This window comes from Cysteiniphilum sp. JM-1 (genome assembly GCF_008711525.1).
Taxonomy (GTDB): Bacteria; Pseudomonadota; Gammaproteobacteria; order Francisellales; family Francisellaceae; genus Caedibacter.
Genome location: NZ_VXKS01000002.1, coordinates 57,672 through 115,342 on the forward strand (window position 1 = coordinate 57,672; position 57,671 = coordinate 115,342).

Annotated in this window: 61 protein-coding genes (2 of these 61 cut by a window edge); 20 read left to right on the forward strand and 41 right to left on the reverse strand. The window is 38.3% G+C overall.

Translation table 11 applies throughout. The features are described 5' to 3' along the window. The 4 genes from thrA to galE all read right to left on the reverse strand — a co-directional run. Window positions 1-1,145: the 5' end (the start) of a bifunctional aspartate kinase/homoserine dehydrogenase I gene (thrA, locus tag F3D68_RS00970; RefSeq protein WP_224728196.1), read on the reverse strand. The gene continues 1,321 nt to the left of window position 1, outside the view; only the first 1,145 of its 2,466 coding nucleotides appear in the window; the start codon lies at window positions 1,143-1,145; its stop codon lies off the left edge, out of view. Window positions 1,146-1,358: 213 nt separating this feature from the next. Further along, window positions 1,359-2,327 (reverse strand): porphobilinogen synthase, encoded by a 969-nt coding sequence (hemB, locus tag F3D68_RS00975; protein WP_151192671.1) that lies wholly within the window; start codon window positions 2,325-2,327, stop codon window positions 1,359-1,361. Between the two features lies 1 nt (window position 2,328). After that, on the reverse strand, window positions 2,329-2,613 hold the full coding sequence (gene yhbY / locus F3D68_RS00980; RefSeq protein ID WP_117001578.1) for a ribosome assembly RNA-binding protein YhbY: 285 nt from the start codon (window positions 2,611-2,613) through the stop codon (window positions 2,329-2,331). A gap of 123 nt (window positions 2,614-2,736) precedes the next feature. Next, window positions 2,737-3,732, reverse strand: a complete 996-nt coding sequence (galE, locus tag F3D68_RS00985; RefSeq protein WP_151192672.1) for a UDP-glucose 4-epimerase GalE — start codon at window positions 3,730-3,732, stop codon at window positions 2,737-2,739. Window positions 3,733-4,074: 342 nt separating this feature from the next. Here galE and lptF point away from each other — a divergent pair, with 342 nt between their 5' ends. Genes lptF through F3D68_RS01015 form a run of 6 tightly spaced genes read left to right on the forward strand, consistent with a single transcriptional unit; the run spans window position 4,075 to window position 8,574 of the window. After that, complete coding sequence (gene lptF, locus F3D68_RS00990) at window positions 4,075-5,163, forward strand: LPS export ABC transporter permease LptF (RefSeq protein ID WP_151192673.1); 1,089 nt, start codon at window positions 4,075-4,077, stop codon at window positions 5,161-5,163. Further along, window positions 5,160-6,230, forward strand: a complete 1,071-nt coding sequence (gene lptG, locus F3D68_RS00995) for an LPS export ABC transporter permease LptG (RefSeq protein ID WP_117001581.1) — start codon at window positions 5,160-5,162, stop codon at window positions 6,228-6,230. The genes lptF and lptG overlap by 4 nt, the downstream gene beginning before the upstream one ends. 4 nt (window positions 6,231-6,234) lie before the next feature. After that, the gene (gene rsmD / locus F3D68_RS01000) at window positions 6,235-6,822 is read left to right on the forward strand and encodes a 16S rRNA (guanine(966)-N(2))-methyltransferase RsmD (protein ID WP_151192674.1); all 588 of its coding nucleotides are present in this window, start codon (window positions 6,235-6,237) and stop codon (window positions 6,820-6,822) included. 52 nt (window positions 6,823-6,874) lie between these two features. Continuing rightward, complete coding sequence (locus F3D68_RS01005) at window positions 6,875-7,498, forward strand: RnfABCDGE type electron transport complex subunit B (RefSeq protein WP_151192675.1); 624 nt, start codon at window positions 6,875-6,877, stop codon at window positions 7,496-7,498. Window positions 7,499-7,507: 9 nt separating this feature from the next. After that, window positions 7,508-8,146, forward strand: a complete 639-nt coding sequence (gene nth / locus F3D68_RS01010; RefSeq protein WP_151192676.1) for an endonuclease III — start codon at window positions 7,508-7,510, stop codon at window positions 8,144-8,146. Next, window positions 8,143-8,574: a DUF1841 family protein gene (locus tag F3D68_RS01015; RefSeq protein WP_151192677.1), complete on the forward strand. Its 432-nt coding sequence runs from the start codon at window positions 8,143-8,145 to the stop codon at window positions 8,572-8,574. The genes nth and F3D68_RS01015 overlap by 4 nt, the downstream gene beginning before the upstream one ends. Window positions 8,575-8,587: 13 nt before the next feature. On the opposite strand, the gene F3D68_RS01020 is transcribed toward F3D68_RS01015, so the two are convergent. The 6 genes from F3D68_RS01020 to rpsB are packed head-to-tail and all read right to left on the reverse strand — an operon-like array spanning window position 8,588 to window position 13,069. Beyond that, window positions 8,588-9,388, reverse strand: a complete 801-nt coding sequence (locus F3D68_RS01020; RefSeq protein ID WP_151192678.1) for a phosphatidate cytidylyltransferase — start codon at window positions 9,386-9,388, stop codon at window positions 8,588-8,590. Next, complete coding sequence (uppS, locus tag F3D68_RS01025; RefSeq protein ID WP_151192679.1) at window positions 9,385-10,125, reverse strand: polyprenyl diphosphate synthase; 741 nt, start codon at window positions 10,123-10,125, stop codon at window positions 9,385-9,387. The genes F3D68_RS01020 and uppS overlap by 4 nt, the downstream gene beginning before the upstream one ends. 6 nt (window positions 10,126-10,131) lie before the next feature. Beyond that, on the reverse strand, window positions 10,132-10,689 hold the full coding sequence (gene frr / locus F3D68_RS01030; protein ID WP_151192680.1) for a ribosome recycling factor: 558 nt from the start codon (window positions 10,687-10,689) through the stop codon (window positions 10,132-10,134). Window positions 10,690-10,701: 12 nt separating this feature from the next. Further along, window positions 10,702-11,418 (reverse strand): UMP kinase, encoded by a 717-nt coding sequence (pyrH, locus tag F3D68_RS01035; protein ID WP_151192681.1) that lies wholly within the window; start codon window positions 11,416-11,418, stop codon window positions 10,702-10,704. Window positions 11,419-11,423: 5 nt separating this feature from the next. Then, window positions 11,424-12,296, reverse strand: a complete 873-nt coding sequence (tsf, locus tag F3D68_RS01040) for a translation elongation factor Ts (RefSeq protein ID WP_151192682.1) — start codon at window positions 12,294-12,296, stop codon at window positions 11,424-11,426. A 47-nt stretch (window positions 12,297-12,343) separates the two neighbouring features. Next, window positions 12,344-13,069 (reverse strand): 30S ribosomal protein S2, encoded by a 726-nt coding sequence (rpsB, locus tag F3D68_RS01045; RefSeq protein ID WP_151192683.1) that lies wholly within the window; start codon window positions 13,067-13,069, stop codon window positions 12,344-12,346. A gap of 307 nt (window positions 13,070-13,376) precedes the next feature. Here rpsB and F3D68_RS01050 point away from each other — a divergent pair, with 307 nt between their 5' ends. From F3D68_RS01050 to F3D68_RS01065, 4 genes are read left to right on the forward strand one after another with little or no spacing between them, the layout of a single operon-like run. Further along, window positions 13,377-14,396, forward strand: a complete 1,020-nt coding sequence (locus F3D68_RS01050; protein WP_191092646.1) for a metal ABC transporter solute-binding protein, Zn/Mn family — start codon at window positions 13,377-13,379, stop codon at window positions 14,394-14,396. A gap of 16 nt (window positions 14,397-14,412) precedes the next feature. After that, window positions 14,413-15,108, forward strand: a complete 696-nt coding sequence (locus F3D68_RS01055) for a metal ABC transporter ATP-binding protein (RefSeq protein ID WP_191092656.1) — start codon at window positions 14,413-14,415, stop codon at window positions 15,106-15,108. A gap of 4 nt (window positions 15,109-15,112) precedes the next feature. Then, window positions 15,113-15,889, forward strand: a complete 777-nt coding sequence (locus F3D68_RS01060) for a metal ABC transporter permease (protein ID WP_151192750.1) — start codon at window positions 15,113-15,115, stop codon at window positions 15,887-15,889. Window positions 15,890-15,891: 2 nt separating this feature from the next. Then, window positions 15,892-16,371, forward strand: a complete 480-nt coding sequence (locus tag F3D68_RS01065) for a Fur family transcriptional regulator (RefSeq protein ID WP_151192686.1) — start codon at window positions 15,892-15,894, stop codon at window positions 16,369-16,371. Here the strand turns inward: F3D68_RS01065 and ald are convergent. The 7 genes from ald to F3D68_RS01100 form a co-directional block, all read right to left on the reverse strand. Further along, window positions 16,339-17,478 (reverse strand): alanine dehydrogenase, encoded by a 1,140-nt coding sequence (gene ald, locus F3D68_RS01070; RefSeq protein WP_151192687.1) that lies wholly within the window; start codon window positions 17,476-17,478, stop codon window positions 16,339-16,341. The genes F3D68_RS01065 and ald overlap by 33 nt on opposite strands. 163 nt (window positions 17,479-17,641) lie before the next feature. Beyond that, window positions 17,642-19,330, reverse strand: coding sequence for a peptidoglycan D,D-transpeptidase FtsI family protein (locus tag F3D68_RS01075; protein WP_224728197.1), 1,689 nt, complete (start codon window positions 19,328-19,330; stop codon window positions 17,642-17,644). After that, a complete protein-coding gene (gene ftsL, locus F3D68_RS01080) occupies window positions 19,323-19,649 on the reverse strand; it encodes a cell division protein FtsL (protein ID WP_151192688.1) in 327 nt (108 codons plus the stop codon). The genes F3D68_RS01075 and ftsL overlap by 8 nt, the downstream gene beginning before the upstream one ends. Window position 19,650: 1 nt before the next feature. Continuing rightward, entirely contained in the window at window positions 19,651-20,577 is a 927-nt protein-coding gene (gene rsmH, locus F3D68_RS01085) for a 16S rRNA (cytosine(1402)-N(4))-methyltransferase RsmH (RefSeq protein ID WP_151192689.1), read from the reverse strand. Between the two features lie 14 nt (window positions 20,578-20,591). Next, the gene (gene lptB / locus F3D68_RS01090; protein WP_117001598.1) at window positions 20,592-21,329 is read right to left on the reverse strand and encodes an LPS export ABC transporter ATP-binding protein; all 738 of its coding nucleotides are present in this window, start codon (window positions 21,327-21,329) and stop codon (window positions 20,592-20,594) included. Window positions 21,330-21,563: 234 nt separating this feature from the next. After that, window positions 21,564-21,968, reverse strand: a complete 405-nt coding sequence (locus tag F3D68_RS01095; protein WP_151192690.1) for a hypothetical protein — start codon at window positions 21,966-21,968, stop codon at window positions 21,564-21,566. A gap of 80 nt (window positions 21,969-22,048) precedes the next feature. Then, window positions 22,049-22,375, reverse strand: coding sequence for a hypothetical protein (locus tag F3D68_RS01100; RefSeq protein ID WP_224728198.1), 327 nt, complete (start codon window positions 22,373-22,375; stop codon window positions 22,049-22,051). A 359-nt stretch (window positions 22,376-22,734) separates the two neighbouring features. Between F3D68_RS01100 and mnmG the strand changes: the two genes are divergently transcribed. From mnmG to F3D68_RS01115, 3 genes are all read left to right on the forward strand, one after another. After that, entirely contained in the window at window positions 22,735-24,636 is a 1,902-nt protein-coding gene (gene mnmG / locus F3D68_RS01105; RefSeq protein ID WP_151192753.1) for a tRNA uridine-5-carboxymethylaminomethyl(34) synthesis enzyme MnmG, read from the forward strand. Window positions 24,637-24,648: 12 nt separating this feature from the next. Beyond that, window positions 24,649-25,068 carry a hypothetical protein gene (locus F3D68_RS01110; protein ID WP_151192691.1) on the forward strand — a complete coding sequence of 140 codons (420 nt, stop codon included), beginning with the start codon at window positions 24,649-24,651 and terminating at the stop codon, window positions 25,066-25,068. A 237-nt stretch (window positions 25,069-25,305) separates the two neighbouring features. Then, complete coding sequence (locus F3D68_RS01115) at window positions 25,306-25,572, forward strand: oxidative damage protection protein (RefSeq protein ID WP_117001601.1); 267 nt, start codon at window positions 25,306-25,308, stop codon at window positions 25,570-25,572. A gap of 12 nt (window positions 25,573-25,584) precedes the next feature. On the opposite strand, the gene F3D68_RS11440 is transcribed toward F3D68_RS01115, so the two are convergent. Beyond that, entirely contained in the window at window positions 25,585-25,719 is a 135-nt protein-coding gene (locus tag F3D68_RS11440; RefSeq protein WP_263478723.1) for a hypothetical protein, read from the reverse strand. 233 nt (window positions 25,720-25,952) lie between these two features. Here F3D68_RS11440 and F3D68_RS01120 point away from each other — a divergent pair, with 233 nt between their 5' ends. The 3 genes from F3D68_RS01120 to fabG all read left to right on the forward strand — a co-directional run bounded on the left by F3D68_RS01120 (window position 25,953) and on the right by fabG (window position 29,132). Continuing rightward, entirely contained in the window at window positions 25,953-26,810 is an 858-nt protein-coding gene (locus tag F3D68_RS01120; protein WP_170137170.1) for a universal stress protein, read from the forward strand. 320 nt (window positions 26,811-27,130) lie between these two features. Continuing rightward, entirely contained in the window at window positions 27,131-28,066 is a 936-nt protein-coding gene (gene fabD, locus F3D68_RS01125; protein WP_151192693.1) for an ACP S-malonyltransferase, read from the forward strand. Window positions 28,067-28,382: 316 nt separating this feature from the next. Next, complete coding sequence (fabG, locus tag F3D68_RS01130) at window positions 28,383-29,132, forward strand: 3-oxoacyl-ACP reductase FabG (RefSeq protein WP_151192694.1); 750 nt, start codon at window positions 28,383-28,385, stop codon at window positions 29,130-29,132. Here the strand turns inward: fabG and F3D68_RS01135 are convergent, their stop codons facing one another. The 17 genes from F3D68_RS01135 to F3D68_RS01215 all read right to left on the reverse strand — a co-directional run bounded on the left by F3D68_RS01135 (window position 29,133) and on the right by F3D68_RS01215 (window position 48,301). Continuing rightward, window positions 29,133-30,305, reverse strand: a complete 1,173-nt coding sequence (locus F3D68_RS01135; protein WP_151192695.1) for a UbiH/UbiF/VisC/COQ6 family ubiquinone biosynthesis hydroxylase — start codon at window positions 30,303-30,305, stop codon at window positions 29,133-29,135. Beyond that, window positions 30,302-31,567 (reverse strand): FAD-dependent monooxygenase, encoded by a 1,266-nt coding sequence (locus F3D68_RS01140; protein ID WP_151192696.1) that lies wholly within the window; start codon window positions 31,565-31,567, stop codon window positions 30,302-30,304. Before F3D68_RS01140 ends, F3D68_RS01135 begins: the two co-directional genes overlap by 4 nt. Window positions 31,568-31,860: 293 nt before the next feature. Then, window positions 31,861-33,261, reverse strand: a complete 1,401-nt coding sequence (locus F3D68_RS01145) for a S41 family peptidase (RefSeq protein WP_151192697.1) — start codon at window positions 33,259-33,261, stop codon at window positions 31,861-31,863. A 114-nt stretch (window positions 33,262-33,375) separates the two neighbouring features. Continuing rightward, entirely contained in the window at window positions 33,376-34,962 is a 1,587-nt protein-coding gene (locus tag F3D68_RS01150; RefSeq protein ID WP_191092647.1) for a sensor histidine kinase, read from the reverse strand. Window positions 34,963-34,969: 7 nt separating this feature from the next. Then, window positions 34,970-35,665 carry a response regulator transcription factor gene (locus F3D68_RS01155; RefSeq protein ID WP_191092648.1) on the reverse strand — a complete coding sequence of 232 codons (696 nt, stop codon included), beginning with the start codon at window positions 35,663-35,665 and terminating at the stop codon, window positions 34,970-34,972. A gap of 83 nt (window positions 35,666-35,748) precedes the next feature. Continuing rightward, window positions 35,749-36,093: a hypothetical protein gene (locus tag F3D68_RS01160; RefSeq protein WP_151192700.1), complete on the reverse strand. Its 345-nt coding sequence runs from the start codon at window positions 36,091-36,093 to the stop codon at window positions 35,749-35,751. Continuing rightward, a complete protein-coding gene (locus tag F3D68_RS01165) occupies window positions 36,090-38,456 on the reverse strand; it encodes a type IV secretory system conjugative DNA transfer family protein (RefSeq protein WP_151192701.1) in 2,367 nt (788 codons plus the stop codon). Before F3D68_RS01165 ends, F3D68_RS01160 begins: the two co-directional genes overlap by 4 nt. Beyond that, window positions 38,449-38,694 carry an IcmT/TraK family protein gene (gene icmT / locus F3D68_RS01170; RefSeq protein WP_151192702.1) on the reverse strand — a complete coding sequence of 82 codons (246 nt, stop codon included), beginning with the start codon at window positions 38,692-38,694 and terminating at the stop codon, window positions 38,449-38,451. The genes F3D68_RS01165 and icmT overlap by 8 nt, the downstream gene beginning before the upstream one ends. A 28-nt stretch (window positions 38,695-38,722) precedes the next feature. Continuing rightward, window positions 38,723-39,898: an ATPase, T2SS/T4P/T4SS family gene (locus tag F3D68_RS01175; RefSeq protein WP_151192703.1), complete on the reverse strand. Its 1,176-nt coding sequence runs from the start codon at window positions 39,896-39,898 to the stop codon at window positions 38,723-38,725. 136 nt (window positions 39,899-40,034) lie between these two features. Then, complete coding sequence (locus tag F3D68_RS01180) at window positions 40,035-40,784, reverse strand: type IV secretory system conjugative DNA transfer family protein (RefSeq protein WP_151192704.1); 750 nt, start codon at window positions 40,782-40,784, stop codon at window positions 40,035-40,037. After that, window positions 40,784-41,251 (reverse strand): DotD/TraH family lipoprotein, encoded by a 468-nt coding sequence (locus F3D68_RS01185; protein ID WP_191092649.1) that lies wholly within the window; start codon window positions 41,249-41,251, stop codon window positions 40,784-40,786. The genes F3D68_RS01180 and F3D68_RS01185 overlap by 1 nt, the downstream gene beginning before the upstream one ends. Before the next feature lie 58 nt (window positions 41,252-41,309). Further along, on the reverse strand, window positions 41,310-41,759 hold the full coding sequence (locus tag F3D68_RS01190) for a hypothetical protein (RefSeq protein WP_151192706.1): 450 nt from the start codon (window positions 41,757-41,759) through the stop codon (window positions 41,310-41,312). A gap of 17 nt (window positions 41,760-41,776) precedes the next feature. After that, window positions 41,777-42,328, reverse strand: coding sequence for a hypothetical protein (locus F3D68_RS01195; RefSeq protein ID WP_151192707.1), 552 nt, complete (start codon window positions 42,326-42,328; stop codon window positions 41,777-41,779). Window positions 42,329-42,490: 162 nt separating this feature from the next. Next, a complete protein-coding gene (locus tag F3D68_RS01200) occupies window positions 42,491-43,549 on the reverse strand; it encodes a hypothetical protein (protein WP_151192708.1) in 1,059 nt (352 codons plus the stop codon). A gap of 91 nt (window positions 43,550-43,640) precedes the next feature. Continuing rightward, the gene (locus F3D68_RS01205; RefSeq protein WP_151192709.1) at window positions 43,641-44,708 is read right to left on the reverse strand and encodes a hypothetical protein; all 1,068 of its coding nucleotides are present in this window, start codon (window positions 44,706-44,708) and stop codon (window positions 43,641-43,643) included. Window positions 44,709-44,728: 20 nt separating this feature from the next. Continuing rightward, window positions 44,729-47,761 (reverse strand): DotA/TraY family protein, encoded by a 3,033-nt coding sequence (locus F3D68_RS01210; RefSeq protein ID WP_151192710.1) that lies wholly within the window; start codon window positions 47,759-47,761, stop codon window positions 44,729-44,731. A 3-nt stretch (window positions 47,762-47,764) separates the two neighbouring features. After that, a complete protein-coding gene (locus tag F3D68_RS01215) occupies window positions 47,765-48,301 on the reverse strand; it encodes a hypothetical protein (RefSeq protein WP_151192711.1) in 537 nt (178 codons plus the stop codon). A gap of 248 nt (window positions 48,302-48,549) precedes the next feature. Here F3D68_RS01215 and F3D68_RS01220 point away from each other — a divergent pair, with 248 nt between their 5' ends. The 4 genes from F3D68_RS01220 to F3D68_RS01235 all read left to right on the forward strand — a co-directional run bounded on the left by F3D68_RS01220 (window position 48,550) and on the right by F3D68_RS01235 (window position 50,939). After that, a complete protein-coding gene (locus F3D68_RS01220; protein ID WP_151192712.1) occupies window positions 48,550-48,843 on the forward strand; it encodes a type II toxin-antitoxin system RelB/DinJ family antitoxin in 294 nt (97 codons plus the stop codon). Further along, the gene (locus tag F3D68_RS01225; RefSeq protein ID WP_151192713.1) at window positions 48,836-49,117 is read left to right on the forward strand and encodes a type II toxin-antitoxin system RelE/ParE family toxin; all 282 of its coding nucleotides are present in this window, start codon (window positions 48,836-48,838) and stop codon (window positions 49,115-49,117) included. The genes F3D68_RS01220 and F3D68_RS01225 overlap by 8 nt, the downstream gene beginning before the upstream one ends. Window positions 49,118-49,289: 172 nt before the next feature. Then, the gene (locus F3D68_RS01230; RefSeq protein WP_151192714.1) at window positions 49,290-49,994 is read left to right on the forward strand and encodes a winged helix-turn-helix domain-containing protein; all 705 of its coding nucleotides are present in this window, start codon (window positions 49,290-49,292) and stop codon (window positions 49,992-49,994) included. 102 nt (window positions 49,995-50,096) lie between these two features. Next, window positions 50,097-50,939: a helix-turn-helix transcriptional regulator gene (locus F3D68_RS01235; protein WP_151192715.1), complete on the forward strand. Its 843-nt coding sequence runs from the start codon at window positions 50,097-50,099 to the stop codon at window positions 50,937-50,939. A gap of 32 nt (window positions 50,940-50,971) precedes the next feature. On the opposite strand, the gene F3D68_RS01240 is transcribed toward F3D68_RS01235, so the two are convergent. From F3D68_RS01240 to F3D68_RS01265, 6 genes are all read right to left on the reverse strand, one after another. Then, window positions 50,972-51,187 (reverse strand): hypothetical protein, encoded by a 216-nt coding sequence (locus F3D68_RS01240; RefSeq protein ID WP_151192716.1) that lies wholly within the window; start codon window positions 51,185-51,187, stop codon window positions 50,972-50,974. A 221-nt stretch (window positions 51,188-51,408) separates the two neighbouring features. Further along, the gene (locus F3D68_RS01245) at window positions 51,409-53,505 is read right to left on the reverse strand and encodes a hypothetical protein (RefSeq protein WP_151192717.1); all 2,097 of its coding nucleotides are present in this window, start codon (window positions 53,503-53,505) and stop codon (window positions 51,409-51,411) included. A gap of 857 nt (window positions 53,506-54,362) precedes the next feature. Continuing rightward, window positions 54,363-54,602, reverse strand: a complete 240-nt coding sequence (locus F3D68_RS01250; RefSeq protein ID WP_151192718.1) for an Arc family DNA-binding protein — start codon at window positions 54,600-54,602, stop codon at window positions 54,363-54,365. Continuing rightward, window positions 54,595-55,008, reverse strand: a complete 414-nt coding sequence (locus F3D68_RS01255; RefSeq protein WP_191092650.1) for a putative toxin-antitoxin system toxin component, PIN family — start codon at window positions 55,006-55,008, stop codon at window positions 54,595-54,597. The genes F3D68_RS01250 and F3D68_RS01255 overlap by 8 nt, the downstream gene beginning before the upstream one ends. A 189-nt stretch (window positions 55,009-55,197) precedes the next feature. Beyond that, a complete protein-coding gene (locus F3D68_RS01260; RefSeq protein WP_151192720.1) occupies window positions 55,198-57,252 on the reverse strand; it encodes a hypothetical protein in 2,055 nt (684 codons plus the stop codon). Between the two features lie 30 nt (window positions 57,253-57,282). Continuing rightward, window positions 57,283-57,671: the 3' end of a hypothetical protein gene (locus tag F3D68_RS01265; protein WP_151192721.1), read on the reverse strand. 2,239 nt of this gene lie beyond the right edge of the window; the window shows 389 of its 2,628 coding nt (coding positions 2,240-2,628); its start codon lies beyond the right edge, outside the window; its stop codon occupies window positions 57,283-57,285.

A 57,671-nucleotide genomic window follows, 5' to 3' on the forward strand; every position in this document is an offset into this window, starting at 1 on the left:
CGCTCTAGTGCTTTAGTAGCGCGCTTGGCAAGTTTTGCTTCAATCGCAAAACAAATCGAATACTCCGAGCTTGATTGCGAGATCATCATCACTGATACTTGCGATTGCTCAAGCACACTAAAAACTTTGGCTGCCATTCCCGAGACGCCAATAATGCCCGCACCCTGTACACGCATCAAGGCAACATTGGAAATACTCGTTAAGCCTTTGATAAGGTATTGCTCAAGGTTGGTCTTATCCAATGCGCGAATAATTTCTGTTCCTTCTTTTTGCGGCTCATAACTACTTTTTATCTCAATCGGAATCCCCATTTCCATCATCGGATTAATTGTTAATGGATGAACCACTGAAGCGCCAAAATAGGCAAGCTCTAACGCTTCTTTATAGGATAGCTGTTTCAATTGACGCGCAGTTTTAACTACTTGTGGGTTCGCACTATAAACACCAGCAACATCCGTCCAGATCACTAATTTACTGGCTTGCAAAAGCTTAGCAAAAATAGCTGAGGAGTAATCGCTACAATTCATGCCTAAAATACTACGCACACCTTCTTGGTTTTGGGCAATAAACCCCGTAATGATATAAGTTTTATGTTTGCGATCATTAAATTTCTGATCAACCGCTTGCTGACTTCTTTGCCAATCAACACTGACAGGCTTATGATTATCATCGATAAATAACACTTCCGATGCATCAATAAACTCAGTATTCATTCCTTTATATTGCAAAGCGCCTGTTAAAATTTGTGCCGACCATAGCTCACCAAACCCTAAGATAAAATACTCCAAAGCATCACCACAAATACCACTTAAGGCAATGGTCGTAAGCATTTGCTTTAAATGTTTAACATCACTCTCAAAGGCACTCTTAAGCGCTTTATCTTCAGGGCATAATGTGCTAATCAAAGATAGATGATGTTCAGTAAGTTGTGCAATAATTTTACTGCTGTCTTTATTCTCTAAGGCAAGTTCAATGGATTTTTTTAGTAAACTCGTGGTTTTACCACTTGCAGAAACAACCACTGATTGCGGTGTCGTGCCAATAATATTAACTACACGCTCAATTTTCACCACGTCTGCAAGACTACTACCACCAAATTTATGTACGATATATTCCATCAATAACTCACCTTCAAAAATTAGCATGAGGTTTCATTATATAGAGATTATTCGGCAGAATTCATTATAAAAAATCAACTATTTGGTGATGGTGCTACCTGCGCTTAAGTTTACAGAAATACGCACCTATTTAAGCTTTTGTTAATATGTGATTTTAGAGATACCCACTTCGACTGATGCTTAGTGCAGCGCTTCGACTTTGCTCAGGGTACGGTAGGTGCTTTTAGATTCTGCGACTACTTATAACCACATAGCAACATCGAGTGCACTATAAGTAAGAATGATTTTGGCACCAGCGCGCTTTATCGCTGTTAAGGATTCAAGGGTAACGCCTTTTTCATCAATCCAGCCTTTCTCAGCTGCAGCTTTAATCATCGCATACTCACCACTGACATGATATGCCGCAATCGGTAACGTGCTATTAGCTTTAACATCTTGAATAATATCCAAGTAGCTTAAAGCCGGTTTTATCATTAAAAAATCAGCACCCTCATCTTCATCCATTTGCGCTTCTTTAAGTGCTTCTTTTTTATTGCGATAATCCATTTGATAAGACTTTCTGTCACCCTTTGGCGTTGAGTCACACGCACTTCTAAAGGGTCCATAAAAGCTTGAAGCATATTTCACCGCATAAGACATAATCGCAACTTCAGCATAATCTTCTTGATCCAAGGCATAACGCATCGCTTGAATCATACCATCCATCATGCCACTGGGTGCCACGATATCAGCCCCGGCTTTAGCATGTGAAACCGCTGTTTTTTGCAATATCTCTAAGGTCTGATCATTATTAATCTCATCATTATGCACGATACCGCAATGCCCATCTTCAGTGTATGCGCACAAACAAACATCTGTGGCAATGATCAATTGTGGATGAAGCGCTTTGATCTTAGCAATCGCTTGCTGCACGATGCCATCATCGGCATAATTTTCTGAGGCATATTTATCTTTACTCGCCGGAATACCAAACAGCATAATCGATAAAACACCGGCTTTTTTTATCTCATCAATCAACTCAGGCAGCAGATCAAGTGACCAGTGATACTGATTTGGCATTGCCGTAATTTCGCGCTTGATGTTCTCACCATGGACGACAAATACCGGATACATCAAATCACTCATATGCAGACGCGTCTCAGCAATATGCTCTCGCAATACTTCAGTTCGGCGCAATCTTCTTGGACGTGTCACCGGGAAAACCCCCATGTTATGCCCCTTTTTTCTTTGGCTTCTTGCGATATAATATCGAGATATTGCCAATTAATTGCACCAACTCACATTTGGTCTTCTGACAAATTTCCTCAGTCGTTGCTTGACGCACTTCTTTTTCAGCACCTGCAATTTTAACTTTAATAAGCTCATGTGCCGTTAATGCTAAATCAATTTCAGTTAACACATTCTCCGTTAATCCTTTATCTCCAAGCATAACCACTGGATTTAAACTATGTGCTTGCGCCTTTAGCTGTTGACGCTGCTGTGATGTTAATGCCATATTTTCCTCTGTATTTTAAATAACATATATAAACCGAAGCAATTCTACACTTATTTGCCTAGGCTTAACTAGCTTTACTTTTTATTTATCTTAATATCTTAATTTGATTTCCCAGACTTAGATCTATTGACTACTCTGCCAGCGCCAGCTATCGATCATCATTTCCTTAATATCGCGTGTCGCGTGCCAATTAAGCTCATTTTTTGCTTTTGAGCAATCAGCCCAACACTCATCAATATCTCCGGCGCGTCGTGGCTTTATCTCAAAGGGCACTTTCTCTCCTGTAGCTTTTTCAAAGGCATCAATGACTTCAAGTACCGAATAACCATTACCCGTACCTAAGTTCCAAATATGACAACCTTTTTGATTCTTAATATATTCATATGCTTTTAGATGTCCTAACGCCAAATCCACCACATGGATATAATCACGAACCCCTGTGCCATCGGGCGTATTATAATCATTACCAAAAACAGATAACTTTGCCAACTTGCCACTAACCACCTGTGTGAGATAAGGTAATAAATTATTTGGCACACCATTTGGTAATTCACCAATTAAACCACTTTTATGCGCACCGACTGGATTGAAGTATCTTAGCAACGCAATCGACCACTCATTATCAGCGAATGCCAAATCCTGCAGTATTTTCTCAACCATCACTTTAGAGACACCATAAGGATTGGTTGGTGTGCCAATCGGACATTTTTCAGTAATCGGGATTTCTTGTGGATTACCATAAACCGTAGCTGATGAGCTAAACACAAAGCTTTTGACATGATGTTGCTGCATGACTTTTAATAAATTTAGCGTACCTGCAACATTATTATCATAATACTCCAGTGGTTTAAAAACACTCTCTCCCACGGCCTTTAATGCTGCAAAATGGATCACCATTTTGATATCATATTGACTGAAAACCTGCTGCAATACGGCTTCATCACGTATGTCACCTTTAACAAAGGTAGGATTTTTAGCGGTGATTTTTGCAATGCGTTTAATAATATCATCACTACTGTTATAAAGATTATCCAAAATAACCACATCTAAGCCTGCTGTTAAAAACTCAACCACCGTATGCGAGCCGATAAATCCAGTGCCGCCAGTTATTAAAATCATTTTTGCCTTATTGATATCACTTTAATCTTTTAATACCGCTAATCTAACAAATTAACAAAATAACGCCAATCAGAAGTTAATATAAAAACGACAAAGTTGGAATCAACTCTAGGTTTTTAACAAAAAACTTGGAACAGACTCCAGACTTTTTAGATAAAAACTGGAATCAACTCCAACATTTTTCATTCAAACTAAGCTTTAGCGCGATATATGTAACTTCAAAATAGCTGACAAAAACACTGATTTTCTGACACATTCGTGTAAAATACACTAAGTTTTTAGTATCGAGTTAATTAACTTATATTTTTATTTGGTTACATAATGGTTTGTAGAGGATAAATTTTGATTTTATTACGTTATCTTAATCGCGAGCTTGTGAATATGACGATGGCGATTATTCTTATCCTACTGTTGATTGTCATCAGCAACATGTTTGTGCGTTACTTATCGATCGTTTCTGGCGGCAATATCGAGGCTGATGCTGTTTTTAAAATGATCTCAGTCATGCTACCAAAATATATCGCCTATTTACTACCAATCGCCTTTTTCTTTGCCATTTTGATTGTTTACGGCAAGATGTTTGCAAACAATGAGCTCACTGTTACATTTGCCTGTGGTACTAGCTGGTTTCGCTTATTGAAATTCATCATGATTCCCGCATTAAGTCTCTTTGCAATAGAGCTTATTTTAACGTTATTGGTTTTACCAAAAATGGATCAAAACTATTTTCTGGTACAAAAGACAACGACTAAAAGTTCGCTTTTAAGCTTTATTCAGCCAGGAAAAATCACACCCTTTAGTGATGGCAAACAAGTCGTTTATACCAAGTCAACCGATCCTGATGGCACTTTGCATGATATTTTCATTTATCAGCAAAAACCCAACAATGGCAGCACGATTATCACAGCGCCTACCGGATATGCCGAAACAAGACCTGATGGCAATCAATATCTAGTGCTTAAAAACGGCTACTTCTATGATGCAAAACCTGGGGTTGCTGAGGTGCAGAAAGGTCATTTCACTGAAGCGACACAATTTATTCCAACCAAGGTTAGCGTAGGCTACAACAACTCAATCGAATCTGTTCCTACTTCAGAGCTAATAAATAGCAATGAACCACGCTATCAGGCTGAGCTGCAATGGCGCTTAAGCTTTCCTTTGGCAATACTCGTATCTTCGCTCATCGCATTAGCGATGTGTAAAATGCGCCCACGCCAAAGTCGCTATAGTAAAATCATTCCAGCCCTTATTGTATTTATTCTTTATTTTAACCTTCTGTCTTTATCCAAGTCATGGCTTAATGATGGCAACATTCCAAGTTGGCTTGGACTTTGGTGGGTACATATTGTCTTTGCCGGTATTATGCTTTTGATACTCAAACAATACAATGGACGCGTCTTTGAAGAGAAAACCAAAGAGGTCAACGCATGAAACGCTTAACTTTATATGTCGCCTCAACCGTTTTATACACCTCTTTTATTATGATTCTGGCATTAACTGCCATTTTCTTTTTATTCACTTATATTGCACAAGCCGGTGACATTGGCAAAGGCAACTTCACCGCATTAGCTGCCTTTTTGTACGTTCTCTATGAGGTGCCTGCCAATATTTACCTAATCATGCCGGTGTGCGCTTTATTGGGAGGGCTCATGGGCTTGGGGCTTTTAGCCAATAATAGTGAATTGATCGTCATGCGTGCCTCAGGTCAATCGATCACACAAATTGCTAAAGGCGTACTTTTGGCAGCTTTTGGCTTGGCGTTTTTAACATTTTTAACTGGCGCCTATATTGCACCATATTTCCAAAAAAAGGCAACGATTAACAAAACGCTTGCCACCGGTGGCAATGAAGCATTAGTATTATATGATACGCAAACCTTATGGATTCGTGAGGGCAACGCATTTATTCATGTTGGCAAAAACGATGCTAATGGCAAGCTTAAAGACATCACTAAATACACCATCGATAACAATCAACTCACGGCAATTGATCATGCTGATAATGCATTATTTACCAATAAGCAATGGCAAGTTAATGATGTCTCAAGCACGCAAATTGGCAAAGATAGCAGCATTGTTTACCATGATAAACAACAATACTGGAACAACCTATTACCACCCTTTTTACTTAAGATAATTACCTCCAATACTGATTATCTTAATTTAAGCGAGCTGATTGACTATATCAAAGTCAATAAAGAAGGTCAGCAAAGTGCCAATCGCATTTGGCTTAAATTTTGGCAGACTTTCTTTCAACCGCTCTCACTGATTATTTTAATGTTGATTGCAGTGCCCTTCTCTTTGGGATCGATGCGCTCATCAGCCTTGGGCTATAAATTTATCATCGGCATGCTCTTTGGCTTTAGCTTCTATATTATTAATCAAACCTTTGGACCCTTTAGCCTTGTATATAACCTCTCAGGATTCTGGGGTGCGGCTATTCCAAGCTTTATCTTTTTGATTATTTTGGGCTTCTTATTTTGGAAAATGCGAGAATAAGACAATGCGCCCTCTTTCTAAAACACACACTAATAAAGCACCATTAAGCAAAGTACGCATTATTGCTGGCAAGTACAAATCACGCCAGATTGAATTTAGTGGCACAAATAACACTAATCTGCGCCCAACTTCAGATCGTTTGCGTGAGACGCTATTTAACTGGCTTACGCCTTATGTTGTTGACGCAAACTGTCTTGATGCTTTCGCAGGCAGTGGCACGCTAGGTTTTGAAGCCCTTTCACGTTTGGCAAAGTCTTGTGATTTCTTTGAGCTTGACGCTCATGCGATAAAGCATTTAAACAGTAATAAAAACAAACTCAACATAGAAAATGCCACTATCTATCAAAGAGATGTTTTAACTCATCTGAAAGCTTGCGATAACTATAATGTCATTTTCCTTGACCCGCCGTTTAGTAGTGATCTATTGGAGCAGTCACTCTCTAGCATCCTTAACAATGTCAATATCAATAATGATTGCGTTATTTATGCTGAATACGCAAGTAACAACCTACCGCCATCACTGTCACACTTCACTATACTCAAACAAACTAAGCAAGGTGCAGTTTCTGCATGCTTGTTACAAAAATCATGATTTGTGCTACAATGCCCAACTTATCAGATGAATGAAATAATTTAATACTCCAATGATTGTATCCATTGACGCCATCGATGCGCTTTTACCACAAACCCAATGCACTAAATGCGGTTATCAAGATTGCTATGATTATGCCAAGGCCATCACTAATGGCGAGAAGCACAATCGCTGCCCACCGGGGGGGCAACAAGGTGCAGATGCATTGGCAAAATTATTACAACGAGAAAAATTAACCCTTGATAAAAGCTGTGGTACGCATGCGCCAAAGAAAGTTGCATGGATTAATGAAGATCTGTGTATTGGCTGCACTAAATGCATTTTAGCTTGTCCTGTCGATGCCATCATGGGGGCTAAAAAATTAATGCATACGGTGATTAATGAAGAATGCACTGGATGTGATTTATGCGTTGAACCGTGCCCTATGGATTGCATTGAAATGCATGAACTCCCTTTAGAGGCACAACCTCAAACCTTAACTGACGCTCAATACGAAATACAAAAAGCACACTATCGCAATAAACATAATAAACGCGCGATACGTCTTAAACAGAAAAAAGAAAGTGAGACCAAAAAACATCAACAAAATATTCGTTTAAGCAACATGAACATTGATAAGAAAGCTTATATTGAACAAGCTTTAGCAAACTTTAAAGCCAAGAAAAAAATGGATTAATTGACACTCATGAATAAAGCAAAGCGTCAAAAAATTTTTGAGATCTGGCAGCATAATAATCCTAATCCGACAACTGAGCTAAATTACAGCTCAGACTTTGAGCTTTTGATTGCTGTGATTTTATCAGCACAAGCCACGGATGTTAGTGTAAATAAAGCCACTGATAAGCTTTATCCCGTTGCGAATACTCCTGAAGCAATACTGGCATTGGGTGAAGCACGCCTTATGGAATATATTCAATCGATTGGTCTATATAAAACAAAAGCTAAAAACGTTATTAAAACCTGCCAGCTGTTGATTGAAAAGCATAATAGTCTTGTGCCACGTGATCGTAAATCTTTGGAAGCATTACCTGGTGTTGGACGCAAAACCGCAAATGTTGTGTTAAACACGGCTTTTGGTGAGCTGACTATGGCAGTTGATACGCATATTTTTCGCATTGCCAATCGCATCAATTTAGCCCCTGGCAAAAATGTCAATGAAGTGGAGATGCATTTACTTAAAGTCATTCCCAAACAGTTTTTAAAAGACGCCCACCATTGGCTTATTTTACATGGTCGTTATATCTGCACTGCGAAAAAGCCAAAATGCGGCACATGCCCCATTTATGATTTATGTGAATTCAAACAAAAAGAAGCCTATTTATGATTTTTAGCTCCGATCGCTTAGAACTAAGAAAACTATACTTTGACAGTTGGCATAAGTATTTAATCAAGCAGCCACTAACTGACCTTGAAACGCAAATCACACGGATTATAGAGCATCATCCTGAGTATCACCATTATCTGTCAAATCTAGATAATCTAGACAAAGACTTCCCGCCTGAAATCGGTGAAACCAACCCATTTCTACATATGGGACTGCATATGGGATTAATTGAGCAAGTTGTTACTAATCGCCCTCATGGTATCCATCAGATTTATCAACAGCTTTGCCAGCAACAGCGTGATGAGCATAAGGTGCAGCACATGATGATGGATCATCTAGCAGAATCGATCTGGAGCGCGCAAAAGAATCATATGCCACCTGATGAGTTAAACTATCTTGAACAATTACAGTTACTAATTTCTCGATAAAAAATATGAGGCTTTAACTCAAGCTTAACAACCCAAATGCTAACAAAACTAACACAAACACCGGTAAGCTTGAAAACAAACTATCCATACGATCTAAAACACCACCATGCCCTGGTAGAATATTGCCACTGTCTTTAACGCCACATTCGCGTTTGATCATGCTTTCAAAAAGATCACCCAATAGTGCAATTAACACAATCACAAAAGATAGGATAATTAAAATGGTTTGCTCATAGCGACTGTGACTAATAATAAGCGCACAAATAACACCCGCGAGGCCACCAAATATCACACCTCCTGCTAAGCCTTCTATCGTTTTTTTAGGACTAATCACCGGTGCCAACTTCTTCTTACCATATTGACGTCCAACGAAATAAGCGCCGCTATCGGCAAGTGTCACCACTAACATCATTAACAATAGAAATGATGGTTTTTGTTGATGCAATAAAGAGACGGATACCCATAGTGGTACAATCACAAAAAAACCCATCAAGTAACGTGAGCTATTAGATAATGCATTAAAACGCACATTAGGGTAACGCAATATCAAATAAAGTGCGAAAACCCAGAAAAGGCAGGATAGTATTAATATCGGCAACTTAACATATTGTGATAGATAAATTAAAACCAATGTAATGACTAAGTACAGGATGCGTTTAGGCAATGTTTTTGCATTAGCAAAAGCAGCCCATTCCCACGCAGCAAACAATAAGATAATTGCCACTGCGGTATCAAAAATCGTATCACTTAAGCGAAAGATCGCCCATAGCACGATAAGACCTAAAATAATTCCAGTAATAATTCTTTCCTTCACACTTTCCCCTTCATTTGCTCATCCGTTTTGCCAAAGCGTCTTGTGCGCTTTTGATATTCATCTAGCGCCAACTTAAAATCTTTTTTTGAAAAATCAGGCCAGTACTTGTCGCAAAAGTATAACTCAGCATATGACAACTGCCAAATCATAAAATTGCTAATCCGCTGTTCACCACTGGTACGAATCAATAAATCAACTGGCGTTTGAATTTCTTTAATCAAACATGCATTAAAATCTTCTTCGCTGATTTGATCAATTTCATCAGCCTGCAATACGCCACTTTGTAGTTGTTGTAATAGCTTTTTAGCAGCAGTTAATACTTCCCATTGACCACTATAATCAATCGCAACATTCAATTGCAGTCCGGTACAATGCACTGTTTCTTTTTCAGCATTGCTGATATTGTTAACGACCTCATGAGATAGACGGCTACGATCACCGACAACATGTAATCGCACATTATTATCCTGCATCATCACTACTTCATTAACAAGCACTTCTGAAAATAGCGTCATCAGCGTGTCAACTTCCTCTTTTGGACGTAACCAATTCTCACGCCCAAAAGCAAAAAGTGTTAGTATTTGAATCTTTTTCTCAACGGCAAATTCAATCGCAGCACGCACGCTTTTGACTGCGGCTTTATGTCCTGTTGTACGTGGGAAAAGTCTCTTTTTTGCCCAACGCCCATTACCATCCATGATAATTGCAACATGCTTGGGCATGTTTTCATTTGGCATATAGCACTAAATTTCCATTAAGTCTTGTTCTTTTTCTTGAACGATGACATCTGCCTTTGCAATCATGTCATTGGTCAATTTTTGAATATTTTCTTCGCCTTTTTTTGCTTCATCTTCAGAGATTTCTTTCTCTTTTAACAAATCTTTGATATCAGAGTTCGCATCACGACGAATATTACGAATCGCTACGCGACCTTTTTCCGCCTCTGAACGCACTAATTTAACCATCTCTTTACGACGCTCTTCATTTAATGCTGGCATTGGAATACGTAAGCTATCCCCCATATTTGCTGGATTAAGCCCTAGATCAGACATTAAAATTGCTTTTTCAATTTTTGAAGCCAAGCCTTTTTCCCACGGCGTAATACCCAACGTGCGCGCATCCAAAACCGTAATATTAGCGGCTTGTGCAATCGGTGTTTCAATGCCATAGTAATCAATCGTTACATGCGCCAATAAGTCAGGGTGAGCACGTCCTGTTCTGATCTTTGCCAAATCATGACGCAAACTCTCTAAACTTTTTTCCATACGGTCTTTAGCATCCGCTAAAATCTCTTTAATCATAATGAGTTTCTCCTAGTCTCTAATCCAAGTGCCTTCTCTTTTGCCTTGAAGCACACGTAATAGGGCACCTGAATTATTTACATTAAATACACAAATAGGGACATTAAAATCACGTGCCTGTACAAACGAACCTAAATCCATTACTGCCAATTCACGTTTGAGCGTTTCATTAAAACTCAAACTGTCAAATTTAACCGCATCATCATGTTTATTTGGATCTTTATCATAAACACCATCAACAGTCGTTACTTTTAAAATGGCATCCGCATCAATTTCAATGGCACGAAGCGTTGCGGTGGTATCGGTTGTCACAAACGGATTGCCTGTACCACCCGCAAAAATCACCACTTTGCCTTCATTTAAATAGCGTTTTGCACGTTTTGGATTGGCGCATTCTAGCACACCATCAATGCCGCGCGAGGATAACACTTCATTGTCAATACCTGCGTGCGTTAATATATCTGATAACGCCAATGCGTTAATCATCGTCGCAAGCATACCCATGGTATCAGCCGTACTTCTTTCAATTTGGTTTTGAAAATTAGCACGACCACCTCTTAGGATATTGCCTCCGCCGATGACTATAGCCAACTGCACACCTGAACTTAATGCTTCTTTTATATCATTTACAATGCCTTGAACCGCTGATACTTGGATACCGAAGCCATCCGTTGATAGCGACTCGCCGCTTAGTTTGATTAAAACACGCTTAAGTGTCAGGTGTGACATATTAATTATGCTCCTTGAACTTGGCTCATCACTTCAGCTGCGAAGTCAGTCTCTTCTTTTTCGATGCCTTCACCAACACCAAAACGAATAAAGCCAGTTACTGTTGCATTGTTTGCTTTCAATAGATCTGAAACTTTTTGATCAGGGTTTTTAACAAACGGCTGACCAACTAAACTTTGTTCATCCAAGAACTTGCGAATGCGTCCTGTGATCATCTTTTCAATGATCTCATCAGGCTTGCCACTTTCACGCGCTTGAGCGATAAAGATTTCCTTCTCTTTCGCAACGATATCTTCTGGCACTTGATCTTGTGATACAACGATTGGATTTGACGCTGCGATGTGCATAGCAACATCTTTTGCTAACTCTTCATTACCACCATTCATTGCAACGATCACACCAATGCGACCACCATGGCTGTAAACGCCAACCGTTTCGCCTTCAAGTGCATCAACACGACGAACATTGATATTTTCACCAATTTTAGCGATCAAGTTCTTACGTGCTTCTTCGATGCTCTCGCCACTTGCTAAAGTCAAAGCAAGTACTTCTTCAAGTGTTTTTGCATTTGAGTTAGCAACTGCAGTAACCACTGCGTCAGCAAATTTCTTAAAGTTCTCATCACGTGCAACGAAGTCAGTCTCAGAGTTAATCTCAACGATTACCGCTTTGTTTGCAGATTGCGACATTACGATAACGCCTTCAGCAGCAACACGAGATGCTTTCTTGTCTGCTTTTGCCGCACCTGATTTGCGCATCTCTTCAACTGCTTTTTCGATATCGCCATCAGTTTGAGTTAATGCTTTTTTACACTCCATCATGCCCGCACCGGTGCGCTCACGAAGCTCTTTTACTAATTGTGCGCTAATAGTCGCCATTGATTAGATTCCTTATTGTTAATACTTTTAAAATATAAACTTATTAATTAAGCTTCTTCTTCAGAAACGTCTGCTGTTTTTTCTTCTGCAATATGTGACGCTTGTTTTGCATCAATAATCGCATCAGCAAATTTGCTTAAGTAAAAACGAATTGCTTTAACTGCATCATCATTACCAGGGATAACATAATCAATATCATCAGGACTTGAGTTACTATCAACAACCGCAACAACAGGAATGCCCAAGCGCTTAGCTTCTTCAATCGCAATATGCTCTTCTTTACTGTCGATAATGACTAAAACATCTGGCAAACCACCCATTTCTTTGATGCCGCCTAGCGCTTTTTCTAGCTTCTCGATTTCACGCGAATTTTGTAACGCTTCTTTCTTTGTCATACGATCAAACGTACCATCTTCTTGCATTTTTTCAAGATCACGTAAACGCTTGATTGATTGACGAATTGTTTTATAGTTCGTCAACATACCACCTAACCAACGGTGATTAACATATGGCATACCACAACGTGATGCTTCTTCAGCAATCACTTCTTGTGCTTGACGCTTAGTACCAACGAATAAAATCTTGCCGTTTTTAGACGCTGCTTTACCAACGAAATTAACAGCATCTTGAAACAAAGGCACTGTCTTTTCTAAGTTGATAATATGAATACCGTGATTAATACCAAAAATGAATTCGCTCATTTTTGGATTCCAGAATCTCTTTTGGTGACCGTAGTGAACACCAGCTTGTAACATTTCTTTCATTAAAGACATATTTTTCTCCAATTAATGGGTTATTCCGCCATTACTCCCACTTTTAAACCCTTTTTAAAGGCACCCTAAAAGCGTGTCGAGCAACGTGTGGTTTCTTATTGTTTTACATAAACATTAAGCCAAAAACTGACAGCAAAAGTAATTGCAAACAGATATTACTGACAAAATGCGAGGCGGATTCTAGCACAAATCAATGATCTCTGCCAGATAAAAACTTAAGCATTGCCAAAAATAAAAAATGATATATTATATCGTTTTGCAGGATAACATTAATACTGACACACTGATCATCTTAAGGAACTATTGTATGTCTACCCTCTACAGAAATAGCAAACGAATCATATTAACTGCGACAGGATTTCTTACACTTATCAGCAGTTCATACGCTGATATCAAAGTCGTGGCTGCTGAAAACTTTTATGCCAATGTCGCAAGCTTAATTGGCGGGGATTATGTAAAAACCAACAGCATCATCAACAACCCTGATGCTGATCCGCATTTATTTACCACCTCTGCCAATACAGCTGTCGCTATTAATGATGCGCAAGTCATTATTTATAATGGTGCCGACTATGATCCTTGGATGAAGCAGTTATTAAACGCACAATCAAGCAATAACAAAGTGGCTATTATTGATGTGGCAACTTTAATGAATGCCAAAAGTGGTGACAATCCACACCTATGGTATAACCCAGCTACCTTCCCAACACTTGCTAAAAAGCTTACTGAAGTCTTTAGCCAAATCGAACCTGAGCACAAGAAAACCTTTGACTTAAACCATCAAACCTTTGATAAACGCTATCAAACTGTTTACAGCCAAATCAATGATATCAAATCACGCTTTGCCGGCACCAAGGTAACTGCCACAGAGCCCGTCTTTGGCTATATGGCAGATGCGTTAGGGTTAACCATGCTTGGGCAGAAATTCCAATGGACAGTAATGAATGATGCTGAAGCTTCACCAAAAATGCTCGCTGAGTATCAAAACTTATTTAAAAAGCGCATCGTCAAAGTACTTTTTTATAACCAGCAAGTACATGACAATGTCACTGAAAACATTCTAAATCTCGCCAAAGATAATAATATCCCTTACGTTGGCGTTAGTGAAACCATGCCGCAAAATGATAATGTGATCACTTGGCTTAAAGCCAATCTTAGTGATACACAAAAAGCATTGGAGCAAGCAACTGCCACAGAACATAACAACAGCAAAACACCTACTGTGAAAGCAATACCTCAAGTAAGTAGCTATACAACAAAGGCAAGCGCCAAAGAGGCTAAAGAAACAGTTAAAGAAGACAACCCTTTGACAAATCTTCAGCAATAATATGCGTGACACAATCATCATCCAATGCAGTGATCTTGTTATTGGTCACTCAGCACAAGCGCCTTTATGCAAGCCTTTCAATCTAACGATTTATCAAAACCAATGGTTAGGTATCGTTGGTGAGAATGGCACAGGCAAATCCACTTTTCTTAAAACTATTCTAGGTTTTGAATCACCTATTGCCGGCAATCTGACACTTTTCTCGCAGGCAATCGGCAAAAACAATCAATTGATTAGCTATATCCCGCAAGAGCGTGAACTTAACCTGAACCCCAACATCTCAGCTTTAACGTTAATCAAGTCTAGTTTTAATGCGAACAAACTTGGATTACCTGCTTTTGGCAAAGGAATTGAGCAAAAAGCACACGCTATTTTAGAACTTGTTGGGGCGCTACATTATGCGAAGAAACCCTTTGAAACCCTTTCAGGTGGACAAAAAAAACGCATTTATCTTGCGCAAGCCTTAATTAATAATCCCAAGTTATTGTTACTTGATGAGCCTTTATCTGATCTTGATCCTCAAGCCAAACAAGACTTTATCCAAGCACTTAAAACCATTCATGCAAAACAAAACATAAGCCTTTTGATCATCTCACATGATATGCATGAAATTGCACATGAGCTGGATAACTTTATTCACTTCAAAAACCAACACGTGCATCTTTGCCAAAAACTGCCATGCTTAAAGGAGGATCGCAGTGTTATCTTATAGCTTTATGCAAAACGCCTTTATCGCTGGCACCTTAATTGCCATCATCTGCGGTATTGTGAGCTTCTTTGTTGTACTACGCAAAGCCGCGTTTGCTGCGCATGGTTTGGGGCACATCAGCCTCACAGGGGCTGCAGGCGCTGTATTAATCGGTATCTCAGCGATGAACGGGCAACTGATTGCTAATATTATTGCCGCAAGCATCATGGGCGCCATGGGTGATAAGATCAAAAAGAATGACCTTGCCGTTGGCATTGTGCTCACCTTCTTCTTAGGTCTTGGTGCTTATTTTTTGTATCTCTATCAAACAGGTTACTCAGGCTCGATTATGTCTATCTTGTTTGGCAATATCTTAACGGTGTCAATGGAGCAAATCATCACGCTGATCATCATGGCGCTTATTATCATTGCCATATTACTCTTTATCTCAAGAGCACTCTTTTTCACCTCGATTGATCCGCTCTTGGCTCGCGCTAAAAACATCCCTAACAAACTGCTCTCTGTTATCTTCTTTATCATTCTGGCACTAACCGTCACTATGGCATGCCAAATTGTTGGGGTGCTATTAGTCTTTGCATTACTGATTGGTCCTGCTGCTTGTGCATTTCAATGGAGTGATGGTTTTTATCAGGGCATGCTGCTGAGCATTATGATCTCCCTTGGCAGTGTTTGGGGTGCCCTTTGTCTTGCGTTTTATGCCAACTTACCGGCAAGCTTCTGCATTACCATGATTATTTGCGCAGTTTATGCCATTGGTCTTATCAAACAGTTAATGGTGAGATAATCATGAGCTCAAGCAAAAATTCTTTAGCTACAATCGAAAGTTTCTGCCTAAAGCAGAATATTAAGCTTACGCGCTTACGCAAAGAAGTGCTTACTCTTTTTATTGATCAACCATCACCAATTAGCGCCTATGAGCTACTTGAGCTCATAAACAAAGCACAGACAATTGAAAAAGCGGCGACAGAAGATAAAACGACTAAGCACTATAACATTATGTCGATTTATCGCGTGTTAGACTTCCTGCAACAATCCGCACTTATTCATAAACTGCATACCAGTAATCGCTACAGTTTATGCTGTCACCCTGAGAAAAAAATGTGTCAACTTTTGATTTGCACTACGTGCGGTCAGAAAACTGAGCTCCATCATGAGTTACTTGATAAAACCTTAGAAGAATTGGCACAAAAAAGCGGCTTTCAGATTGCCGCTCATACCATTGAGATAACAGGCTTATGCCGTAACTGCGTGAGCACCCTTAGCTAGTGCTTCTTTTGGCGCAACATATGCGATGTTAAGCGCTTCAGCCACTGGTAGTGAAGTAAGCATACCGTTATGTACACTTAGTCCATTCTCAAGATGAATATTATCAGTAACCGCTTTTTGATAGCCTTTATTTGCCAACTCTAAAGCGAAGGTTAATGTAGCATTATTTAATGCCACAGTTGAGGTTCTTGCAACCGCTCCTGGCATATTCGCAACACAATAATGCACCACACCATCAACGACATACGTTGGATCTTGATGCGTCGTCGGTTTAGAAGTTTCAAAGCAGCCACCTTGATCAATCGCGACATCAACAACAACTGAGCCTTTTTTCATCGACTTAATCATCTCTTTGGTGACAAGTTTAGGTGCTGCAGCCCCTGGCACGAGCACCGCACCGATAACCAAATCAGCTTCCTGTACATATTTTTGCAAGTTATCTTTGGTTGCATAAATACAGTTTAGCTTAGGTCCAAAATAATCATCTAGCTCACGCAAACGATCTAAAGACTTATCAAGTACAGTAACATGCGCCTCCATACCAATCGCCATACGAATCGCATTTAAACCAACAACGCCGCCGCCAATCACAACAACATTTGCCGCAGGAACACCTGGCACACCACCAAGTAACAACCCACTACCGCCTTGCGCTTTCTCTAGGCAATGCGCACCAGCTTGCACTGATAGACGACCTGCCACCTCACTCATCGGTGTCAACAATGGCAAACGCCCATTTCTATCGGTTACCATCTCATAAGCGATCGCTGTACACTTAGACTCTAAAAGCAGCTGAGTTTGCAATGGATCTGGCGCCAAATGCAGATAAGTAAATAACAACTGCCCTTGGCGCAACATCTTGCACTCATTTGGTTGTGGCTCTTTGACTTTAATAATCATATCCGCTTTAGAAAAAATCTCTGCGGGTGTTTGAATAATTTTTGCACCTGCTTCAACATAATCTTCATTGGTAAAACCAATCGCTTCCCCTGCGTGATGTTCAACAAGCACTGTATGCCCATGATGGACAAATTCAGCAACATTACCTGGCGTTAGACCAACACGGTATTCATGATTTTTAATCTCTTTAGGGATTCCGACGATCATTGGCTATTTCCTCCACGATTATTTTTTAGTTTATTTCATTTTTAGTTTTTCTAGCCGCATCTTGCCGCATACAAAAATAATTCAGGCGAAATATAACAAGCAAGGCAGCAAAAACCAAACATTAACTAGCATTTTTGGATAAATTTTACAACAAACTAAATAATCACGCTTTTTTGAGTTTATCGGCAGGCACGCCCATCACTCTTAAAATATGCTCGGTAATTTGCGCAAAAATCGGTGCCGCTGCAGAGCCCCCGCCATACGCTTCCCCTTTCGGATCATCAATCACCACCACGGTAACAATACGTGGATTTGATGATGGCGCAATACCGACAAATGTTGCCATATAACTATCGGATGCGTAGCCTCCTGCAATTGCTTTACGCACCGTGCCCGTTTTACCGGCAACATGATAGCGTGGCACACGCGCTTTAGAAGCCGTCCCACCCAGCCCTTCAACCACGGAAGTGAGCATATCAACGACTTTTTCCGCAATGTCACTATTAATAATCTGAAAAGCTTCAATATCTTCTTTTTTATTACGCTTTAACAAAGTTGGTGGAATTAACTTACCACCATTGGCAATGGCGCTATAAGCTGTCGCAATCTGTAAAGCTGTCGCATTCATACCATAGCCAAATGATAAGGTTGCCAATGGGAACTCACCCCACTTGCGCGGACTAGGCACATAGCCTGAGCGCTCACCAGGAAAGCCAATTTTAGTGACTTGTCCAAAACCAAATTTGCGCAAGGTATCACCCAAGGCATTAGCATCAATTGACAAGATAATACGCGAAATACCTACGTTTGATGATTTCATTAAGATGTGACGCAAATCCATCTCGTCATAATTACGAAAATCCCTGACCGTGCGCCCATTAAGCTTGTAAAACCCCGGCGAGGTATCAACGATCGTATCAACATCGTATTGCCCTGATTCCATCCCAGCAATAGCCGCAAATGGTTTCATCACTGAGCCTGGTTCATAGACATCTGTTACCACCCGATTACGACGTTTCTCAGGTGTCGCATCTTGCATATTGTTGGGATTATATGAGGGGTAATTAACCATTGCTAAAACTTCACCAGTTTTAACATCCATCACTATTGCAGATCCGGCCTCCGCATGATTATTGATAACACCCTCTTTTATGTACTTATAAGCGATATACTGCAGCTTGCGATCAATACTTAAACTAATATCAGCTCCATGTTTGACTTCGGTGTCATCATCGTTTTTACGTGCAACACCACCCTTCAGATCCTTATGAATTGAGCGGGTACCGTCTTTACCTGTGAGGTATTTGTCATATTCCAGCTCAATGCCTTCTTGACCTAGATCATCGATATTAGTAAAACCCACGACATGCGCCATCACCTCAGTATCAGGATAAAAACGCTTAAATTCGCGCTCGATCTTAACCCCTTTCACATCTAATGTTTTGATTTTCTGCGCGATAAATGGTGAGACCTGACGTTTAAGATAAACAAAACCATGGCGCCCTTCACGCGCTTTAATGCGCGCAATGATTGCATCTTGTTGCGCTTTATCCAACTCCAATAGATTAAGAATTTTACGCAACCCCGGATCATCACTTGTAATATAAAACGGATTGACCCAAATCGAATCTACAGGTGTACTAATCGCCAGCGGTTTACCATTGCGATCGCTGATCATGCCCCTATAAGCCGTTGTCGTTAAGGTACGCTCCGAGCGATTATCGCCTTCTTTTTTAAGCTTGGCATATTCTACCGTTTGCATATGGGTGAGCTTATAAACAAGCAAACCCAACACACACACGATCACCAACAAAATAAAATAGTAGCGCCAACTTAATTTGATCTTACGCATTACTTTGAATCACTTTTGTTTCTTTGACACTGGGTAGGCGCATATCATTTTTCTTGGCAACCTCCTCAACATGTGAGGGCGATGCCAAAGTACTATGCTCAATCAAAATCTGCGTCCATTGATCGCGTAAATCCTCTTGCTGGTACAACAGCTTCTGCTCTTTATCCAATGCCACTTTATAATGATATTTCACGATTACCACCATAAATGCCGAGATAATAAGCGTCACACACAGCAAAAAAGCAATGAGCACTCGCGCATTAAACGTACTTTTGACAAAAGATGTAAATAGCTTGCTACGTACTTCAGAGCGTGTCATATCACAACCTCTCAACAGCACGCAATATCGCACTACGTGAGCGCACGTTTTCTTCAAGCTCTTTGGTAGAAGCTTTACCTTGTTTGACACACCACTTCGCTTTGGGCACAAACGCTTCCAAGATTGGCATGCCTCGCGGCAATTTTTTATCCTCACCCTTGACCAATTTGGTCATAAACTGCTTCACAATTCTATCTTCTAATGAATGAAAGCTAATCACAGCTATATGCCCTGATGGTTTAAGCATTTCAAAAGCATCATTCAATGTTGTGCTTACTTCATCAAGCTCCGCATTAACACAGATTCTAAGCGCCTGAAAACAACGTGTCGCAGGATGTTTTTTTTCCTTTTTGCCAATTGTTTTTTCAATCAATGAGGCGAGCTTTAAAGTGCGATCAAGAACCTCTCCTTTCGCAAGTGCTGCCTTTATCGCTTGAGCGATACGCCAAGCATGCTTTTCCTCGCCGTACTCACGAAAAATACGTGCTAATTCCTCAGCATCATAACTTATCAGAATATCCTCTGCCGAAAGTCCTTTGGTTTGATCCATGCGCATATCTAACGGACCATCTTTCATAAAGCTAAATCCACGTTCAGCCACATCCAACTGTGGTGACGACACCCCTAAGTCCAACAGCACACCATCGACTTTGCCTGCAAATCCAAGCTCAGTTAACGCATGAGCCATGGTTGAAAATGGGGCATGCACAAGCATCAGTTTGCCACTTTCAATCTCAGCTTTAAAATGCACTTTGGCATACTCTATTGCTTCAAGATCGCGATCAAATGCAATTAACTTGCCAGTTGTTAAGCGTGCTAAAATTTCGCGTGAATGTCCACCGCGACCGAATGTCCCATCAACATAGATATCATCCACCTTAATCGCAAGTGCGGCAATCGATTCATTAAGTAATACGGAATAGTGCATTAATTTGTTTCCATTTACATTCTAAATTGCTCGCCAAGATAGACTTTACGCACCTGTTCATTACTTAAAATCTCACGTGGTTTGCCTGAGGCAATCATCTTACCGGCATTAACAATATAAGCACGCTCACAAATATCCAAGGTTTCACGCACATTGTGATCGGTAATCAACACACCAATACCACGGTTTTTCAGGTGGGTAATAATCTTCTTAATATCAATCACTGAAATTGGATCAACACCAGCAAAGGGTTCATCTAGCAAGATAAAGCGTGGCGACATCGCCAAAGCACGTGCAATCTCAACACGACGACGCTCACCACCGGATAAACTCATCCCTAGACTATTGCGAATATGTTGGATACTAAACTCATCTAACAATGATTCAAGTTCATCTTGGCGCTGCTCTTTGGAAAGCTCTTTTCTGGTTTCCAGAATCGCCATGATATTTTTCTCAACGCTTAACTTCCTAAAAACCGAAGCCTCTTGTGGCAAATAGCCAATACCCTGACGTGCACGCCAATGGATCGGTAACTTCGTAATATCCTGACCATCCAAAAAAACCGTACCACGATTTGGGCGCACCAACCCGACAATCATATAAAATGACGTTGTTTTACCCGCACCATTTGGCCCCAAAAGCCCGACAATTTCACCAGTATTGACCTCCATAGACACATCGACCACAACCCAACGCGAGCGATATGCTTTGCCCAAATGTGTTGCCACCAGCTTATGTTTTTGTTCTGTCATATTACTTTCTTAACTTATGATGATTAGGTTATATGAGCACACTTTAAAAAGAGATTATTTTAATAAGCCCACAATCTGCTAGACATCCTAATCATATAGGCTGTTATATTCAAGTTTTTTTACCGGTGTCCGATAAGAAAGCATGGTGATACAGTGATCTATCCCATTAATTTAAGACACTTTTGATTTTCGGATTTCATACTATCTTGAAAATGTCGCTCAGATCATTATGACCTATGAATAATCTGTAATAAATCTACCAAAACGCCGCAAACAAAATGCGTAGATCACATCATAGATATCGAGCAAATTGGCACGTGATTGATAAATAGCATTCAAACTTTCCACCATATCAACCACATTAATTCCATATTCATGCGCAACACTATTTCTGATTTTCCTTAATCGCAACCAATTATCCGTCTCTAATAACTCTAACGCCTCTAAGCGGTTTAAGATGTCAATAAATGATTTGCGCTTAACATCCTCTGCCAGAAGACTAAGTATCGTTGGAAATAACTTTTCTCCCATCACATCCTGCAACTTAGAAAAACGAAATAAAAATTGATCAACATGCTCAATTTCCTCATCTTGAAATTGTTCATAATTTTCTGCATCAAAGGGAAGCCTATGTTTCATATTGTTATATGCATAATCTATTCTTTTTTTATGCTGATTACATTCATATAAAATTTTGACCAGCTTATCTTGTAAAGGTGTCATAACTCTATCCCCTCTCTTAATGCCACATCATCTATTAAGCGTTTATCATCGCCTGTTTTTGCAAGCACCACATCAATTTTTTGCTCACCAATGGCCTTTTCTAATATCACCAGTAACTCAATTTTTTTGTTAAACCCATTAACGATTACCTTGTCCTTTTTAGGTAAAAGATATAGATCTATATCTCCTCCACGCTTCGAGCAATCTGTGCGACTACCAAATAAAAACACTCGCATATCATCACCAAAGACCTGATGAACGCAAGATTTTATTATTGATATATTTTCTTTGCTTAAACGCATAACATCAACTCTTGAGCACATAAATCAGTGCCACAATCACTTATCATATTTTTCATACAGATCTTAACTCTCAGTCAAATCATTACTGCCACTTAGTGTAACAAATAAGTGCACTGCTAGAAACAGCACAATATCACAAGGTTGCTAAATACCTACGCCCCTATCAATGCCTGAGTCTCAGATAACTTAAAAATGGGAAAATCATCACTCACAAAGGCTTAAGGACAAAACTCAAAGTTCATGGACATAACCTTGATTTTTTTATATGATGCGCATCACTAAAGTTAGTAGAATTAGTGAAATTTTGCAGCCTAATTAATCGGTTTTAAATAAACTAAAGTAGTTATAATAACCATAAATTAACGAGTAGATCTATTATGATGTTTTATCCTCAAGACTTTGATGTTATTGTTGTTGGCGGCGGTCATGCCGGAACAGAAGCCGCAGCGGCAGCTGCACGTATGGGTGCCAACACTTTACTTCTAACACACAATATCGACACTTTGGGACAGATGTCTTGTAACCCTGCCATTGGTGGCATTGGTAAAGGACATTTAGTGAAAGAGATTGACGCTCTTGGTGGCATTATGGCAAAAGCGATTGATAAGGCAGGTATTCAATTTCGCACACTCAATGCCAGAAAAGGACCTGCGGTACGTGCAACACGCGCCCAAGCTGATCGCACACTTTACAAAATTGCTGTACGCCATGCGTTAGAGAACCAAGAGAACTTATCGATTTTCCAACAAGGGGTTGATGACCTGTTGGTCGAAAATGATCGCGTCACTGGCGTTGTCACGCAAATGGGACTAAGCTTTCGTGCCAAAACAGTTGTTTTAACGGTTGGTACGTTTCTGGCTGGCAAAATTCATATCGGTTTTAATAACTACCAAGGTGGGCGTGCCGGTGACCAACCTGCTAATGCTTTAGCGCAGAAACTGCGTGCACTTCCTTTTGATATCGCGCGTTTAAAAACAGGTACACCGCCACGCATTGACAAGCGTACGGTTAACTTCGCCGCGATGGGTGTCCAACCTGGTGATGATCCGACACCTTGTTTTTCATTTTTCACTGAAGCACATGAGCATCCATTGCAAGTGCCATGCCACATCACCTACACCAATCTTAAAACTCATGAGATTATTCTTAAAAACCTTGATCGCTCGGCGATGTATGGCGGCATGATCGATGGCATTGGACCACGTTATTGCCCATCCATTGAGGATAAAATCGTGCGCTTTGCTGATAAAGATCGTCATCAGATTTTTGTTGAACCTGAAGGCTTGGATAGTATTGAACTTTATCCTAATGGCATGTCGACTTCTTTGCCATTTGATGTGCAACTGCAGTTTATTCGCAGTATCGAAGGTTTTGAAAATGCCTATATCACGCGTCCTGGTTATGCGATTGAATATGATTTCTTTGATCCGCGTGGTTTATATCCAAGCTTGCAAACCAAGCACGTTGGGAATCTCTTCTTTGCTGGACAAATCAATGGCACAACCGGCTATGAAGAAGCCGGTGCTCAGGGTCTTATTGCCGGATTAAATGCAGCATTAAAAGCACAAGATAAACCGACTTGGTCACCTAAGCGTAATGAAGCGTATATCGGTGTACTCATCGATGATTTAATCACCAAGGGGACACAAGAGCCTTATCGTATGTTTACTTCACGCGCCGAATATCGATTGATTTTAAGAGAAGATAATGCCGATGCACGTCTATGCCCAAAGGCTATTGAGCTAGGATTATTAAACAATAAAGACAAAGAGGCATATCTTGCTAAGGCAGCATTGATATCAAATGAAACCTCACGTTTAAAATCTACGTGGGTTGCACCCAAAAGCGTTAAAGCCGATAAGTTAGAATCATTGCTTGGTAAAGCCATGAGTAAAGAAAGTAATCTATTTGACTTATTAAAACGCCCTGAGGTTGATTATCAAAGCCTTGCTGATATCGCCGAGCTTGGTGAATTTATCGATCACACCCAAGCGATTGAGCAAATTGAAATCTCTGCCAAATATGCAGGGTATATCGAGCGTCAGAATGAAGAAATTCTTGCCAATCAGACCCTTGAAAATGCGCAAATCCCTCAAGATTTTGACTACAGCAAGGTTTCAGGGCTTTCTAATGAGGTCCGTCAAAAGCTTATGACACAGCGTCCATCAAGCTTGGGCGAGGCCTCACGCATCCAAGGGGTTACACCTGCAGCTATTTCCTTATTGACTATTTATATGAAGAAGTTAGGCTTTCTCAAGAAACAAAATAATATCAATGACTAATAAGGATCTTTGATGAAACTAAGCAAAACATCTCCTTTACTTAAAACATTGCTTTTTAGCGTATTAAGCCTTGTGATGAGCGCATGCGCGACCACTGCAAAATATCGTGCAATTTTAGATCAATGGCATGGTCAAACAATTGATAATTTTGTGCAGATGTGGGGATATCCGAATAAAACATTGAAGCTTGATAACAACCAAACCGCTTATGTCTATAGTGATCGCCAAATCGTCAGCACACCAATCACACAAATGCCAACAAACATTACCACCGTGCAAAATGGCAATAATACAACAGTGATCTCGACACCTGGCACGATTGTTGGTGGTCAAACTTATTCATTATCCTGTACAACGTGGATTGTTTTTGATAATAAAACACGACAAATTGTTAACACCACATTTCGCGGTAATAACTGCGTTTCTTATTAACTAGAATTACAAGCTGTAGAAAAATTATAATATTTTAAAACACCCCGTCAGTCTGCGACTGCCACCCCTCTTGTAAAGAGGGGAATTGGGCGAAGGTTGATTTTTTTATATTCCCCTCTTTTCAAGAGGGGTGCCAAGCTTACGAGGCAGAGTGTTGAAATAAAATAAAGTGCATAACTTTAATATTAAGTGCGCAACTTGAACTAAATATAAACTAAACAAGAAAAGAGATAAACCATGACTGATATTTTTTGTGAAAAACTGAAACAACAAGGCACTGCCATGCAATACGCGCCAATCCCAGGAGAGCTTGGGCAGCGCATTTTCAAATCGATCTCGCAAGAAGCTTGGAGCAAATGGCTTGATCATCAGACGATTTTAATCAATGAATATCGCCTTAATCTCTTAGAGCCTGAAGCTAAAAAATTCTTAATGACTGAAATGGAAAAGTTCTTATTTGGCGAAGGTTCTGAAAAGCCGGATGCTTTCTCTACTCCTGAATAGTTATCTTCTTCATCACACAAAATCACTCTGAAAAACAACACGCTCAATATACTTTTGTTGCAAAAGTTGCTCAGTCTTAAGTGATGTCAAAGCCAAAACACCGGCAATACTCACCATTGCAATCACTAAAGCCATTACTGTTTTCATTATTTACTCTCATTGATTATTTTCACTACAAGCATTCTAGCCTGTACCATTTCTAAACAAAAATCATATAAACTTATAGCCCTATCAATAAAATGAATAGCAACAAACCTGCTAGTAGTTCGCCAAAAGCACAGAAAATACAAAGCAAAAAATTCTGTAAAATGGTTTGTGATGGGTATAAACTAGGTTCAAGGAACATTTACCCATGGTTAACATTTATAAGGGAGCTCACCATGACATACAAAAAAGCACTTGTTGCCGTCAATATTTATGAAGACACAGAACACGTTATCGCATCAGCTAAAGCGATTGCTCACAAGCTAAAACTTAAGCTTGATGTCATGACGGTTATTGATAATGCCGCTGAATTTGTGCCTGCGGCAATGGATTTTCAAAAAAGCTTACAAGAGAATGCCAAGCAAAAATTAAAAGAGATCAAGCCACAATTTGATGGCATTAATGCCGAGTTTCATATTGCTCAAGGCAATCCAAACTATGAAATCACACATTATGCTGAAGCCCATGATTGTGATCTTATTATCATCGGCTCACATGCGCGTCATGGCTTAAACCTGCTACTAGGTTCTACAGCCAATAGTGTCTTGCATAAAGCCAAATGTGATGTCCTAACCGTACGTATTCGTGAGAACAATCCAAATCAAGTGATGAATTATGGCAAGATTCTACTGGCTACGGATCTTGAAGATGACAGCGCCCAAGTTGCTAGTCTTGCAAAAGAGATCGCACATACTTTTGACTCATCGGTTTCAACGATTTGTGTTCAAGGCGACCCAACCGTTGTTACCGGCATTTATGGCATCGTACCTGAAGTACAATCGCAACTTACCGAAGATATGCAGCAAAAACTTAATGATTGGTCAAACAAATATCAATTTAAAGGTCACCGTTATCTCCAAGCAGGCAGTGCTGCAGATGAGATTACTGAAACGGCTAACTCACACGGCTATGGTCTTATCGTTATTGGCAGCCACCAACGTGGTGCCTTTGGTCGCTTTTTCCTAGGATCAACTGCCAATGCGGTACTTCACCACGCTAAACAGGATGTGCTTGTAACCAAGCTTAAAGCATAAGTACCTAAACAATAGTTTTTTGATAATAATGGATATTCGGGTCAAGCCCGAATATGACGATTTGTGGTCATTCTCGGACTTGATCCGAGAATCTAGAAAAACACCTGATAATATTTGCATAGGTACTCAAGTTCCTCAAAAAACTTCTCAATCTCTGTAATAATTTACCTTAATCAATAACAAACCTTTTGAAGATTGGCGCAAAATTCACTAGGATAGTGCCATCTTTAATAACCCCATATCTATCGCTAATTATTTGCTGCTATTTATAAGCAAATATTATGTGATGATTACAGTATTAATAAATCAGGAATATTGATATGACAACAACAGCCATAGTTTTCCCAGGACAAGGCTCACAAAAGCTTGGGATGCTCAGTGATTATTACACACGTTTTAATGAGGTTAAACAAACCTTCACTGAAGCCAATGATGCTTTAGGTTTTGATCTTTGGCAGATCACTCAAGAAAATGAAAATAAGCTTAACCAAACAGAATATACACAACCTGCGTTATTAGCTGCAAGCATTGCCATTTGGCGCGTACTTAACAATCACAGCAATATTACCCCTGAAATACTTGCAGGACACAGTCTTGGTGAGTATTCAGCGCTTTGCGCTGCAGGTAGCATTGGTTTTGCTGATGCACTACGTCTGGTGCGTTTACGCGGGCAACTGATGCAATCAGCAATTACCGATAAAGCATGCGCCATGAGTGCTATTTTGGCATTGAGTAATGAAGATGTGATCAAGTGCTGTGATCAAGCAAGATCAGCTGGTATTGTTGAGCCTGCTAATTTTAACTCACATGGGCAAGTTGTGATATCAGGCGAATTAAAAGCCGTTGAGAAAGCCAATGAAATTGCCAAAGAAATGGGGGCAAAACGTGCGCAACTACTCCCTGTTAGCGTGCCATCACATTGCTCATTAATGAAAGAGGCGGCTGATAAATTTGCCACGGCTTTAGATAAAATCACGATCAAAGTGCCAGCCATTAAAGTGATTCACAACTATGACGTTCAATCCCATACTGATATTAATGAGATTAAAACCGCTTTGGTTAAGCAACTTTACTCGCCTGTCAAATGGACGCAAACCATTGAAAAAATGGCTGAGCTTGGCATTACTAACGTTATCGAATGCGGTGCGAATAAGGTATTAACAGGTCTAAATAAGCGCATTGTTAAAGAGCTTAACTATCAAGATACCGCAAGCGTTGAAACGATGGATAAACTGCTTGAGCAAGTTAAAGCATAATAGCAAATCACAACTACGACTGTAGTAAAGAGGCTTGCTCAGACCCCTTCGACTTACGCTCAGGGGACGATAAGTACGTATGCAAATATTATCAGGTATTTTTTGGATTCTCGGATCAAGTCCGAGAATGACCACAAATCGTCATATTCGGGCTCAACCCGAATATCCATTATTACCAAAAAACTATTGTTTAGGTACTTATACTGACGTTGGCTGAGCTCAGTCGAAGCCTCTATTAAAGGCACTTGCTCTCATAGAGAGATGAATAATGTTAAAAGAATATTTGAATATACCAATACAAATAAAAGGATAAAAAATGAGTTTTGAAAATTTTGAGAATAAAGTAGTTTTTGTAACGGGTGCAAGCCGTGGAATTGGTGCCGCTATTGCTAAAGATTTCGCTGAAAAAGGTGCAACCGTCATTGGTACGGCCACCTCTGAAGCAGGGGCTGAGAAAATCACTCAAACATTGCAAAGCTATGGCAAAGGCCATGGCATCAAGCTTAATGTGACTGACGCGCCAAGTATTGAAGCAGCTTTCGCTTGGATGAAAGATAACACAGGCTATCCAGATATTATCGTTAACAATGCAGGCATTACTAAAGATAATCTAATGATGCGCTTAAGCGAAGATGACTGGCTAAGTGTTATTCACACCAACTTAGACTCTGTGTTTAATATTTCTAAAGCAGCGATTCGTCATATGATGAAAAAACGCTGGGGTCGCATCATTACAATTGGTTCAGTGGTTGGCACATCAGGTAACCCAGGACAAGCAAACTACTGCGCAAGTAAAGCAGGTGTTATTGGTTTTTCCAAGTCATTGGCACAAGAAATTGCCTCACGCAACATCACCGTTAATGTGGTCGCACCTGGATTTATCCAAACAGATATGACTGATAAATTAACGGATGAACAAAAACAAGCCATTATCACACAAGTGCCGGCACAAACCTTGGGACAACCCGAGGATATCGCGCATGCGGTTACTTTCTTAGCATCTGAAGGTGCGCGCTATATCACCGGACAAACAATACATGTCAATGGCGGCATGTATATGGCATAATTAGCCACCTGCTGCTTGCTCTATAAAAAATCGTTTTAATATCTTACTGTTATTTACCGCATTAACACCTAAGGCTCTTAAAGGCTTAATCAGCGGGTGATCATTACAAAAAAGCTGTTTTAGCCCTTGCATTGTACGAATCATCAACTGATTATCAAATTGGCGTTTACGCGCATATTTTGCCAATGTACTGATATCGGCAATATTGCGCCGCAGATGCTTTGCTTCAGTTAATACATCAATCAACGCGCGCACATCGGCAAAGCCTAAGTTAATGCCTTGCCCTGCTAACGGATGAATCGTGTGAGCGGCATCGGCAATCAGCACCACACCCTGCTTGTAATAACTATCAACATGGCGTTCAATCAATTCAAAGCTCATGCGTTTACTCTGTAATTGCAGCTCACCTAATTTGCCTTCTGCAGTCATGCTGAGATATTCATTAAAGGTCTTATCATCCATTTCGTTAAACTTTGTAAGCTCATCACTGGCGACTGAAAAGACAATAGAACATAAATAAGGATCACAAAGCGGCAAAAGTGCTAACACGCCCTTCTTCAAAAAGCGCTGATAAGCAATATCTTGATGCGGCTTTATCGCTTTAACATTGGCAACGATTGCATGTTGCTGATAGGGTTTAACGCTGCAGTCAAAATTATATTGCTGGCGAATAAACGAGTTAGCACCGTCAGCACCAACAATCAGTGTTGTCTCAAGCTCTTTGCCATGATCAAGTGTTATAGCCGTATGCGACGTATGCGGCGTCAATGCTATAATTTTTGAGTGCTCAAAAATAGAGACATCGTGCTTTATAAGTGCTTGATATAATTGTGCAACGATTAAATCATTCTCAACAATCGCCCCCAGGCTCTGTAGTGAACACTCTTCAGCCTTAAGGTTTAATTGCGCACTTGAGTTTTGATCCCAAACTTCCATGGCAACATAGGGATTTATTCGCATATTGACAATGTCACGCCAAACACCAAGCTCATTTAATAAGGCTTGGGAAGCGGCATTAATTGCACTGACGCGCTTTGGTGCTATCGCCTCATCAAAGGACTTTACAATGTGTCCCACTTCAACCACAGCAACTTTAAAGCCGTTTTGCACTAAACCTAAACTTAAAGACAAACCCGCCATGCCACCACCGACAACCATTACATCATATTTCATAAGATACTTTTTCCATGCTTTGAGCGCATTAAGCTTGAACCATGATTATATTTACCCATCATTAATTTGCTAAAGGCTTTTTTCAAATGCTGATCACGCTCCAAGCAATGAAGGGCAAACCCTCTGACAAGTTTAACTGGTAGCACATCCTGACTAAAGACATTAATCATAGAATGTGTCAATAGTGCCGTACGCTTATGATCAAAAACTCTGGTTTCTTGATATTTAGCTAACATATCGGCAATATCTTGTGTTGTAAACGCGGCATCATCATTTGCAAGTAAATCATAGACTATACCAATATCACGAATGCTGAGATTTAACCCCTGCCCTGAAATTGGATGCAAGAAATGCGAGGCATTGCCAAATAATAATACATTTTTGCGATAGAGTGTTTGCGCGCGAATCAGTGACAACGGAAAACTTTTAAGCTCGCTTACATCAACAAAACGCCCCAAACGATAGCCAACAAGGCGTTGGATTTCTTTTAAAACAGCTTGTTTTGATTGAGCCTTCCAGTAGTCAACTTTATCGTGATCAACACTCCAAACACATGCCATTTGCTGATTATCAACTGGTAAAAGCGCTAATACGCCATTATTAATAAAACGTTCATAAGCAACATTGTTATGAGCTCTTTGCAGGTCAAGATCAAATACTAGCGCACTTTGCTGGTAGTCATGTTTGTAAGCTGAAATACCCGCTTTTTCACGCAGTTTAGACTCTGCACCATCTGCAGCAATAATTAAATCTGCGGTTATTTCGTAAGCATTGTCATCTTTTTCGATTACTAAATTAAAACACTCGCCCTGCTCCAACAAATCAAGCACCTGACAGTCTTGATAGAGTGTTATCTGGCTTTCATTCATAAGCGCTTGATGCAGCGCTGGCAATAAGTGCTTCATCTTAACGACAATGCCCAGAAACGCTAAGCCTTCATCTTTGGCATACAGATTGGTCTGCGCATATTGCCCTTTGTCTGACACATGCACTTGCTTGATATATTCAACATCGTCTTTGATCTTCTGCCAAATATCTAAAGTATTTAGCACACAAACCGAGCTATACGACAAGGCAATCGATCTGTTGTCACTTTTACTTAACTCAGTACTGGCGAGCTTTTCAATGAGTGTGATCTGCTTATCTTGCTTTGCTAAGCTCAATGCCATCAACATACCAACAGCACCACCACCAACGATCACGATGTTGTGATGACTGTTATCTAGATTGTTCTTTTGATTCTTTTTATTATCTTCTGTCATTTTCAATAACAATTATGTATATGCCCTTATTAATTGGCGGTACGCACTATTTCTATATCAACACCCCGCCTCGCAAGCTTGGCACCCCTCTTGCAAAGAGGGGAATATAAAATCATCGTTGCCTAATTCCCCTCTTTTCAAGAGGGGTGGCAGCCGTAGGCTGACGGGGTGTTTATAAAGTGCGTAACTTTAGTTGTTAACTGAAGATAGTTTAACGATAGTTGTTAGACTTTAGAATGACTGATCGACATTATTTCTTCTTAATTCATTTGAATTCTTTTAGACTTTTTGATTTATGCATTCGCTAGTGCATTATTTGATGGCATTTTATTCATCGCATTTAAGACCTTCAATATACTAATGGCTTGCGCTAACTGCTTATCTTTATGCAGTAGACTTTGCGCATTTTTATAGTCCTTCTTATAATTTGCCAGCGCTTCTTTTGTTGCTTTATCCTTTTGAACATCATTATTTGAGACAATGGCATGCTCAAAGCTACTTTCATCAAAAACAAAATCTAGATTATCGCTATCGTTTTTATCGCCTTTAGTCTTATCTGCTAATAAATCAATTTCCTCCTCATCAATAATGACATCAGGAATAACCCCTCTTGATTGAATAGCAACACCGTTAGGTGTGTAGTATCGTGCTGTTGTTAGCTTCACCGCATTGGTTTCTGAAATAGGGATAACTGTTTGCACAGACCCTTTTCCAAATGTCTTAACGCCAACAATCACCGCTCTTTGGTGATCTTGCAACGCGCCTGCGACAATTTCTGATGCTGACGCTGAGCCCATATTCACCAGAACAACCATCGGTAGACCATGGGTATAATCATCACTTACTGCATAACTTGTGATGGACTCCAATGGATTACGTGATTTAGTAAAAACAATCTTTTTAGGATTTGCAGGTGTCACTTGTAAAAAAGTATCACTGACTGCCACCGCAGCATCTAAAAGCCCACCAGGATTATTGCGTAAATCCAATACATAGCCTTTTAAATGTGTATTTTCTTTGACCAATTTATCGATATTTTGCTTTAACTCTTCTGCAGTGTTGCCTTGAAATTGGCTAATTCTTAAATAGCCATAGTCCTCTGCCACAATCTCAGACTTAACCGAGTCTAGCTTGATATTTTCACGTATTAATGACAATTTAATTGGCTTAGGCGCTTTAGGTCGCAATAAGGTGATTGATACCTCAGTTCCTGGTTGTCCACGCATTTTCTTCACCGCCTCATCCAAGGTTAAACCAGCTACACTGATATCGTTGATTTTGATAATATAATCCCCTGCTTTGACACCGGCGCGCTGTGCAGGCGTATCGTCAATCGGCGATATAACTTTGATACGTTCATTCTCAGCACTAACATGCATACCAAGACCAGCAAACTCACCATGCACTGACATCTGCAAATCCTCAAAATCATCATCATCCAAAAATCGTGAATGCGGATCCAACGAGTGCAGCATGCCATCAATCGCACCTTCAAGAATTTCTTCATCCGTTAACTCATCAACATAAGCTTGTTTTACCAAGCCTATACTACGTGATAGCTTATCAATCTGCTTTTGTGTTTCTAGACTTTGCCCGACTTGATTTACTTGATTTACTTGATCGCTTTGAGAAAATACCGGCATACAAAGAAGACCAAACAGCGATATACAAAGTGTAAAATTTATTTTTTTCATAGCCTGTACCTCTACTTTAGCTTATAAGAAAACATCCGTTTACTTCGGTTCCTGTTCATGCTTAAGTGTAGAAAGTATTTATATATTTTCAAATAAAGATTGATATTGGCATGATCACTTTGCTATGGGCAATCTGATTTCAAATGTCACTGCGTGAGGGATATTACTAAGCGCAATGAGCCCATGATGCGCTTCAATAATGCGCCAAACAATTGCCAAACCTAAGCCACTACTTTGCTTTGACTCAGGTGTAAATGGCTGATTTAATGCGCTTTCAATATCAAAAGTAAACCCCTGACCATTATCGGTAATTTTAATCACTGCATCGTTATCAGACGTAGCAACGGATACATCGATCACATCGCCGCCATATTTATAAGCATTAATTAGCAAATTATTTAACACTTTTTGCATTGCTGATTTATCTAATAAAACACTTATATCTGAAGGCTCTGAAGCAAAATGCCAAACTTTACTTGTATATGTATTACTATGGGTGGCAACGATTTCTTCGACCAACAAAGACAATGATATATTGTCGATATTCAGCGGTAAGTTTACATAACTATACTTTGAGTAATCAAGCTGTTGATTAACCAAATGATCGATTTGCATAATATCTTCTTTGATCGACAAGATATGCTTTGCTCTTTCCTCATCGCTTTTAGCATTCTCTAATAGTCTTAGCGTAAAATGCACCTGAGCAAGAGGTGTTTTAACTTCATGCGCAACCATATTGGCAAAAACCGTTTGTTTTTTTATCAAAGATTGTATGCTTTCACCCATTCCCTTAAGTGTCTGATAGACTGACCATAGTACAGACTTAGTGGATAATCGAATATCGCTATCAAAGTCATTCTTGCCATAGCTTTGTGCCAGAGATTTTAATTTAATTAAATCTCGATAGAGTGGATAAGCAATAATAAGCGTTAAAAATACCAACAAAATCGCATCAATAATCACTGCATAAACGTGCGGATGCAGCTTAATCCAGTTATCCCGATAAGGTCCAATAATAATTACTTTATTTGGATTGGGTGATAGAAACTGAATGTATCCTTGTACACCGTGAAATGGTTCCGTCGGGAAGTAGCCCCACTTTCTAATATCATACTGTTCTTGTTGTGTATAACTTGATAAGTCTTTGATCACCACATTAACTTGGTATTGTTTCTTGATATATTCAATTACTGTATTCCACTGGTACTCTGGCGTGTCTTTAAATTTGTTATACGCCAGCTGGTGAATCCATGCATTATTTTTCTGATACTCTATGATCTCGGGTGCGCGTTTTTCCAATGCAAAAAATAGATCACTATTAAGCACACGTTGATAAATCATACTTGGCTTAAACATATCAAAACTATTGGTATAGTCATGGTTATTATAATCAAACAAGATTTCACCTGAGTACAAAGCTTCTTTTTGTGCTTGTACATCTTTTGGTAGTTGATCAAAGTGGCGTAAATACAGTGGTCGAGTGTATTGGCTTTTTAGTTTATCAATGATGTCTGCCCATTGATTTTCAGGCACTTTTTGAAACTCAGCTTCCAATGCTCTAAAGACACCTGCCGCATTCATCTGTGCATTTTGTTGATTAATTCTAAAGCCAACATAGGTACTTGATGCAACCACAAAAATGGTCATCACTATCATCACAGACAAATATACCAATAATTGTCGTAGAATAAATTTCAGCATAAGCTCATTACTCCCACGCATCCGTACAAAAAATATAGCCCTTCCCCCAAATGGTTTTAATTTTGCTAGAATTTTTAGCATTATCATCAACATACTGACGCAATCTTGATACCATCACATCAACAAAACGATCTACACCATCATACTCAACACCTTTAAGCATTAAATAAAGATGCTCTCTCTTTAAAAGTTTATTCGGGTTTAGAACAAAAATTTTGATCAACTCAAACTCCTTAGCACTTAAGTCCAACTGCTTATTTGCATAACTCACTGTGTAGTTATTTAAATCAACCTCGAGCATTCCAAAGACAATTTTTGTAGCAGTTTCATATGAGTTGAAAGTAGTCTCCAAAATTTTATTAACACGCATCAGTAAAACCTCTGGCAATACAGGCTTCTTAAGGTAATCATCCGCACCGAGTTGCAATCCTTTTAACTCATCATCAGGATCGGTATGACAAGTTAAAAACAAAATGACGCCTTGATATTCTACGCGTAATAGCTGACACACCTCATAACCTGACAAATCAGGCATTTCAACATCCAAAATAATCAAATCAGGCGCAAAGCTTTTAGCAAAAAAAAGCCCCTCTTCACCACTATGGGCTGAGCGAGCTTTAAACCCATTATCAGACAAGAAGTTTGTAATCAGTTCATTAAGCTTAATATTGTCATCGATGACTAAGATTTTTTTATCTTGCATGATCTCATGCACCAACTGCAACATCCATAAAAAAAAGCATAGACAAAAAAAGCACAGACCGCAATTGTATGATATGACTAGTGTTAGACTAAATTCAAATCTATTTTGTTATTCTGACAAATTTTATCATCTGTAATCCATCTCTCCACAAGATCGATTAAATACATCACCAGAATCAAGTTTTGTGCTTGATCATCTGTAAAAGAAACTTCCTCTAAGCATAAAGCATCAGCTTTACGTACAAAATTCACCGCAGGCTTGCGGTTAAATACATATTTATAATTTCCCTCAATAGAATGAATCATGCGTGGTAGAAAACCATCTTCTGCAAACAGCTCATTAAGATCATAGTGTGTACTGTTATATACAAAATCGATCTCTGAATGATACGTACTAAAATACTGACACAATATCTCACAAATACTCATTGATGTTTTACCCCATAAACTTCTGTCACTTGAGAGAGTTTTTCATACACCTCATCCATTGACTGGCATGGACTATATTTTAAAGTACTCCCTTGTTTTAATTGATGTAATAAACGCTTTTGAAGCGCATTAATTTTTGTTGGATGAACCCCTTGTTGCAAAGCAAAATAATGCGTCATACGCATGATTTTTTCCGCTGACACCGGCGCATCATTAAAATCAGCATGCAAGACATCATAATATGCACTGTCCAAACGTGCACTTAACGGAATATGCCGATATAACGCATCATGCACCTCATGCTGACCATGCTCATTTGTTATTGTTGCATCATGCTCAAGTTCTATAATCAACTGAGCGATATTATCTGTTAATAATTGCTCTTTTTGAGCTAATGCATCATTACTTTGTTGCACTAGCGCTTGTTGATCTATTTCCTCATCTACTACCATTTTGCTAAAAATCTCTTTGAGTGAATCGCCCAATTGATGACTTAACGTGATGTCTTTATCAATATTGGGTGAATAGCTCAATATAGCTTTTATCCGCTGCACTTTATCCTGTGTTAATGGTGGAACTTTAATAAATCGATTGACTTTAATCTCATCGGTTTGCTTGGGATTGGCATAAAACATACGACTACGAATAATTTGTGATCTAAAGAAAATATGCGCATCTCCCTCACGCTGATCTTTCAAATCCATGAGATCAATACGACTACGTTTTTCAACCGTTGCTGTTCTAGTATCTCGATAGCCCAAGGCATCACCCTGATCCCCCATATTAAAATCTTTGACAGCGGTTAAATACGCTTCTCCTGCCGTTTTATTAAAGAACTCCCATGTTTCTTGCGGATCTTCAAGCTTCATACATATTTTGATGTTAGTATTAGCGCAAATGGATGCAGCCTCTTCTTTTGATGCTTTCTGGAATGCTGGTAAATCTTGTCCGGCAAAAATTACTGAAAAGCCTAATGATCGCGCCTGCGCTGGCACCACTGCAAAACCTTTAACCGCATAATAACCATATTCATCTAACACACATAAAAATGGCGTATCAGAGTTAGACGGTTTGGCATCCAGTACTTCACGCCTATGCCCATCGATTTTATTGCCTAGCCCTGAAGCAAGCATTGCTTTGAGGGAGGCAATAATCAATTTACCTAAATTAGCTAACTCATCAGGTGACTTCTCCAATGCCGGTAACAACACCACTAATATTCGACGATTTAATACGACATCTTTAAAATCAACCTCAGCTAGCTCTGTTTTCATAATATGCGCATAAACATCGGCAAGTGAGCCAAAAATACGTGTCAACTGCATCGTAATATAACCATGTTGTTCATAGGTTTTATCAGACTGCCCACCGACATTTTTAACTTGATAGCCCGGTAAGGTTGCTAAATAGTTATGCATCGGATCGGTTACCGCCAAAGGAAGCTCTCCCTCAAAAGTAATATTCTGACCTTCATGATTGATCAATTGTTTGTTATAAAGAAAATTCTCAACAACATCTAAAACAAAATAACGTCGAATCAAACTAGCCTCTAACAACAAATAACCTTGATCTCGAAGATAAACGAGCATACGCATCAATGCTTCAACAAAGGATATTGCTCGCCCTTTCCACATATCGCCATCGCCACCCCCTGATGACTCTGATGACATCATACTCACCACAAGTTGTGAGAGCATATCCGATGATCCTATCGCAAAAGGATTTAAGGTATTTGATAATTTTTCATCTTTATTATCACTGGTACTAATGTCTTTGGCGCCAGTCATAAAGTTAATCACCAATAAATCATCTTCACGCCCTAAATAGCGTGCCATCGAATAAATCTTAGCATACAGTGCGTTATCACCTTTTCCATCAACATAAATAAAACCACTCCCCTGAACAAGCGCATTATAAGCAAGCGAGACCAAAGTTTCTGTTTTACCACTACCTGTTGAACCAAAAATAAGCGCGTGCGTACGCATATCTTCATTGCTAAACCATAGCTCATGGTTACTTCCTTTTTCATTGCCAAAAAAGTAAATGCCTTTGGCTTTGCCTGGTTTAATCTGCCCAGGAAGTGCATTATTATAATCTTTATAATGTGTGCCTAATGGTAATTTAAATGGCAACTTAGGTGCTTGCGATAATATCACGAAAGACAGTGCTAATGGCAACCAGATTAATATCACCAACACCTGTGGAATAATAAGCATAATTAATAACAGAAAAATCAAGATAGCAATACTATTAGCAGGCTCTAATACAAAGCTTACAAAGCGCTTGGTCAATGATCGTGTATCACGAATCGTCGATGCAGCATTGGTTTCTTGCGCCCTAGTTACCCCCCTAAAGTTAATCATCATTAATGACCTTTTTGTTACCAACCAGTAGGCTTCGGCATTTTAAACAAAGCCCTATAGGTGAGTACTTAAACAGCTCACACAATAGAAAAAACACGCCACAAACAACACTAATAATGATAGTCCATTGGCAAAAGTGCACTGCCATTAACAATAACGGTAATGCCATATAAGCATTAATAAATAAAAGCTTTGGCGTTAGCGCGCTATTGCGCCAATGATAATTATTATTTGCCATGTTAAAATCTCCTCAAAATACTTTAGCATTACACACTCTGGTTATACATTTGCTGATAGTACTGCCAGTCATTTTCAACTAATTGTCCGCGCTGATAATAAGCCATGATTTTATTTAATATTGATTCTCTTGTATCAAGATACTGACGGATATAACTCACGCCCTCATGCATTGATAACTCAAATAAAGCAGATCTCAACTTATGATCAAACACCACACTCTGCTGTATCGGCACTAACGTACCATCAATCAGCTGGATAAGCATTTGCCAGATAATAAGTGACATGCTACTAATTAACTGGCGATAATATGCTTCTCTTTGGGCAATCGGCACCATTAATAGCATGCGATAAAAGACATCAGCGGCATTATTAGCATGTATTGTGGTAATACATGCATGCCCTGTTAATGACGCTTCAATTAACGCATTTAATGTTTCAAAATCACGTGTTTCGCCCAACATAATCACATCAGGAAAGCGACGCATTGCATTAAATACCGCATATCGATAATCAGGTAGCAAATCTGGGATTTGTGTTTGACTGACAAGCGCTTCATTTGCCTGACTATCAAACGTATATTCAATCGGTGATTCATAGGTTAATATCTTATGCACAAAAGAAGATGCTTGTTGTGCTTTTAAAATACTTGCAATTAACGTACTTTTACCACTTCCTGTTGCCCCTGAGATAATCGTAAGCCCTTGTAAATGCGTTAATTTAGCAACAACTTCAACGGGTAAATCAAGTGCTTGAAGTGGGATGATTTGATTCTTGATTAACCGCAAAGAAATGCTGATGCCAAAGTGACTCTGCTGCTGGCAAACCGTCATATTAACACGCCAACGAATACCTGCTGATCTTAACACATAAGTAGTGTCAATATCATTGCCCGCATGTAAATGGGCAATGGCATTAGCGCCATAAATCAATTGCGCGATATCTTCTAGTTCTTGCACAGATAGCACTCTGGCACTTTGGTGCAGGCGTTTTTTATGGCGCAAAACTAAAATCGGTGCATTGGTTTGCAAAGTAATATCTGTTGCATGCGCCTTAGCACACGTCACTAACAACTGATTAAACTCATGCTCATGAAGATAGTGATCATCTATTTTTAATGTTTCCATTTTTTCTATTTTTTCCATTTTTTCTATTTGATTTATTACCTCTATCACGTTAGTCGAAGCCATCACTGCTTTACCCATTTGACTTCGCCCCTTCGACTTTGCTCAGGGAGCGATTTACACCGTTGGCTGAGCGTTAGTCGAAGCCATCGTTGTCGCTATATTTCCCTTCGACTGCGCTCAGGGTACAAGCAACAGGTAAAGTGCGTAACTTCAATTATTTAGTATTGTCAGTGTGCTGCTTTGCTTTCATCAAAGGCGCCCATAATTTAAAGGCTTTTTCAAATTGGGGATCTGCTTTAATTTGCCAACTATGATCATTAATGACCAAATTATTTTTATCACCGGTAATGCCATGATTCTGCTTTTGAACATAAGGTAAGCTAACCATATGTTGTAACAGCAGCTGGTGAAACAGCACCATTCCCGCATAATCCTGAGTCAACTCATTAAGATTGCTTTGGAAAATCACCCGTGCTTGATGAATACCTAAATGCCAACCTTGGGTTACTGCATTATCCCATTGTTTTTTTTCATCTTTGGTTTGCGGCAATAGACTCTTATCAGGCATATCAGGTTGAGGGTAATCCATATACAGATAAGATCGCCAATTAGGTGCCGATGTTGAAAAATAAGCGTTTTTAATAATCCGATAACGTTGACTACCAAAACGAATGACATTGTCACTGATATTCACCAGATTGTTCTCCTGTGTAATCACCGGTGGCACGACATAGTCATTGAGCATCAAACTAGAGAAGTTATAAATCATATTCAATTTATTTTTCAGTGTATTTTCCTGATCATCAATTGTCTGAGACGCCCAATATAAGCCGGATTGAATCCCTAAGTTTTTTGCCGCATCTAACATCGCCTTTTGACGAATCGTCAAATCTGGTAGCTTACTGACATAAGCACTTGGTTGATACATGTTATTAAGCAATTGTGCATTGGTCACTACTGCCATTACTGATACCTCAAGCTGATAATTTTCTCTTTAGCATTGACATAGATACTGGCTCCACCTTTGGTCTGCACATCAATACTTCTTAAGGTATCCAATATACTCTGCCAATCGTTGGCTTGATTAAGCACAATGACAATCGGAATGGCTGGCGGGTTACCATACACTTGAAAGGTAAACCCTGCAATTTTAGCCAATTTCTCAATCACAGGTTGTATTGGACCATTCCAAACTAAAGTAACTTTTTGTGCCAAAACCTCATCAGGGACTTGTGCCAATGGCAGATCAACTTTTGGAAAACGCATCGCATTATACGTATTTAAAGTATTCACACTTTGACTGATGGTTTGCGCTGATTGATCAAGAGATTTAAGCATAAAGCCATTTATTTCTAGCTGCTGAGCTTGTAAGTCAATACTTTGGTTTGAGTTACTTGCGCAACCTGAGGTAAGCACAGTTATAATACTCAAAAAAAATAACTTTCCCTTCATATTGAAATTGCCTTTTGTCTTTGATTTATTACTTGAATCAATTTGTAGGATCAGGGGATATCCCACCCGTACCGCCAGTAGCATCCGGAATATTAAATACTGCAGCAGTGCGCGCTTCGTTGCTCCCTGCATTTTGGACAACAGACTTTTGAAACATCTGCACAAAGGCAACAATACTAATTAAAATCACACCAACCACAATATGTCCAAAAGCTTGTTTTAAAATATCTTGTTGAGCACCTTGTGGTGTCAGTGACTTTCTAAGCTGAAGCAACCCCATGATCAAATACCAAAGTCCGATCACCAAGCAAACTAATACTAAAAATTGTTTGATTTGGGTAAATAATGTCGAAACATCACCTGCCCATTTACCAAACCCTTCTACATCAACTGGAGGATTATCTCCTGCAATACTCACGCTTATACATAGCAAAAAACTTATAGCTGACCACATAAGTTTTTGTATTACTTTATACATATTTTTCATCTTGATTAGACTCCTTGTTAAAATAAATTAATTAAACTCACTACATTGATGGCATTAACAGCAACCACACCAGCAATAATATGGGTAAGCACTCTGCCAACTGAGCCATCTTGTCCTTCACCCAACTTTACTGCCAAGATAAACCCACGCAAAATAGCGACAATGCCAATGATTACCATACAGGCGAAAAACAACTGACTAATACTCCCCCATAATGGGTCGTTATTAATCGTAATCGGTTGATAGTTAAAAATACTATCGGGCTGCCAATCATTATCAAAAAGACTTTTGACCAAGAGCTGAATAATTGCCTCAAGACTTAATAAAAAAGCCCCTGAAAATAAATACATCACCGTACCCCAAGGCGAGTAATGTCTCATCATATGATGCGGCTTACAGTGCATTCTTAAACGATTGATAAAAACGCATAAAAGAATAAATCCGATTACACTAGACAAAGTGAATAACAGACTAAGCTCGTCCTCCTTTTGTGGTAGGACAAGCACACGCAAATTATTCAGTAAATGCTGTAATATTGCGGTTAATGATTCATTCATATTGTTGTTCATCGATTTACTTCACCTAAGCTTATGTGACTAATGTTACGATTTATAGCTGATTATAATCATGTCAAATCGTGCTTGAGAAATGCTGCAAAATTCACTTTGACAAGTTTTGATGAAAAACAAGACGCAAACCCTGATATAGCAAGCATTTGGTATTGATATATTTTATAACTGATTAATATTACTACTAAATGCTTGCGATTGAATATTATCATTATTGATCCAGCCACAGGCACTTTGATTATCAGCTGTCATCCCAAGACTACTGCTACCGCTACAGGCAAAAATAAACTTTGGCTCATAATAGTCCGATTGGTAACTGCAACTAATCGGTGCATATTGTATTTGCTCAACTGAGGTAATACTTGATAAGTCATCACTCATATACACCTTACAAAATGGCTGCTGATTATAAGATGCCTGAAAATAGAGTTTGTTAGTTGCTGAACCGTCTTTACCATAATCTTGTTCTGACTTTTGCTGCCAGCTAATCATGCCATTATTATGTGCGAAACCAAGCAGATATTCCTTGGCGTTTCCCATAAACAGATTGGCTATATTAACAGTTACAAAATACATTTGGTATTTCTTTTGATCATTAGGATTAATCATGCATTCGAGCGTGTTATCATCAATTTGACCAGACCAATGTTTATCACATGCATTAAATTGATGCAAATCAGCTGCAGGCATAAAATCACTATTCTCTTGCCACTGTCCATGTATAACCGGCCTAACTGTTTCATAAACATTCAATGTCATATGTTTTAGCAAGCTGTTATCAATATAATAACGCCCACTGTAGGATTTAAAATTATAGCTAAGATTACTTTGATTGATTGACTGTTTCGCCGAATTCCAAATACCTAACATCCAACTGAGACCATAATTGTATGATGTACCATTTGGATAATCATTAGCATAATTATCCCAAAAGGGGTTTAAGTAAAATACAAATTGACTGTCATCATTCAACGTTAAGGTCACTTTATATTCGGCAGTTTCCTGATTATTATTCCATAATAAATAATGATTCTCTGTATTGAGTTTTTCCAAATCACCATCTTTAACTGCCTCAACATCAACTTTTTTAATTTCAGGTTGCGACTGAGGGTCCATAGTAAACATCAGCTCAAACACCTGCCGCCCACTGCCATCATCTGCATAGCTTTGTTGCATCAATACCACTATTGAGATCAATAGTGCCAATAGTATCCGTTTCATTTCTTCCTCATCTTTTATTTTTATTCAACTTCCACACTTTGCGATTTTTTCAAAGACCACCTCAAATAACTTGAATCCATTACAAAATAATTTACGCTGGAAGCTCGTGATTCATTTCTTGGACTAAGGCTTGCACAAATTTCTCAATTACTGCTTCTGGAGAATGTGTTCCATCAAGTCTCCTTTGCGCTTCAGATTTAAGCTTATATGCAGGATAAGTAAGCTTTTCCACACCTTGATCTTTATAAATCACCTCATTATTAATTTGCTTTATGACTTTCTCTTGAAAGTTGGCTTGTTCAATTTGCTTATTCTTTAAAATAGCATGTTGATTGGCGTTGCCCTCGACTTTTAAACCCGAGATATCAACGCCCTGTTCAATCAGTTGATCTAAGATAGCTGTCAATGCATCATTTTTTAGATTTTTTAATGTACCATATGGTTGATATCCAGCTTCGAGCATAATCGCTTGAGCCAAGGCTTCCTTATGAAATTTACCTTGTGGAAAACGCAATGAGAAACCACCTTGATGATGGTCATCTCGATATAACTTAAACTGTTTGTTTTTGCCAAGTGCTAATTTATGTGTATCTTGTCCTCGTGTATCTATCACCAAATAGTTATGACGTTCCTCTTGAGTGTGATCAAAATGCTCAAGATAATCATGCCCATTTTGTGCCTTATACGCTTCCACTCTTAATGTTTTAGCAACTTGCGTTAACTTAGCTTGATCCGTTGGAATCAATAGTACTTGATCTTTAGCATTTTTATTGACCAAGGCTTCACTAATTAGATAAGCAAACTTATTTAAAAATAATGGCGAGTTATATAGTTCTTTAGGCACTGAAACTAGGCGCTTACTTCTAAAGAATGTATTAATATCAAAATTAAGCTGTCTTCTTAGGCGTTCACCTACTTCTGGCGCTGTGCCATAGTTTTGTTCATTTAAAATTTCACGTACTTTTTTTTCTAATGGACTTCTAGGTTTGCCATCTTGCTCATATACATCTGAATCATCTAATATATTATTTTTATCTGACTTGATCTGTGTATTACTATCACTTATCTTGTTATCAGTTAGATTCTTTTGATTATTTTCTTTTGAAACACTGTCATCAAGTGATTGATTCCTGTTCTTGCTGTTTTCAGTTTTACTCACGATCTTTACTCTTTAAGTTATTAATTCTTTTGTTCATAGTTATCCTTGGCACCATTTTCATCATCATGCTGACGCTTTTGTTTTGCGTAACTGCTTGCCAACTTAGCATTGCTATCACCCCCTAAAGCACCAGTTGCTGCTTCTCCCACACCTGATATCGCTCTACCGGATTCCATAACATGCCCTTTACGTGCTGATAACCCTTCATCAGCACTTTTTTGTCCGGCTTGACTGGCTTGTTGTGCGCCACTTTCTGTGCCTGATTTAATTTGCTGAAATTCTTGCTCACCGGCGCGCTCGCCACCGGAGTGTCCAACCCATTGCAAGACTTTATCTGGTAATAAGTAGATAATTGAAAAGCATTTGTTAAACGCAATTGCCAAGAAGCTAACAAAGACAAAGATCGTAAATAAAGCAATGACACCAGATGAAATATTATCAGTCGCCGTATAGTCCACAGCAATTAAATTCATACTACTCACAATGCCATGAAAAGCTTGAACTGAATACTTGACGACAACATAGGTTAATACAACAGAAGTCACTAAACCAATGATCATCAATACTGGGCGAAAGAATAAATTCACTGCCATTTGAATGCCTGGTTGTGACTTTCCAAAGACCTGATGTCCCTCAGGATACACCATTCCAAGTGCCACAAAAGGAGCTGCAACAAATGCTTCAACAACCAATAACAGCCAAGCAATTTTACCCGCCCAGAAGAAGAAAAAAGGTGCCAAGGGTAAAACCAGTGAAAACATAATGCCATTGATAAATATAAGACTTAAGATAACAAACAATATTGGCAAATACATCATTTGCAGCATTAAATTATACAAACTCATGACTGAAATTGCAGTTTGCGTCTGCATCGTTAAACTGGCTGTTCCCTGTAGTAATTTACCCGTTCCCTGCAGCGCCATTCCGACAAATCCAGGCTCATTATTAAAAATAGCAAATGCCGAGGTTGCAGCTCCTGCCGTACCAAGTGCTAAAGCCCCTGTATTTAAGCCAAACGATGCCCACGCTGCTCTTTTTTGAGCATTTTGTAAATCATTAAGCTTTGAGGCAAAGTACTGATAGGTGTTCTGATAAGCATTCAGTGCACGATTGATCATATCACGCCCTAAATTCTGTAATTGTTGAATATATGAACCTTGGTTATATCCCCCGTTATCTTTGTTTTCCCCAAACTTATAAATTTCGTCTAAAATACTTGTCGTATCATCTTTGGCTTGATTTGCCGAAGAGTCTTGACTCTTAAATAACCTATTTAAAATTGCAGTTACCGCATCTTTAGCAACGTCAGAAGTATTGTCACTCATGCTATTACTCGGTTGAATAAAGCTCACACCATTGATGTCAAAGTACGTCATCAGATTAATTAAATTATTTAATAAATTTTGCGCCTCTTGTTGATTTTCCTTATATAATGGCTCAGCGATACTCATAATCATTTGGATATAAGACTGTGCTTTGGCGGATAAGCCATTATTAATAGATTCTTTAGCCAAGGTATACTGATCTGAGGATTGACCAAATACCTTGCCGATAAAGTCTAAAGTGGACTGCATTGATCCAGCTTGCAGCTGACCACTGGCAATTAACTTCCAAAGATCTGGGGCATTTTCTTGTGTTACATTAGCAATCCCTTTTAAGACATTGCTACTTTCTGGAATAGATGATGGCAAAGTGCTTAAGCCATTAATATTATAAACACCATGATTATCAGGCTTAAGTGCTGTATTACTAAAAATAGTTTGTGCCAACACCTTTTGCAGATAAATATTAGAAATAATAGTGGCAATTTGTGTATCACTTGACGTGACTTGCATTTTTTTGCTGATCTGACTAAATGCCTGCTGCAATGCTTGAATATTTTTCTCAAGCATTTGATCCAAAAATAAATATTTTTGATCAGCATCCCACCAAGTGCTTTTGATATTATCCGTAGATTGCTTTGGAATATCATGATGCTGTATCGCATAAATCAGATCACCACTATAACTAGATAAAAGCTTTGCATCGGTTGAATTAGGTATAAAAATATCCATCTTGGCAAAGGGGTTATCCGTTGTAAGGCTATTTAACTGTGCAGTAAACTGAGCTTGAGAGGCAATCTTTAGATGCGTTTTTCCGATTTGATCTTGATAAGTATCTAAATATTGATCTTGACTGTTGGCTTTCAATAAATAATCAGCATTTACCGTCATATCTCCCAAACCTAGCTGATAATAACTTAATTGGCTATTGTCATCATTAAGCACCGCACCACATACACTATTACCCAACTGGATACATTGACTAAAGTTATTGACCAAAAAATTACTCACGCCACCGCTATCTTGCGGTAAAAATTTCTCAAGATTATCATTTGATTGATCATCGGGCTGCCAAATATTAAGCAATTGATTGATGCTTGATTTATTAACACCATTTAACGAGACATCATAGCTAAATCGACACTTCTGTAATGGTTGGCTATTATCGCTTGCGGCTAGGGTCATCTGTAAGGTTTTATCTGTGTCAGATGCGCAATCAATCACCTTATTTTCTTGTGCCGCTGCATAAGCATTAATTACAAATCCATGTAATAAAAAATAGGCATTTTGGTCAATAATCTGTTGTGATAGTCCACTAGGAATTACCGCCTGAGAACCTTTAGATGCCGCTTTATAAGCATCTTGCCAAATGTGATCAGCAAAACCTACCCCCATACTGACTAAATTAAATATCGCCCACTGCGCCATACAATAGCCCGACTTGGTGGGAATCACAGCAATGGCGCCAAATACCGTTCTTAGTGGTAACCAATAACTATCCCAATCTTTGCCTAAAAACACACCATCGCGCGCTGAATGAATCGTACCGGCAAATAAAATATAGCCAAACAACACCATGCCAATCGATAACATGCCAATATTGAATCCATAAATGATGTGCTGAAAAAGCGTTAACGAAGCGTCGTGTAATGAAAACGGCATCCCTCCGGTTAAAAACTGCTGTAGAATATCAATTGACTTGTCATGATTCGCGGGTGCCCACATACTCATTTTTCAACTCCCTTTTGCCTTTTTTGATTTATTATTTCCTTTGTTTTTAGCTAAATGTTGGTAGTCATCATCCTCCGCTAAGGATTGTTGCTGCTTCTTGTCCGCTGTAAGTCGAACACTTAAGATTTTAAAATATCCAGCTAAAGACAGATGTTTTAATTTGTGCTTTGCCTGCGTTAGCCACATGTGATAACGAAACACATACAAAAACAAAATGACATTGAGCATTAGCATCATTAAAGTAGCTTGCCAAACAGCATGTGTTTCAATAACGAGATAACCAAAATACCCAACACCCCCACTAAATAATATCAAGAAGAAATAAAAACGATATTTTAAGGCTGTTAAGCATTGATTATATAATATTTCATCGGTTAGTGTTTTGTTGATTTTCTCCTTATCTACACTTTGTTGACTCACCCTTGTCAACGCTATAAATGGCAAGATTAGCAAACGCTTTAATACATTATGCTGCTGCTTAATCGCATCAATCATAAAGGCATTCTGTAATAGCTTTTTTGTTCGCTTAAATTTAAACATCGTTATGATCTCTCATCTAACCTATCTGCTACAAAATGATAATAACAAATACAAAACACACACTTTCTTTTATGCAGTAAAATGACATCTTATCGTAAGCTAAATCATATAAAGCATTACCGTTTTCAACGCATTTTTAATGACATAAATTCTATTAATCGCTCATTTGAAGATAACTAGGAAAAACTTGCATGTATCTCATTTGAGACCTATACTAGCAAACACATATTTTGATCAGGAATAAACTTATGGCTAATACCTCAATGTTACATGTTCGTGTCGACAATCATCTAAAAGCTGATGCAGCTGAGAAACTGTCTAGCATTGGCTTAACTCTATCTGATGCAGTGCGTATTTTGCTAACACGCATTACAAAAGAAGGTGGTTTACCCATAGGGTTAACTACTGACCTTGAGACTCATGACCTCTGGTTTAAAGCTAAAGTTAAAGAGGCACTCACTGATACGAACTTAACAATCCCACACGTCAGCATAATGAGCGAGGCACAAAACTTAATCAATAACAAACGCAACCATGGTTAAAATACAATGGCATGAATTAGCACGCGCTGATCTTTTTGCTATTCTCAATTACATTTCAAATGATAACCCTGATGCTGCGCAGCAACTTAAAGATGAGGTTGACTTTAAAATATCTCATCTTATCAAATTTCCAAAAATCGGACGTCCTGGGCGAGTAAAACGCACAAGAGAACTCATTGTGTGGGCAAATTATATCGTTGTCTATCAAGAAAATCAGCATATGATAAAAATACTTCGCCTGCTACATGCTGCTCAGCAATGGCCTAAAACATAATTTATACGCTCTTCTATACCCCTCAAAAATTGGGGTAATTTCAAAATCAATCTGTCGATAAAATATGCTCACCCCCAGAAAAATAATACCCATCGTGAATCATTTTGCGATATTTAATGGCAAAGTCATTTACGATGGGTGTCAACAAACGTTAAGGTAAAAAGGATTTACAATGAAACAACATATTGTTTTTATCGGTGACAATAATCCAAAAAATAGTGATATATACCTCAAAATGCAGGCACTAAACCACTGGAATTTATTTGTTGCTAAAACCCCAAAAGATATTAATCGTATGCAGATGCAAGGTTCACTTTGCTTGATTCATGCTGAGTACTTTTTAAAAACTGAAGTTGCCACATGGCGCACCTTAAAAACACGACATAATCTATGCTATATCGTCTATGATTTTACACAAGAACATGAGTTTATCAGTTTGAAAAATGGTGCTGATGATTATATTGCACTACATGATCCGTTTGATTATTTGATTAATCGAGTAAGCTCGAGACTAGAGTATGTATCACTTAAGCCAGTAACTCAATTAGGACACAAAACATCAAATATCGTACGTTTTAATCAATGGCATTTTGACCTAACCACCCTTTCGCTTTATTTTGAAGGCAATGAAATTCACTTAACACAAAAAGAAAAACTGTTGATGAACATTTTTATTCAACATGACTTTGAAATTCTATCACGCGAGAAATTACACGCCATTTTATACGGTGAAACTGATAATCCTGAATTTTTGCGGCGCATTGATCTTTTGGTCTCAAGATTAAAACGTCGCTTGGAATCATATGCTGACGAGCATCAATATTTCCAAGCCATTCGCCATAAAGGCTATATTTTCTGCATCCCAACACGTTGGTAGTTTTTTTACTTACAATTTTCATACAATTTATACATTCTAACCGCTTAGCTTCAATGATAGATTGCGTTCATACAAATTTATTAATAAAAAATCAGATATAGAATGCAATCAAGACAGCGCAAGGTATTACCCAGTTTAAATCAGTTATTACAACCAAGCCTAAAATGGCAACCACTGATTTCACCAGTACAGCGACGCTTGCAAAAATACGGCATCATCCTAAGTGAAATTGACTTCATATTCAATGATGGCGATAAGTTATCAAAAAGAGCCAAAGCATTTAGCAATCTGACACATGCTAAAACATACTATCAAGCAAAAGTTTTCGATATTGATCCTAGTCTACTGATTGATCAAATGTTTGATGGTGAAAGCTACAGCTGGCAATCTATTTTCTCACAACATCTCATCAGTAATTACTTTAACAAATTACAATATACCAACATTCCATATCGTATCGTCATTCACAAAACAATTGATGATATGACCGTGCTGTTGCAATATAATTACACCATTGACATGATATTGCCATTGCATCATCAAAACCGCTTAATCGAAATTAGTAAAATTGCTTCTGATCATATCCTCAAACAGTATATTGATCAATTAAAAGCAGTTCATGACTTTACTTATCTAAATCTCTCTCACCTTGAAAATAGACAAGATCTCAAGCCAAATTCAACATGCTTTCAAGAAGGCAGTCTGATTGATTTTTATAATGCATTAAATACTGATCAAAAAATTGCACCACTATCAAAAAAGCAAAAAGAAATTGCTAAGCTCGCCTATGAGGGGTGTACCACCAAAGAAATTGCCTATAAACTCAATATCGCACAATCAACAGCAATAGATTATCTTAATACTATCAAATCAAAGCTTGGTGCTAATAGCAAAAGCTTGTTGATACAGCGCCTGCATCACTCTCCTTTTTTGTTTTCTGCCTAATACTAGCTAATACTAATATTTATGCATTGAAATTACGAATAGTTACGGTTGTGAGCTTGATTGTTATTAAAGAAATTTACAAAATATTCCTCAACGTCTCCAGCATCGCTTACAAATGAGTTATTCAAGTCATTACCTTCAATAACACTTTCATCATTAAGTGATATTTCGTTAACGTTAACGTGATCATTGATATACTCTATCATATCCGTGTTGGCATTATTCGGTTTGACACTTTTTGCTGACATATTTGCTCCTTAAAATTTATTTGTGTTTTTAACATTTTTAACTGTTCTCATGACGAAATTTAGTCATGATGGCATTAGCTACCTCTCCCCTTGAGGGAGAGCTCATGCAGCTTAGCTGCGCGGATGAGGGGGAATAATTAAAACTCAACTTAATTGTAGAAATTCAGACTTTACCTTACCTGTAGAACTTTAGACTCGGGCTTACCGTTGCCTCGTCATCCTTAGACAATCTCTGAACCCTTAGATAATTCTTCAAGTGAACTTAGGTAGTTTTTTATTGATTCTGAAGCATTTTTTTCGGTAGTTGTTTTTCCCCAGTTTACAAAAGATGATGTACTGCGATGCTTGTAAATATCAGTCGTGTTGACCTCTTGACCATTTTTAATCCCTGATATTAACTTGTCTACTGCTTTAATCTTTTCTAGTGCATTTTTGTATGTTTCACATTCCCCAAAATTCACATCTTTATCGTTTGCGATTCCTTTCAGTCGCTCAATATCATTATTGATCGCGTCATATAGTGCATCCTTGTTCTCTTTAGTAGAATTTTTTATATAATCTTGTAATGGCTTTTTTAAGTTATTATAGGTTGTTGTATTATTCATTGACCAATGCGAACGTTTATCATTTAATTTAAATGTATCAACAATTGTATCAAAAGACCTACCTGTCAATTCTAGTGAGTTGCTGTTAATTTTTTCTAACAAATCATTTAATTTTTCAACTCGAGTAATTCCTGAGTTATCTTTGATACGTTGCTTTTGTTTTTCTAGTTCATCAATGGCTTTTTTGACCACAGGTAGGCTGGTATTGTAGTTAGTAGCATTTTCTTTATTCGCTTCACTGCAATTATCTATATTAACAGGCTGATTTTCTGAGACTTTCTTGAAAATTAAAACATCATTTTTTTTATTGTTTATTTTCTCTTCTACCCCTTCTAATTGAAGCTTTATACTATTACAATCAACCTCTTTTTGACTTAAATTATGTTTACAATCATCAATGATAGTAGGTAAATTATTGATGTAGATATCTTTCGACTCAGAATTTATACCAAGTGAAATTTTATCTTTAATACTTTGTTTTAATGTATTTGTATTATCAGAATTATATCGAGTCATTAAATTATCTAATTTACGTATTTTATCTGTGCTTTTAACATCAGAACGAATAGATCCATCTTCGTTAAGCAACTCTAAAATTTCTTTGTAATCATTATAAGAATTCTCTAGATTGTCTAAATTTTTCTGCTCTGTCTTAATATCATTTTCTAATGACTTTACTTTTTCTGATAGATCATCTCTTTGCGTCGTTAGCTCCCTAGAATCTTGATCATTCCTTTCATTAAGTTGCTTTAAAAGTTCTTTTTTATAGTCATAAAATTTCTGATCACGCTGCTGATAACTTATCAGCAATGGATGTAACGCTGTATAGCTTTTATTTGTACTAGGGAGCTTAGGTATTGGTAATGTTTCATTATTATCGTCTTCACTAATATACTCTTTGCTATCGTTCTCGGAAATGATATTCAGATTTTCAAAAGAGCTTTTTATATCAGTATGCGATAAGCTAATAATCTTAATATCTTTTGGATTTAATTTCTGATGATTGGAAATGCTCTCCATCATCCCCCTCAAAGCACTCATTTTGAGCAGACGTGCTTTAGCGTTACCGCTATCTTCTACATTAATTTGTTCAAAATAAGATCTTGCAATACGCTGATATTGAGCTTTTAATGTATCCATTAACTCTTGGTCTTCAGGCAAATCTTTTGATTCTAATTTAGGTAAGCTTGCTATAGCCTGCTCAACTTGATGATCAATAATAGCATCCTTTAAATTAGCATAAGCAGTAGTATTATAGTTTTCTTGACGGGTTTGACCACGCTTTAGGCGTAATTGTCTAACTAAGTCAGTGATTATAGGATTTGTAATTATATGTTCTTCTTGCTCAGTTCGCACACTCTTTTCTGAGGAGGAATTTAAAATATTGATATCCTCACTATTTGATTGAGAGCCCTTCTGTCTATCAACATATTCACTAATATCATCGGAAATTATTGGATCCTCATATTGGGAGTCGTTTCTGACACCTATATCCAGATTGTTTTTTTCACATATCTGGGTAAATACTTCAGCAATTCCTTCCATTCTTTCCTTTAATATTTTTCCACCATTGGTTTGAGCCTCAACGGATAGACGCTGATATTCAATTAATATGCCATAAAGTATAGGATATAAAGTATTTGTTGAATCTTTGACTTTTTCATCTTTTATCAAACCAAATAGTTTTGATAGGTTATTAATTTCACGTGCCATAATTTGCTCCTTAGTGATTATCTATTTTACTGACTTTTTTCTATTTATTATTACAGCAGAACACCCTGATTTAGTCATCATTTCTCATTGCTTAAGATATATCAACACAAACGCTGATAAGATTAGGCTTTAGCACTTGATGAAAGTATTTTTTAATGTCGTTTATGTAGCAATTAGTATCAATAAATGCTTTTAATCATCTCTCCTTCGACTTCGCTCAGGGTACGACTTACATCATTGGTTAGGCGTGAGTCGAAGCCAGATATTACCTCTCCCCTTGCGGGATTACTCGTGCAGCTTGCGCTGCGCGGGTGAGGGGGATATTATGCCCGCCACTAACGTGGCTGATGACAGTGACTTTTTTCCCGCAAAAAAGTCACCAAAAAGCTCGCCCTACAAGTTTTGTTAACGCCAATACCATGGGATTTTTGCAAACTCGTTGCACTCAAACATACAAAAATCTCATCCATGGTATTGGGCGCAAAACTTTAATGGGCATCAAGTTAGCCAATCAATGCTTATTGACATAGTGATATTCGGAAAGATTGCCATAGGAAATTTTAGTTTTTAAAGCAGATAAGTGCTTAGCACTGTTTGAGTGCAACGAGTTTGCGTAGCACCTGCTTTAAAAACGTTAAGAAATTTGTGAGGCTAGCGTTTTTGCTTACTTTTGGGGCAATGCCAAAAGTAAGTCACATCAGCTGTGAAACAGCGGTGAATAAAGTTGAATAAGTAATGAGGCAAAGCTAATTACAGGGCAGTGGCGGGCATATCAAGTCGATGGAGTCAGGAAAGTGGATGGAGTCAGGGCTAATTTTATTGCTATTGCATACACCTGACTTGCTCCACTTGATTGATCATATTTTATCTTTGTTTAAAGGCTTATTATCACTTACATTTTTATCCAAGAATGCAATGAGATCATTTGGAGCCATCTTAACGGTATTTCCGCCGAGCTTGGACATTATTTTGGCTAACGCAACTCTTTCGGATACCGCGCTCATGATAAACTGATTCATAGAAACTCCTTCTGCCTCGGCAACTTGCTTTAAATCATCATAGATTGAATTGGGTAGTCTTAGCGCAAAATTAGCCATGATAAATCTCCTTTACTGTTTTCAAAAATTGTTGTGGCGTTATTACCTCCACATTAAAGTTTTTTGCACCCTTAAAGTCTTTAATATTGTGCGTTACAATATAATCAGCAGCACAGTTTATAGCTGCTTCTAAAACCATTTCATCTTTATTGTCACAACCAGTTGGTCTATATCTGTAGGATATTAAGACCTTTTCAGATAAATCAATGTATGCCCTTAAAAATTGATCAACAAAGTCATGCTCAAACCTTCTCTTTAACACAGCCTCATATTCACATATTAAGCTAACAGATACACACGTGATTATCGCGTTATGGGCAATTGATGTTGTTAATATCTGGTATGATGCACCATTTTTTGAATAAAGTGCACTATATATCACATTGGTATCTAATATTATTTTCACAATAAGCCACTGGTTATTCGACCCTTTTGATATTATATACAATATTACTTATTTGTCATTAGCAATGACAATTTAAAAGTGACGAAATCAGGGCTAATAGTTCTTAAAATACACTTTTAATCAGAGTGACAGCAGCAGAGTGACAGGGTCAGAAGGGGTGACGGGGTCAGAGGAGTGACAGGGTCAGGGCTAATTTTTGTCATGACCCAACGTCGTCCTTGAGTCATGACCCATTTGAGTATACTGAGTGATATTAGTATCTAACTGCGCAAGTGGTTGTCGAGAAGAGAAGAAGCTTATCACTTTATTTTTAAGCCAAGAAAACCAATTAGCACTATCAGATAATAATGCATTTACTCTTTGAGCAATATTGCCGCTGTGAGCTTGTACTTTGCTTGCATGATTCTGTGCAAAATTCTCATAACAATTAGCAACAAAATAGTTGGTATTTATACCGCCTACACCTAGATTATCATCCATTTTTTGTATCAAGGTACTGCACTTTGGCGTGCCCGTATCTATTAACGAAGGCGTTACTCCAGCATTGTAAATATTATACTGATCATTCAGCTTATGGATTGCCATAGAAAAGTTATGATCATCTATACGATTTTCCAGATAGTCTTTTAAGATTGTATCCACCTTAGATGCTAACACACTTGACTGACCATTAACCAAATAAGACTTAAACAGCGTGTTTAAGTTTTCAATATAACTAAAACGCTCGTTGGCACTCTTACAGCCCTTTAAATTCTGATGATCACTCAAAGCTAAAAACATCGCTTGCATCATCGATGAATGGTCTTTTTGCTGATCAACATTGCGATGAAAGTGATTAAGATATAGTTTCAAAAATGCATTTTTTAAGTTGAACTGTTGGGACGCCTGATAAGGTATATTTTGCACGGCTAAATACAAATCATCTTTAATGGATTGAATATATTTTATTGTCTCTTCTCCTTCAACTGCTTGATGAAACCATATGTTTTGTTTGGAGCTAGGTGTTTCTTTAGGTATATTTTGCAGAAATTTACGATAACAACCATTAACTTTGTTAAGTAATGACAGTGAAATATTATCCTTGGCAATCGTATTTAAAATAGCAATATCGCTCATTAGCATTGCCTCTTTGGCTGTACTATTGACCGAGTCATATTTTAATCGTCGTGAATGTTGATTAACCGGAATATTAACCACATAGAACAAACTGATTTCATCGTCATATTTCAACATGTCATCTTGCTCAGCATTATAATCATGCATCGCACGGAAAATATTTTTTGCACTTTGTTCTTGGTTATTTTGATCATAGTACACCGGTATTGAGGTGAATAAATTGTAGATGAATGGGTTACCATTTGTAGCTTGATTATTACGATCTAAAAATTCTGCTATCTGTTTTTCAATCGATTTGGTTTGACCAATATTTATCTTTCTTAATGATGGGCAGCGATATTGAATCTCAACTGGTGTCGGCTCCTTTTTACTGACAATATCAGATAGACGATATTTTTCAATCTTCATAATTGCTGGATCGCACTGTTTTTTACTATGACTAGATTGGCTAACGCCATGCGTGTGAGTCAATAGTCCCGTGACCGCATTGGTTTCGATCACATCAATATCAAGTGCGGTATTAATTTTGAGGTATTCTCTCAGTGCTTTATCATCTCTAACAATTATTTGGCTTTCTTTTTTAAGCAGCTTACATAAGTGATTTTCTACGCTAAGTGCAAATTGCTCACGCTTTTTATCAATAAATTGATTAAGCTTAGCAATACTCATTTCACGCTCACTATTTAAGAAACCAAATAACGCCCTATTAATATTGTCATAAGACGCACTGTATATCGTCTTAAATACCTGCTCTTTAATATCTGGTGAAGCATTCTGCATCGTAGCATTAATAACCCGCCAGCAATGAAAATACATCTCTTTATGAATAGGAATAATGCTAAAACGCTGATCAGAGAGCATAATTTCTGCATGGTGACGCGCATAGCCTTTTTGCCATTTTTCAGCATCAATATTAGCCGATAGTTTTTCAACTATCGTTTGTGAGCTTTGAATGCCTAAGCTATCGATACAGCACAATCGCTTGGTGTTATTATCATAGCTTTCAAACAATACTTGACCGTTTATATCGTAATATAAGTCATTCTGGTCTCCATCAACTGATAATGCTAATAACTTATGGTAAAAATTTTTAGGCACCGCTTTATTTTCTAATTTATTATCACCCATGCTATTTCTCCTACTATGTTTAGAGTACTTTTATTGAGTTACCATATTGCTTAGGCATGATTTAAAACTATCTCTATTTTCTGAATAACTCTGGCAGAAAGTAATGTCCTCTGACTGACGTTTCTGCGACATACTATCATAGTTAGCTAGATCTTTACCTAACTGCTCAAGCTCACCTTTAGCCTTAATCAAAAATGGGCTCTTATTAGTTAATTCATCATGTAGAAGCTTAAGAGTGGCTCTAATTTCTTGACGAACTTCACGTAGATAAAACCAAAAAGCACCTGTATTGGTCATCATAGAATCATTTTTCAATTTTTGAACAAAATCTACTGTCGCTTTGATACTTTTATCGATTTTATCGACATAAGCCTGTGATGCCTCAGGTATAAAATTAGCTCCTTGTTGATGTACAGCAA

Coding starts and splice junctions, on each gene's coding strand:
- F3D68_RS01155 (WP_191092648.1), bottom strand. CDS start 35,665: ATGCAAGATAAAAAAATCTTAGTCATCGATGACAATATTAAGCTTAAT.
- F3D68_RS01015 (WP_151192677.1), top strand. CDS start 8,143: ATGATTTTTAGCTCCGATCGCTTAGAACTAAGAAAACTATACTTTGAC.
- F3D68_RS01100 (WP_224728198.1), bottom strand. CDS start 22,375: ATGTGCTCAAGAGTTGATGTTATGCGTTTAAGCAAAGAAAATATATCA.
- F3D68_RS01115 (WP_117001601.1), top strand. CDS start 25,306: ATGACTGATATTTTTTGTGAAAAACTGAAACAACAAGGCACTGCCATG.
- F3D68_RS01165 (WP_151192701.1), bottom strand. CDS start 38,456: ATGATTAACTTTAGGGGGGTAACTAGGGCGCAAGAAACCAATGCTGCA.
- F3D68_RS01260 (WP_151192720.1), bottom strand. CDS start 57,252: ATGGGTGATAATAAATTAGAAAATAAAGCGGTGCCTAAAAATTTTTAC.
- fabG (WP_151192694.1), top strand. CDS start 28,383: ATGAGTTTTGAAAATTTTGAGAATAAAGTAGTTTTTGTAACGGGTGCA.
- F3D68_RS01195 (WP_151192707.1), bottom strand. CDS start 42,328: ATGAACAACAATATGAATGAATCATTAACCGCAATATTACAGCATTTA.
- pyrH (WP_151192681.1), bottom strand. CDS start 11,418: ATGTCACACCTGACACTTAAGCGTGTTTTAATCAAACTAAGCGGCGAG.
- F3D68_RS01210 (WP_151192710.1), bottom strand. CDS start 47,761: ATGAGTATGTGGGCACCCGCGAATCATGACAAGTCAATTGATATTCTA.
- F3D68_RS01095 (WP_151192690.1), bottom strand. CDS start 21,968: ATGAAACATAGGCTTCCCTTTGATGCAGAAAATTATGAACAATTTCAA.
- F3D68_RS01175 (WP_151192703.1), bottom strand. CDS start 39,898: ATGGGTAAAGCAGTGATGGCTTCGACTAACGTGATAGAGGTAATAAAT.
- hemB (WP_151192671.1), bottom strand. CDS start 2,327: ATGGGGGTTTTCCCGGTGACACGTCCAAGAAGATTGCGCCGAACTGAA.
- F3D68_RS01110 (WP_151192691.1), top strand. CDS start 24,649: ATGAAACTAAGCAAAACATCTCCTTTACTTAAAACATTGCTTTTTAGC.
- F3D68_RS11440 (WP_263478723.1), bottom strand. CDS start 25,719: ATGAAAACAGTAATGGCTTTAGTGATTGCAATGGTGAGTATTGCCGGT.
- F3D68_RS01120 (WP_170137170.1), top strand. CDS start 25,953: ATGACATACAAAAAAGCACTTGTTGCCGTCAATATTTATGAAGACACA.
- F3D68_RS01005 (WP_151192675.1), top strand. CDS start 6,875: ATGATTGTATCCATTGACGCCATCGATGCGCTTTTACCACAAACCCAA.
- F3D68_RS01145 (WP_151192697.1), bottom strand. CDS start 33,261: ATGAAAAAAATAAATTTTACACTTTGTATATCGCTGTTTGGTCTTCTT.
- mnmG (WP_151192753.1), top strand. CDS start 22,735: ATGTTTTATCCTCAAGACTTTGATGTTATTGTTGTTGGCGGCGGTCAT.
- F3D68_RS01245 (WP_151192717.1), bottom strand. CDS start 53,505: ATGGCACGTGAAATTAATAACCTATCAAAACTATTTGGTTTGATAAAA.
- rsmD (WP_151192674.1), top strand. CDS start 6,235: ATGCGCCCTCTTTCTAAAACACACACTAATAAAGCACCATTAAGCAAA.
- F3D68_RS01135 (WP_151192695.1), bottom strand. CDS start 30,305: ATGAAATATGATGTAATGGTTGTCGGTGGTGGCATGGCGGGTTTGTCT.
- F3D68_RS01050 (WP_191092646.1), top strand. CDS start 13,377: ATGTCTACCCTCTACAGAAATAGCAAACGAATCATATTAACTGCGACA.
- rsmH (WP_151192689.1), bottom strand. CDS start 20,577: ATGCACTATTCCGTATTACTTAATGAATCGATTGCCGCACTTGCGATT.
- F3D68_RS01150 (WP_191092647.1), bottom strand. CDS start 34,962: ATGCTGAAATTTATTCTACGACAATTATTGGTATATTTGTCTGTGATG.
- F3D68_RS01200 (WP_151192708.1), bottom strand. CDS start 43,549: ATGAAACGGATACTATTGGCACTATTGATCTCAATAGTGGTATTGATG.
- lptG (WP_117001581.1), top strand. CDS start 5,160: ATGAAACGCTTAACTTTATATGTCGCCTCAACCGTTTTATACACCTCT.
- ftsL (WP_151192688.1), bottom strand. CDS start 19,649: ATGACACGCTCTGAAGTACGTAGCAAGCTATTTACATCTTTTGTCAAA.
- F3D68_RS01075 (WP_224728197.1), bottom strand. CDS start 19,330: ATGCGTAAGATCAAATTAAGTTGGCGCTACTATTTTATTTTGTTGGTG.
- icmT (WP_151192702.1), bottom strand. CDS start 38,694: ATGGCAAATAATAATTATCATTGGCGCAATAGCGCGCTAACGCCAAAG.
- galE (WP_151192672.1), bottom strand. CDS start 3,732: ATGATTTTAATAACTGGCGGCACTGGATTTATCGGCTCGCATACGGTG.
- F3D68_RS01160 (WP_151192700.1), bottom strand. CDS start 36,093: ATGAGTATTTGTGAGATATTGTGTCAGTATTTTAGTACGTATCATTCA.
- F3D68_RS01190 (WP_151192706.1), bottom strand. CDS start 41,759: ATGAAAAATATGTATAAAGTAATACAAAAACTTATGTGGTCAGCTATA.
- fabD (WP_151192693.1), top strand. CDS start 27,131: ATGACAACAACAGCCATAGTTTTCCCAGGACAAGGCTCACAAAAGCTT.
- F3D68_RS01235 (WP_151192715.1), top strand. CDS start 50,097: ATGCAATCAAGACAGCGCAAGGTATTACCCAGTTTAAATCAGTTATTA.
- rpsB (WP_151192683.1), bottom strand. CDS start 13,069: ATGTCTTTAATGAAAGAAATGTTACAAGCTGGTGTTCACTACGGTCAC.
- F3D68_RS01220 (WP_151192712.1), top strand. CDS start 48,550: ATGGCTAATACCTCAATGTTACATGTTCGTGTCGACAATCATCTAAAA.
- F3D68_RS01215 (WP_151192711.1), bottom strand. CDS start 48,301: ATGTTTAAATTTAAGCGAACAAAAAAGCTATTACAGAATGCCTTTATG.
- F3D68_RS01230 (WP_151192714.1), top strand. CDS start 49,290: ATGAAACAACATATTGTTTTTATCGGTGACAATAATCCAAAAAATAGT.
- F3D68_RS01225 (WP_151192713.1), top strand. CDS start 48,836: ATGGTTAAAATACAATGGCATGAATTAGCACGCGCTGATCTTTTTGCT.
- F3D68_RS01140 (WP_151192696.1), bottom strand. CDS start 31,567: ATGACAGAAGATAATAAAAAGAATCAAAAGAACAATCTAGATAACAGT.
- ald (WP_151192687.1), bottom strand. CDS start 17,478: ATGATCGTCGGAATCCCTAAAGAGATTAAAAATCATGAATACCGTGTT.
- lptB (WP_117001598.1), bottom strand. CDS start 21,329: ATGACAGAACAAAAACATAAGCTGGTGGCAACACATTTGGGCAAAGCA.
- F3D68_RS01250 (WP_151192718.1), bottom strand. CDS start 54,602: ATGGCTAATTTTGCGCTAAGACTACCCAATTCAATCTATGATGATTTA.
- nth (WP_151192676.1), top strand. CDS start 7,508: ATGAATAAAGCAAAGCGTCAAAAAATTTTTGAGATCTGGCAGCATAAT.
- frr (WP_151192680.1), bottom strand. CDS start 10,689: ATGATTAAAGAGATTTTAGCGGATGCTAAAGACCGTATGGAAAAAAGT.
- F3D68_RS01180 (WP_151192704.1), bottom strand. CDS start 40,784: ATGGCAGTAGTGACCAATGCACAATTGCTTAATAACATGTATCAACCA.
- uppS (WP_151192679.1), bottom strand. CDS start 10,125: ATGCCAAATGAAAACATGCCCAAGCATGTTGCAATTATCATGGATGGT.
- F3D68_RS01060 (WP_151192750.1), top strand. CDS start 15,113: ATGCAAAACGCCTTTATCGCTGGCACCTTAATTGCCATCATCTGCGGT.
- F3D68_RS01240 (WP_151192716.1), bottom strand. CDS start 51,187: ATGTCAGCAAAAAGTGTCAAACCGAATAATGCCAACACGGATATGATA.
- yhbY (WP_117001578.1), bottom strand. CDS start 2,613: ATGGCATTAACATCACAGCAGCGTCAACAGCTAAAGGCGCAAGCACAT.
- F3D68_RS01065 (WP_151192686.1), top strand. CDS start 15,892: ATGAGCTCAAGCAAAAATTCTTTAGCTACAATCGAAAGTTTCTGCCTA.
- tsf (WP_151192682.1), bottom strand. CDS start 12,296: ATGGCGACTATTAGCGCACAATTAGTAAAAGAGCTTCGTGAGCGCACC.